This is a genomic window from Actinobaculum sp. 352, assembly GCF_003957265.1.
Taxonomy (GTDB): Bacteria; Actinomycetota; Actinomycetes; order Actinomycetales; family Actinomycetaceae; genus Asp313.
This window is the reverse complement of record NZ_RQSN01000014.1, coordinates 1-49,038: the sequence shown is the minus strand read 5'-3', so window position 1 is coordinate 49,038 and position 49,038 is coordinate 1. Positions and strand designations below refer to the sequence as shown.

General features: G+C 60.7%; 42 protein-coding genes and 1 pseudogene. 37 read left to right on the top strand and 6 right to left on the bottom strand.

Going from position 1 to position 49,038, the window contains the following annotated elements:
• The 18 genes from EKN07_RS12655 to dapB form a co-directional block, all read left to right on the top strand.
• The coding region (locus EKN07_RS12655) for a hypothetical protein (RefSeq protein WP_206435725.1) at positions 1-695 on the top strand (695 nt) is incomplete at its 5' end.
• A 331-nt stretch (positions 696-1,026) separates the two neighbouring features.
• Entirely contained in the window at positions 1,027-1,374 is a 348-nt protein-coding gene (locus EKN07_RS11535; protein WP_164546667.1) for a hypothetical protein, read from the top strand.
• A 175-nt stretch (positions 1,375-1,549) separates the two neighbouring features.
• On the top strand, positions 1,550-4,195 hold the full coding sequence (locus EKN07_RS11530) for a hypothetical protein (RefSeq protein WP_126146452.1): 2,646 nt from the start codon (positions 1,550-1,552) through the stop codon (positions 4,193-4,195).
• Positions 4,196-4,515: 320 nt separating this feature from the next.
• On the top strand, positions 4,516-4,836 hold the full coding sequence (locus EKN07_RS11525) for a hypothetical protein (protein WP_125482465.1): 321 nt from the start codon (positions 4,516-4,518) through the stop codon (positions 4,834-4,836).
• A gap of 58 nt (positions 4,837-4,894) precedes the next feature.
• Complete coding sequence (locus EKN07_RS11520) at positions 4,895-5,581, top strand: hypothetical protein (RefSeq protein ID WP_108715869.1); 687 nt, start codon at positions 4,895-4,897, stop codon at positions 5,579-5,581.
• Positions 5,582-5,768: 187 nt separating this feature from the next.
• Complete coding sequence (locus tag EKN07_RS11515) at positions 5,769-6,377, top strand: hypothetical protein (protein WP_108715868.1); 609 nt, start codon at positions 5,769-5,771, stop codon at positions 6,375-6,377.
• 174 nt (positions 6,378-6,551) lie between these two features.
• Entirely contained in the window at positions 6,552-7,118 is a 567-nt protein-coding gene (locus tag EKN07_RS11510) for a ribosome maturation factor RimP (protein ID WP_126146451.1), read from the top strand.
• Positions 7,119-7,124: 6 nt separating this feature from the next.
• Positions 7,125-8,126 (top strand): transcription termination factor NusA, encoded by a 1,002-nt coding sequence (gene nusA / locus EKN07_RS11505; protein WP_108715866.1) that lies wholly within the window; start codon positions 7,125-7,127, stop codon positions 8,124-8,126.
• 148 nt (positions 8,127-8,274) lie between these two features.
• Entirely contained in the window at positions 8,275-8,580 is a 306-nt protein-coding gene (locus tag EKN07_RS11500) for a YlxR family protein (RefSeq protein WP_108715865.1), read from the top strand.
• Positions 8,581-8,670: 90 nt separating this feature from the next.
• Positions 8,671-11,610, top strand: a complete 2,940-nt coding sequence (gene infB, locus EKN07_RS11490) for a translation initiation factor IF-2 (protein ID WP_126146450.1) — start codon at positions 8,671-8,673, stop codon at positions 11,608-11,610.
• A gap of 168 nt (positions 11,611-11,778) precedes the next feature.
• A complete protein-coding gene (gene rbfA, locus EKN07_RS11485; protein ID WP_126146449.1) occupies positions 11,779-12,351 on the top strand; it encodes a 30S ribosome-binding factor RbfA in 573 nt (190 codons plus the stop codon).
• The gene (gene truB / locus EKN07_RS11480; protein WP_126146448.1) at positions 12,348-13,367 is read left to right on the top strand and encodes a tRNA pseudouridine(55) synthase TruB; all 1,020 of its coding nucleotides are present in this window, start codon (positions 12,348-12,350) and stop codon (positions 13,365-13,367) included. The genes rbfA and truB overlap by 4 nt, the downstream gene beginning before the upstream one ends.
• A gap of 71 nt (positions 13,368-13,438) precedes the next feature.
• A complete protein-coding gene (locus EKN07_RS11475; RefSeq protein WP_125482463.1) occupies positions 13,439-13,732 on the top strand; it encodes a hypothetical protein in 294 nt (97 codons plus the stop codon).
• Between the two features lie 8 nt (positions 13,733-13,740).
• Positions 13,741-14,733 (top strand): bifunctional riboflavin kinase/FAD synthetase, encoded by a 993-nt coding sequence (locus EKN07_RS11470; protein ID WP_108716692.1) that lies wholly within the window; start codon positions 13,741-13,743, stop codon positions 14,731-14,733.
• Positions 14,734-14,927: 194 nt separating this feature from the next.
• The gene (gene rpsO, locus EKN07_RS11465) at positions 14,928-15,197 is read left to right on the top strand and encodes a 30S ribosomal protein S15 (RefSeq protein WP_108715860.1); all 270 of its coding nucleotides are present in this window, start codon (positions 14,928-14,930) and stop codon (positions 15,195-15,197) included.
• Positions 15,198-15,494: 297 nt separating this feature from the next.
• Positions 15,495-17,813, top strand: a complete 2,319-nt coding sequence (locus tag EKN07_RS11460) for a polyribonucleotide nucleotidyltransferase (RefSeq protein WP_108715859.1) — start codon at positions 15,495-15,497, stop codon at positions 17,811-17,813.
• Between the two features lie 224 nt (positions 17,814-18,037).
• Entirely contained in the window at positions 18,038-19,360 is a 1,323-nt protein-coding gene (locus EKN07_RS11455) for a pitrilysin family protein (RefSeq protein WP_240611216.1), read from the top strand.
• A gap of 63 nt (positions 19,361-19,423) precedes the next feature.
• Entirely contained in the window at positions 19,424-20,167 is a 744-nt protein-coding gene (gene dapB / locus EKN07_RS11450) for a 4-hydroxy-tetrahydrodipicolinate reductase (RefSeq protein ID WP_126146447.1), read from the top strand.
• 78 nt (positions 20,168-20,245) lie between these two features.
• Here dapB and EKN07_RS11445 read toward each other — a convergent pair whose 3' ends face one another.
• Positions 20,246-20,935 (bottom strand): GNAT family N-acetyltransferase, encoded by a 690-nt coding sequence (locus tag EKN07_RS11445; protein WP_126146446.1) that lies wholly within the window; start codon positions 20,933-20,935, stop codon positions 20,246-20,248.
• Between the two features lie 149 nt (positions 20,936-21,084).
• Here EKN07_RS11445 and dapA point away from each other — a divergent pair, with 149 nt between their 5' ends.
• From dapA to EKN07_RS11375, 14 genes are all read left to right on the top strand, one after another.
• A complete protein-coding gene (gene dapA, locus EKN07_RS11440) occupies positions 21,085-21,990 on the top strand; it encodes a 4-hydroxy-tetrahydrodipicolinate synthase (protein WP_108715857.1) in 906 nt (301 codons plus the stop codon).
• Positions 21,991-22,248: 258 nt separating this feature from the next.
• Positions 22,249-23,907 (top strand): ribonuclease J, encoded by a 1,659-nt coding sequence (locus tag EKN07_RS11435; RefSeq protein ID WP_108715856.1) that lies wholly within the window; start codon positions 22,249-22,251, stop codon positions 23,905-23,907.
• A 236-nt stretch (positions 23,908-24,143) separates the two neighbouring features.
• The gene (locus EKN07_RS11430; protein ID WP_164505491.1) at positions 24,144-24,980 is read left to right on the top strand and encodes a purine-nucleoside phosphorylase; all 837 of its coding nucleotides are present in this window, start codon (positions 24,144-24,146) and stop codon (positions 24,978-24,980) included.
• A 229-nt stretch (positions 24,981-25,209) separates the two neighbouring features.
• The gene (locus EKN07_RS11425; RefSeq protein WP_108715854.1) at positions 25,210-26,658 is read left to right on the top strand and encodes a cytosine permease; all 1,449 of its coding nucleotides are present in this window, start codon (positions 25,210-25,212) and stop codon (positions 26,656-26,658) included.
• Positions 26,659-26,821: 163 nt separating this feature from the next.
• Positions 26,822-29,620: a DNA translocase FtsK gene (locus EKN07_RS11420; protein ID WP_126146445.1), complete on the top strand. Its 2,799-nt coding sequence runs from the start codon at positions 26,822-26,824 to the stop codon at positions 29,618-29,620.
• A 22-nt stretch (positions 29,621-29,642) separates the two neighbouring features.
• Positions 29,643-30,263 (top strand): CDP-diacylglycerol--glycerol-3-phosphate 3-phosphatidyltransferase, encoded by a 621-nt coding sequence (gene pgsA, locus EKN07_RS11415; protein WP_108715853.1) that lies wholly within the window; start codon positions 29,643-29,645, stop codon positions 30,261-30,263.
• Positions 30,264-30,268: 5 nt separating this feature from the next.
• Positions 30,269-30,760, top strand: a complete 492-nt coding sequence (locus tag EKN07_RS11410; protein WP_108715852.1) for a CinA family protein — start codon at positions 30,269-30,271, stop codon at positions 30,758-30,760.
• 215 nt (positions 30,761-30,975) lie between these two features.
• Positions 30,976-31,377, top strand: a complete 402-nt coding sequence (locus tag EKN07_RS11405) for a helix-turn-helix transcriptional regulator (RefSeq protein ID WP_126146444.1) — start codon at positions 30,976-30,978, stop codon at positions 31,375-31,377.
• Complete coding sequence (locus EKN07_RS11400) at positions 31,377-31,616, top strand: DUF3046 domain-containing protein (protein WP_108715850.1); 240 nt, start codon at positions 31,377-31,379, stop codon at positions 31,614-31,616. Before EKN07_RS11405 ends, EKN07_RS11400 begins: the two co-directional genes overlap by 1 nt.
• Positions 31,617-31,868: 252 nt before the next feature.
• Positions 31,869-32,951: a recombinase RecA gene (gene recA, locus EKN07_RS11395; protein WP_126146443.1), complete on the top strand. Its 1,083-nt coding sequence runs from the start codon at positions 31,869-31,871 to the stop codon at positions 32,949-32,951.
• Positions 32,951-33,601, top strand: a complete 651-nt coding sequence (locus tag EKN07_RS11390) for a regulatory protein RecX (RefSeq protein ID WP_108715849.1) — start codon at positions 32,951-32,953, stop codon at positions 33,599-33,601. Before recA ends, EKN07_RS11390 begins: the two co-directional genes overlap by 1 nt.
• Before the next feature lie 11 nt (positions 33,602-33,612).
• The gene (miaB, locus tag EKN07_RS11385) at positions 33,613-35,151 is read left to right on the top strand and encodes a tRNA (N6-isopentenyl adenosine(37)-C2)-methylthiotransferase MiaB (RefSeq protein ID WP_108715848.1); all 1,539 of its coding nucleotides are present in this window, start codon (positions 33,613-33,615) and stop codon (positions 35,149-35,151) included.
• 12 nt (positions 35,152-35,163) lie between these two features.
• Positions 35,164-36,078, top strand: a complete 915-nt coding sequence (miaA, locus tag EKN07_RS11380; RefSeq protein ID WP_108715847.1) for a tRNA (adenosine(37)-N6)-dimethylallyltransferase MiaA — start codon at positions 35,164-35,166, stop codon at positions 36,076-36,078.
• Positions 36,079-36,144: 66 nt separating this feature from the next.
• Positions 36,145-36,939 (top strand): DUF817 domain-containing protein, encoded by a 795-nt coding sequence (locus tag EKN07_RS11375; protein WP_108715846.1) that lies wholly within the window; start codon positions 36,145-36,147, stop codon positions 36,937-36,939.
• Between the two features lie 79 nt (positions 36,940-37,018).
• Here the strand turns inward: EKN07_RS11375 and EKN07_RS11370 are convergent, their stop codons facing one another.
• On the bottom strand, positions 37,019-37,633 hold the full coding sequence (locus EKN07_RS11370; protein WP_108715845.1) for a methyltransferase: 615 nt from the start codon (positions 37,631-37,633) through the stop codon (positions 37,019-37,021).
• Between the two features lie 185 nt (positions 37,634-37,818).
• Between EKN07_RS11370 and hflX the strand changes: the two genes are divergently transcribed.
• From hflX to EKN07_RS11355, 3 genes are all read left to right on the top strand, one after another.
• Positions 37,819-39,408 (top strand): GTPase HflX, encoded by a 1,590-nt coding sequence (hflX, locus tag EKN07_RS11365; protein ID WP_108715844.1) that lies wholly within the window; start codon positions 37,819-37,821, stop codon positions 39,406-39,408.
• Positions 39,405-41,384 (top strand): ATP-dependent DNA helicase, encoded by a 1,980-nt coding sequence (locus EKN07_RS11360; protein WP_346426202.1) that lies wholly within the window; start codon positions 39,405-39,407, stop codon positions 41,382-41,384. Before hflX ends, EKN07_RS11360 begins: the two co-directional genes overlap by 4 nt.
• A gap of 134 nt (positions 41,385-41,518) precedes the next feature.
• Positions 41,519-42,502, top strand: coding sequence for an L-lactate dehydrogenase (locus EKN07_RS11355; RefSeq protein ID WP_241228194.1), 984 nt, complete (start codon positions 41,519-41,521; stop codon positions 42,500-42,502).
• A 249-nt stretch (positions 42,503-42,751) separates the two neighbouring features.
• On the opposite strand, the gene lexA is transcribed toward EKN07_RS11355, so the two are convergent.
• Positions 42,752-43,492 carry a transcriptional repressor LexA gene (gene lexA / locus EKN07_RS11350; protein WP_108715843.1) on the bottom strand — a complete coding sequence of 247 codons (741 nt, stop codon included), beginning with the start codon at positions 43,490-43,492 and terminating at the stop codon, positions 42,752-42,754.
• A 214-nt stretch (positions 43,493-43,706) separates the two neighbouring features.
• Here lexA and EKN07_RS11345 point away from each other — a divergent pair, with 214 nt between their 5' ends.
• Positions 43,707-44,333, top strand: coding sequence for a LysM peptidoglycan-binding domain-containing protein (locus EKN07_RS11345; protein WP_108715842.1), 627 nt, complete (start codon positions 43,707-43,709; stop codon positions 44,331-44,333).
• Between the two features lie 391 nt (positions 44,334-44,724).
• On the top strand, positions 44,725-45,192 hold the full coding sequence (nrdR, locus tag EKN07_RS11340; protein ID WP_108716688.1) for a transcriptional regulator NrdR: 468 nt from the start codon (positions 44,725-44,727) through the stop codon (positions 45,190-45,192).
• Between the two features lie 100 nt (positions 45,193-45,292).
• On the opposite strand, the gene EKN07_RS11335 is transcribed toward nrdR, so the two are convergent.
• From EKN07_RS11335 to EKN07_RS13065, 3 genes and pseudogenes are all read right to left on the bottom strand, one after another.
• Positions 45,293-47,518 (bottom strand): AMP-binding protein, encoded by a 2,226-nt coding sequence (locus EKN07_RS11335; protein WP_108715841.1) that lies wholly within the window; start codon positions 47,516-47,518, stop codon positions 45,293-45,295.
• A 243-nt stretch (positions 47,519-47,761) separates the two neighbouring features.
• Complete coding sequence (locus tag EKN07_RS11330; protein WP_108715839.1) at positions 47,762-48,163, bottom strand: hypothetical protein; 402 nt, start codon at positions 48,161-48,163, stop codon at positions 47,762-47,764.
• A 277-nt stretch (positions 48,164-48,440) separates the two neighbouring features.
• Positions 48,441-49,038 (bottom strand): annotated as a pseudogene (locus tag EKN07_RS13065) (IS3 family transposase); the annotation flags it as partial.

Below are 49,038 nucleotides of genomic sequence, written 5' to 3'. Positions count from 1 at the left end.
CCGGGGCCGGGACACGAGGCACGGGTGTGCGTGGCGGGCAGGCACAACAGGCCGGTATGCGTGGCACCGGTGGTGCGCGGGGCGGCCAAGCCGCTAATGGCCGTGGGGCTGGTGCGGGCGGCGTCCGGGGTGGCCAAGCCCAGGGTGACCGTGGAACCGGTGTTCGTGGTGGACAAGCCGCTGGTGGTCGTGCTGGGACTGGCCGTGGAGCCGGTACGGGCGGCGTCCGGGGCGGTCAGGCGCAGCAATCTGGCCGTGGCACGGGTCGTGCTGGAACGGGTGTGCGCGGCGGGCAGGCACAACAGGCCGGTATGCGTGGCACCGGCATGCGGGGCGGTCAAGTACAGCAGTCCGGTACTCGTGGCGCTAGTGTGCGTGGCGGTCAAGCGCAGCAGTCTGGTGTGCGTGGCACGGGCATGCGTGGTGCTGGTCGGAAGAGGGATGAGCGGGAGCGGACGTGGAGTCCTGAGGTGTGGTGTGCTATGCGTGGTCGGGAGGTTCCGGACCCGCAGGAAGAGGAACGTCGTAAGGAGGAGGCGCTCAAGCGGTTGGATGCGGTGTGGTTGAGTCGTCATGGTGCGGAGAGTGTGCGTGAGCGTGAGCGGCGTGAGGCCGAAGAGGCCACCCGCCGTGAAATGTTCTCCCGCCCCCTCCTGTACTGGCGAGAGCCCCGCGAGAAGGGTCAAGGCCAATGACAGCTGTGCGTCGTGTTCACGCTGCCAGGTGCCTGTTTCCAGGCGTGATCTCCACACCAGTTGCACGGCTGGTTGATCCGACCGTGCGGGGACGACCACCGTAAGTGTGGTCGCGTGGGGTGTGCGGCATGCTGGCCTTGTGGCTTGATGGGTGGTAGCTATCCCGGGTGTGGGGTGGACGTTGACGTTGAGCATGGGCGTGCCTGGTCGACCGAACGGGTGGATCGAGGAGCGAGGAGAACTGCTGTGCGGCGGCCGTCGTTTTGGGCGGCGTAATAGTTCAGAGAATAGCGAGATACTCTCAGGAATCTAGAGGGAAGGAGACGAACCAGTGAGTATTGAGTTTGATCGTGATGCGGTGGGTGTGCAGGCGCAGGCCCGGTGGGAGGATGCGGCGGAGTTTGGTCGGTTGACGGGGTTTGTGCGGGGTATGCAGGTGAGTCGGTGTGTGTCACAGTTGCCGGTTCATGTGAGTTCGGCTGGTAGCAGCGAGTTACGGTCGGCGTTACGGGAGTTTAAGAACGATATGGAGGACGTGTTGGGTGAGTTTTCGGATACGTGTTCGATGCTCGGGTCGGGGGCCAAAGACGCTGCTGGCGATTTTGATGACTCGGAGAGGTTGAGTGCGGCGCAGTTTGAAGAGATGAACGCTCTATTGGGTGGAGGGCAGGACTTGTGAGGCAGCACAGTGTGACTGGAGAACTGGTGCGGGGAAGAGTTCCGGGCAGGCCTGTGCGGCCTGTGCGGCCTGGTGGTGTGGCCACGCGTGTGGTTGCTGTGGTGTGTGGGGGTGTGTTGTGAAGGGCGAGGATGTATTTTCGTTGCCGCCGGATACGTCCGAGGCGTGTTGTGAGGTGGCGGACCAGTTTGGTGGTGTGGGTGGTCAGGTACAGACCACGCAGGTGGCGATGATGTCGACTGCTGGTATGCCGGGCTGGTTGGGTGAGTCGGCGACGGCGTATCTGGATCAGGTGTGCCGGTTGAAGGGTATTGCGCAGGATGTCAGTGGCGTGTTGATGGATGTGGCCGGGCCGATTAAGGAGTATGGGGAGAAGGTTCGGGAGACGAGAGAGTCGATCAAAGTCCTCTGGCAAGACTATGACGATGCGTATGCCGCCTACGAGAGGAAGATGCACGACTTGCAGCAGGAGCGGGTTGATTTTGCGCGCACGGGTGTGGGTCCAATGTCGGATTACGATATCGACCGGGCGGAGCAGTCCTGTCAGGAGGAGTGGGAGGCGACTCAGGCAGAGTTGCGTCGTGCCCATCAAGGGTATTTGGAGGCGTTGGATGAGCAGGCGCGAGTCACAGCGGTGCAGATCACAGCGATTAAGGACCGTCTGTTTGACATGTCGAAACCACATGGCACGCGGGAAGAGATCGGTGTAAACCTGTTCGGCGATCTCGATCTGATCGCCGTGCAAAACGAGATGAAACACGCCGCCCAGATCGCACCCGAGATGGCCGCCATCATCACCAACCCCAACCCCTCCCCCGAAGACCTCGAAGAATTCTGGAACCAATACGGCAACGAACTCGGCAACCCCTTCGTCACCAACATGCTCCTCACCCACGTCTCAGCAGAAGAATTGGCCGACTTCGCATGGCGAGTTCGCGCGTTACCAGATAACAGTCCAGTGCGTTCCGAGCTTCTGCATGGGATCGGCACGACCATCGTTCTCGGTACCGGGGGAACAAACTTAGACGGAGAACATGCTGACGAGCAGGTCCTGTTTGAGAAGTACAAGGACCAGATCACTCTGAAACCCGGAGTCACCGCGTCATCGCAGACCGGGGCTTTCATTGAAGAGCTGAAGACCGTGGGTGGAGCGTTGTACAACCCGAACGACTATGGCTCATTCGCTGTGCCTTATTACGAGCCGATGCCGGGGTACGCGTTCATCTCTAACTTGATTGGTGAAGCCGGCCGGGACAATCCGAATCTCGCACTTGGTCCAGCCTTCTTCGAGAAGCCAGCCGACGATGGTCGCTCTCTTGCAGAAGATATCGTGGCCTGGGATGCGGAAACACTGCCGTGGGTGACAAACAGTCCCTATCGCGACACCTTGCCCTCGTTTGGTCCGGATGACAGCATGTACGATCCAATGCATGCCATGTACACACTCATGGATCAGCCGGAATGCTTAAACCCGGAGATCCTCGCAGAGCAGGGAAAGACGGCCGATCCCGCGTTGCTTGCGGTAGATCGCGAGCGATTCAATGCGGTCCAGGAGTTCCTGGTCAGCGATACACCTGCTGGCATAGATATCAATCATGACGGCATCGTCGATAGCAACGACGAACCGATGAACATGACACGCTACCTCACCGGCGGTCGAACCATGTTCGATGCGGAGAGCGCCTACGGTGGTTTCCAAGATGGTGGCGAACAGTTTGGGCGTTTGATAGCGGAGATGTCAATGCCGGAACTAACGCCGGACCGGTCTCAGATCAGCGACGAAGAATGGGAACAGTGGAAGATACGAGACAAGCGATCCACTGGCATTGCGGGCAATTTCCTCTACGGCTATCAAGATGCTCTGACCATGGAGAACGAAACGGACAAGCTGCACGGGCAAGATGTGTACGGGTACACAAACTCAAACCTTCGATCCTGGTCGGGCGAGATCCTAGCGCCCTATATGGAGGACATCGCTATCGCGCTCGAGAATCCAGGCCAAGACGTGGTTGTAGCATCCGAAGAAGGTGGACAACATCGGATTACCTTTGGCATTGACTTGCAAACCCAACTGCTGGGAAACCACGGGTATTTCGTGGATATCGGTTTTGACCGCTCGTCAATCGGAGGCCGTGCTCCTGCAGTGGAAATCCTATACGCCGCTGCTGAGCTTCAGTCTACAGCCGAGTACAACACGGCCTTTGACACAATGAATGATGGCGGAGACCCGGACAGGGTCATCGAGAAGTGGACACCGTTAAAAGAAGCACTATTCACCGCAAGTGCAGACTCGCATGACCAGGAACATGCTTTCTTCGACCGCGCCAATCGCGGGAAGAAAGATCTGATCAAAATGGTTATGGGTGCCAATCCCTTGCAATACATCATTGAGAGTAATCCGGGGAAGTATGTGATTGGCCAGGGTCAGTCAGTGGGCATTCCGGCGATCCTCGATATTGTCTTCCCAACCGATACCGTCATAGTTGGGAATCAGTCGCAGTCCCACATCGCTCTTGAGAAGGAAATGGAGGCCAGCATCTATGAAACCATCAGTACACGCTCAACATTCGAAGATGCCGACATGTCACCGCAGGAGTTCTGCTATGACGAAGACTTTACCGGAGTGCCATTTCTTGACGACGACGGAGCGGTAAAGCCGTGGCATGACATGAGTGATGACGAACGCGCGTCCTTCAAGGAATATCTCGAAAACCACACCGACTACGGTGAGCTTTTCGAACCCATCCAGGAGGAGATGATGCAGGCGAAAGATACGCGTGCAACCGCCTTCGCTGCAACAGGTGCGGAGCGAAGCAGCTAATGAAGGGTCTCTATCAGCTTTTCGCAGCAAAGGGAAAGGCTCCACTGGTCTTCACCGCAGTTCTCTGCTTAAGTCTTTGTGTTGGGTGTGCAGCGCCCAAGGCTGAACGTGCAACGGCGAGCGTGGAGTCGACATTTGTGGCGCGGGACCAGAGACAGGATGCTATGAGCGTGGATCTGCCTGATGGGTGGAACGAGGTACTTACCGATGGCTCGAGTTTCGAGTACCGAGGGCCGGCCGATGATACAGAAGGAAGCACTGCGGCCGCAGTGTGGGCATGGTGTCATCCACCTCGGCACATCGTATCCTCAGATTATCGGTTGACTGACACGACTGACACCTACAGCCTTGATGGCGCCTTAGCGCAGCATCTCAGTGCTGATTTAGCGGACGAAGACACGGCCGACTTCACCGTTTTGCCAGCGCGTACCATTGACGGTAATCCCGCCCGCGGATATTCCTATATCTACACCATTGAAGGCTCGCCGGAACGCCGCGAGATCTGGTTGGTTGGCAGGCATGACGTGCTATGGGAGATCACGTTGAGGGCAGCTGCGGGAGATACAGAGTTGCCACCGGAGTTGGATGGTTCGGTTTTGGACTCAATCAGGTGGACGACGCCATCGGCTTCGTCGACGTGAGAGGGTACGGCCGGTTGGCTCGACTTCTGTTTTTGTTGACAGGAAAGGCATTCTTGAGATGAAAGAACACCTGGCAGAAGGTACGCGCGGTCGCATATGCCCGTACCGGCAGGTAGTGGCTCGGATGCTTGCTTGCGTAGCGCTGATGTTTGGCGTACTCGTTTCCGCCTGTGCGCCGGGTGGCTCTGGCTCCGATGCGGCAGCAACACCGAGCGTTGGGAGGCTTTTCACCACTACCACGGACACCGCGGATGTGATGGATGCTGACGCTCCTGCTGGTTGGGTCGAGACAACTGACCGTGGTGAGACGGGCCTCGACTATATCGCTTCGGAGGATGGAACCACCGGGTTTGCGGGAGCATCGATCCGCGCCACCCGGCTATCACCGGATGTCTTGTTGGCCAGCGGTTACGAGTTTGCTGGTCGGGCCAACACCTATGACTTCGACGCGATCTTCACCTCATGGCTGTACGACGCCGAACGCTACAACCCGCAATCGGACGTCGCGGAGTTGCCTGCGCGCACCATTGACGGTGATCCCGCCCGTGGTTTCTCATACACAACAACTACCAATCAAGCAAAAGCGCGCTACCAGATGTGGCTTGTCGCCCGCTCCGATGGTCTGTGGCGCATCACATTAAACGCCGCACCGGACCAGATGGTCCTTCCGCCTGAACTCGACGGCATTTTGGACACGATTACCTGGACTACGCCGTCGGACGAGTCGACGAGGCCCTCGACATGAGACAGATGTGTGAGGGGAGGCACCTCGCATTCTTAGCCAAGTTGAGTGTGCGGTACCGACACGGCGGCACTCGGGGAGGCATCGACAGGAGAAGTCCATGATCACACAACGTCTAGTCAGGCAGCCTTCGACAGGCCGACGAAGAGTCGTCGCCTTCAGAGGGGCACGTCGGATATCTTGTCTCGCCATGTGCATCCTGTTTGCCGTGACTGGATGTGGACTACCCGGCATCGGGACGGCACCGCCGTCGCCGCCGTCAACATTCGTTGCGAACCTTAACCTCGAAGATGCCATCAGTGCCGATGTCCCCAACGGGTGGAATGCAGGGAGGCCTGAACGAATTCCGTATGACTACTGTATTTCGCCAGCCGAGGTGGGAGAGTGTACACGGCCTTCCTTCGGGGCGGAACACCTCGATCCGTCCTGGGTACGGGAATATACGGTTTTCGATGAGAAGGACACGTACGATCCGGAAGGAGAGTACACTTACAACCTGGACCGCTTAGTCTCGCGGTCACTGTCCGGTAAGGTACGGTACGAACCCCGCAGCGACTTCATGGTGCTCCCTGCCCGTACTATAGATGGCAATACTGCCCGCGGGTACAGTTATGTGCTGTCCTCGAAAGATGGACCGATACGCCTTGAGGAGTGGTTCGTTGGGAGACGAGACGGCGTCTGGATACTTACACTGCGCTCGGCGCCCGGGGAAACCACCCTTCCACCCGAACTTGACGGCATTCTCGACACGGTCAAGTGGACTACGCCCGCACCCTCGCCGAGCGCCTCGCCCACATGACCGCAGCCGATACGACGGCGGCCTGCGCGCAGCGTCGTCGCCAGGACTCTGCGCGCAGTGCCTCCACGAGTGTCTCGCCCACTTGGCGGCGCAACACCTCTCTTCGGAACCGCATGTGTGTCCATAGTGTTGCGTTCGTGGAACGGCGTCGGACCTGAACGGTAGGCTGGTGGCATGGCATCTTCGAAGAACAGCCGTCCAAAACGACGGCAGGATGGAGCCGGACGCCGAGCGGTCAACAGCGCGCGGCCGGCCGGCGGGTCGCCTGCCAGTACGGGTGCCGACGTAGCTGGTATAACCACCGAGCTTGAGGCGATTGTCGCGCAGGCAGGCCTGTACCTGGAAGGCGTCAAAGTTGGCCGTGCTGGTAAACGCAAAGTCGTGAAAGTCGTCGTCGACCTACCCGAAGGCCCGGGTGGCGTTGATTCCGATTCGCTCACCGAGGTATCACGTGCGATTTCCCAACGTTTGGATGATGTTGATCTCGTTGCTGGCGCGTACACACTCGAAGTGTCAACACCCGGTGCGCAAAGGGAGTTGACGGAACTACGGCATTTCTCACGAGCGCAGGGCAGACTAGTAGAACTGCGCTTGGCTGACGGATCTGAGCTTGTCGCTCGTCTTATGGAGCTGAGCGGTGATACCTTGAAGCTTCGTACGAACGATAGCGAAAGGCGTATAGGCCGGGGAGACATCGTGTCCGCTCGGGTACGTGTTGAGTTTGGTAAAGACGAAGGGTAAGACAGCATGGACATACAGATGAACGAGCTCCGCATTGTGGAGAGCGAGCTCGGTATCAGCGTCGATGTGCTCATTGGTGCCATCGAGGATGCCCTGTTGCACGCTTACCAGCGTGTGCCGGGTGCGGTGCGCGGTGCTCGAGTGGAAATGGACCGTTCCAGCGGAAAAGTCACCGTCTATGCGCCGGAGGTCGACGACGAGGGGAATGTCATCGGCGAATTCGACGATACTCCCGGCGACTTCGGAAGAATCGCAACCGCCACGGCGAAATCGATCATTGCCCAACGTCTGCGCGACGCCGAAACCGACCGCGTGCTGGGGTCATTCAAGGGCAAGCAGGGCGAGATCATCTCCGGCGTGGTACAGGCGAACGCCAACCATAAGGGAGATCCGCGTGATCTTCTGGTACAGGTCGGAGAACACGAGGCATTGCTACGCGCGGACGAGCAGGTTCCTACCGAGCATTTCCGGCACGGCGACCATATCCGCGCTCTGGTGCTCGAAGTATCTGTTGGCAGTCGCGGTGCCTCGGTGCGACTCTCGCGCACCCACCCTGACTTTGTCCGTCGCCTCTTCGAGCAGGAGGTGCCAGAGATTGCCGATGCAACAGTCGAGATCGTCGCGCTGGCTCGCGAAGCGGGGCATCGCTCGAAAATAGCGGTGTGGTCCGCGTCGCCAGAAGTTAACGCGAAAGGCGCATGCATCGGTCACAACGGGCAGCGTGTGCGTGCCGTCACCACGGAACTTAACGGTGAGAAAATCGACATCGTTGATTACGACGACGATCCGGCGAAGTTCGTAGCTGCGGCCCTCTCGCCCGCAAAGGTTGTGCGTGTGGACGTGTTGAACAAGGATCAGCGGCAGGCACGTGTGATCGTTCCTGACGGGCAGACATCGCTGGCCATCGGCAAAGAGGCACAGAACGTCCGGCTCGCAGCGAAACTAACCGGATGGTCAATCGATATTCGCAAGGAGTCTGAGTATCCCGTCGGTGCCACTGATCGTTGAGCAGTTACCGCAGGTAAGGCGCGCTGAGGGCGACGCCGGAAGCTGCGTCGTCGTGTCTCGGTTCACTCAGCTGAAGCGGAGCAGGAGACTGCGCTGCCGACAGTAACACGCTAAAATACTTGAGGTTCTGCTGACGGATGGAGTGTGTGTGACAACGAACCCGCGCATGTGTGTGGGCTGCCGCCGCCGAGATTCGCGAAAGAACCTCGTTCGCGTGGTGTGCGTCGATTCCACTCTCGTGGTGGACGAGGAGGCGCAATACCAGGGACGAGGCGCATGGATACATGCGGAGGCCAACTGTTGTGCGTTGGCCGTGCGTCCGGGAGTTCTCGAACGCGCACTGCGAGTCAGACAACTTGATTCAGGCGCACTGCGTCAGTGGACCCATACCGTACAAGAACCGGGAAGCCGCAACGGCGACCCGGTGTTGACCCGAGAAAAAGAAAGCGGGTAGGAAGCCGATGGGCACCCGATGAGTACCCAGCGATGAGCTGCCAGCAATAGAGGGTCTGCGCGAACCGCCCAGACCCTGAGAAGGAGAACTGTGGCCAAGGTCCGCGTCCATGAACTTGCCAAAGAACTTGGCATGCCGAGTAAGAAACTGCTCGAAGTGCTCAAGGAGAACGGCGAATTCGTCAAGTCAGCCTCTTCAACCATTGAGGCTCCCGTCGTGCGTAAGGCACGTGAATACGTAGAAGCTCATCCCGAGCTTGTTGAAAAGAAGTCTGCTCCGAAGAAGGCGAAGAGCAAGGCGCCTGCGAAGCCGAAGGCTGTCGGCACAGAGGCAGCCGCAGAGTCGAAGGCCCCGGCGCAGGCAGCGCCGGAAGCTACCCCGAAGCCGTCCGCTGCGCCTAAGGCCGAGGCGTCGGCAGATGCGGCGCAAGCAGATGCTCCGCAAACGCAGGAGCCGACTGCCGCTGCGCCGTCGGCTCGTCCCTCCGCACCCAAACCGGGACCGAAGGCATCAAAGGCCGAGCCTGCCCCTGCCGCGCAACCTTCAGCAGCGCCGACACCCGGTCCGCGCCCGGTTCCCACTCCTCGGGGTGCGCGGGAAGAACACGAACAGGCGGCCTCGGATCGTGCCCGCCGTGAGGCGGCGGCCAAGCGGCCGCGTGGTAACCGGCAGGGTGCGCCGCGTCCGGGCAATAATCCGTATGCCTCCTCGCAGGGGATGCCGCGTCCCGGTGGTGGACAGCGTCAGCAGGGTGGCGGTAAGTCCGGTGGGGCTAAACCGCGTGCGCCGCGTCCGGGCAATAATCCGTATGCCTCCTCGCAGGGGATGCCGCGTCCCGGTGGTGGACAGCGTCAGCAGGGTGGCGGCCGGTCCGGTGGGGCTAAACCGCATGCGCCACGGCAGCGCTCCGGAGGCGCTCCGCGGCCAAATCCGAACATGATGCCTGATCGTATGGGCACACAGAATGCGCCCGGTGGTCGTGGCGGACGCGGCGGTCGTGGCGGTGCACAGGGCCGTGGTGGTACGCAAGGTCACGGCGGCGGGGGGTATCGCGGTGGCGGTTTTACCCGTTCCGGCGGTCGGTCACGTGGTGGTTCCACCGCGGGTGCATTCGGTCGGCAGGGAGGACGCCCCTCACGTAGTCGTAAGTCGCGCCGCGCCAGGCGGGAAGAGTGGGAAGCACAGTCTTCGCCCATGGTTGCGGGTGTCGAAGTGCCGCGTGGTGACGGCTCGACCGTCGTGCGTGTACGCGCCGGCGCCTCCTTGGCCGATTTCGCCGAGCGTATTAGCGCCGATCCTGCTGCCTTGATCACCGTGCTGTTCCGCATGGGGGAGATGGCCACCGTCAACCAGTCGCTCGATGAGGACACCTTCAAGCTTCTAGGCGCCGAACTCGGCTACGACGTGCAGATTCTTTCGCCGGAGGATGAGGACCGTGAGATCCTCGAATCCTTCGATATTGATCTGGAGGCGGAGGAAGCAGCCGAGGATGACGAAGACCTGCGGCCTCGCCCGCCGGTTGTGACCGTGATGGGCCATGTCGATCACGGTAAGACCAAGCTGCTGGACGCCATACGCCATGCGCATGTTATCGACACTGAAGAGGGCGGTATCACGCAGCATATTGGCGCCTATCAGGTCCATCTGGAATACGAGGGCGAGGATCGGGCGATTACCTTTATCGATACGCCCGGCCACGAGGCATTCACACAGATGCGTGCCCGCGGTGCGGATATCACCGATATTGCCATCCTGGTGGTCGCAGCCGACGACGGCGTCATGCCGCAGACGGTAGAGGCCATTAACCACGCCCAGGCTGCGGGAGTGCAGATTATCGTTGCCGTCAACAAGATTGATGTTGAAGGTGCGAATCCGCAGAAGGTGCGCTCGCAGCTGACCGAATATGGAGTTGTTTCCGACGAGTACGGCGGCGACACCATGTTCGTTGATATTTCCGCCAAGCAACGGATCGGCATCGACAACCTGCTGGAAGCCGTGCTGTATACCGCCGATGCGGAACTCGACCTGCGGGCCAATCCGGACCGGACGGCCCGTGGTGTTGCCATCGAGGCGAAGCTCGACCAGGGCCGCGGTGCCGTGGTTACGGCGCTCGTCCAGACCGGAACGCTGCATATCGGGGACTCGCTCGTGGTCGGTACGGCGCACGGGCGCGTGCGCGCCATGTTCGACGAGAACGGTGAGAATGTCGAGGATGCCGGTCCATCGCGGCCGGTACAGATCCTCGGACTGTCTTCCGTTCCTTCCGCCGGTGATTCTTTCCTGGTGGCCGACGACGACCGGACGGCGCGTCAGATCGCCGACAAGCGAGAAGCGGCTCAACGTGCCGCAACACTGGCACGCCGTCGTAAGCGGGTCTCTCTCGAGAACTTGAACGACGCTCTCAAGCAGGGCACGGTGCAAACGCTCAACCTCATCATTAAGGGTGACGCTTCCGGCTCCGTCGAGGCGCTGGAGTCCTCCTTGTTGGAAATCGAGGTTGGCGACGAGGTGCAGTTGCAGATCATCCATCGCGGCGTCGGTGCCATCACTCAGAACGATGTCAACCTCGCCACCGTGGACAACGCAGTTATTATCGGCTTCAATGTGCGCCCCGCAGAGCGTGTGCAGGAGTTGGCTGATCGCGAAGGCATCGAGATGAAGTTCTACTCGGTTATCTACAATGCGATCGAGGATGTCGAAGCAGCGCTTAAGGGCATGCTCAAGCCGATATACGAGGAGGTCCAGCTCGGTACCGCGGAGATCCGGCAGGTCTTCAGGTCTGGCAAGTTCGGCAATATCGCGGGTTCTATTGTCCGCTCCGGTCTGATCCGCCGCGGTGCAAAGGCACGGCTTGTTCGCGAGGGCGTCGTGGTTGCACCCGACTTGGAGATCGCCTCTCTGCGGCGCGAGAAGGATGATGTCACCGAGGTTACGGAAGGCTACGAATGCGGTATCACACTCGGCTACAAGGATATTGCCGAGGGCGATATTATCGAGACCTTCGAGATCCAGGAGAAGGTGCGCGACTGACATTGGGATGACTCCCGCCTCCTGCCGGAGCTTCGTGCCTCGATGATGTTTCGATTTGGATAAGCCGATCTCTCATCTGGCCCGGCGGGACTCAACATGCCGTGGGCGGTGCTCGTATCATCGCCCACGGATTGCTACAGGAAGAGCGTTACCAGGAAGGAGGGCCGCATGGCCAACCCCCGTTCATACAAAGTGGCCGAGAGGATCCATGAAATCGTCGCCTCGATGGTCACAATGCGGTTGAAGGATCCGCGGCTGAATCTGGTGACTATCACCGATGTGCGGGTAACTGGTGACCTGCAGCATGCCACAGTGTTCTACACCGTTTACGGTTCGGATGCCGAACGCAAAGCAGCCGGTCGCGCCCTGGAGCGGGCCAAGGGTTTGATCCGTTCACATGTAGGCGGCCAACTTGGGCTGCGCCTGACACCGAGCCTCGAGTTCGTGCCTGATGCGCTCCCCGAGACGGCGAGATCCTTTGAGGATGCTCTTGTTGCGGCACGGTTCCGCGATGAGCAGATTCGCAAGTCGGCCGAGGGCGCGCAGTGGGCGGGCGATGCGGAGCCGTACCGAAAACCTCGTGAGATCGAGAAGGAAACAGACGCCACGGAGGTGGAGGAGACCGGGGTTGCGCGTCCCGGTGTCAATGACCCCGTCGGCAATGCTTCGACCGACGGCGAGGCGGCTCAGCGTGCGGATTCCGACGGCGGCCCCACAGCCGCAGATCCGGCGACGGAATGACCGGGCGCGCGGGCACCGACGGCAAACCCCGCCGCGCTCTTCCCTGGGGAGAGCTCCCGCAGCCGCAGTGGCCTGCCAACTCCGCACCGCCGAGCGGTCTTATCGTGATTGATAAGCCTGCCGGCGTCACCAGTCATGACGTTGTCGCCGCCCTGCGCCGCCTTGCCGGCACACGGAAGGTGGGCCACGCGGGAACGCTGGACCCCATGGCAACGGGAGTGCTGTGCCTCGGTATTGGGCGTGCGACCAAGCTTCTGCGATACGTCACCGGCGCGGATAAGGAATACACCGCTACCATCCGCCTCGGCATAGAAACAACCAGCGACGACGCCGACGGGCAGATTACGGCTCGACGAGGTGCAGCAGAACTTCTGCAAGAGCCCGACAAAATGTGCCAGCGCATAGCACAGGTGATCGGAGAGTTCCGCGGAGACATCGCCCAGGTCCCCTCCGCCGTCAGCGCGATCAAAGTATCGGGACGACGCTCTTATGATCTGGTGCGCGCAGGGGAAGGTGTCGAACTGCAGGCGCGTACAGTCCATGTAGAGTCATTCCAGATGCTATCTGAGCCACGGCGATGTACTGCTGCAGGGGTAGATGTCGTCGACGTTGATGTCGACGTCGTGTGCGGTGCCGGAACATATGTGCGGGCCCTGGCACGGGATGTGGGCAATCGGCTCGGGTGCGGCGCACACTTGACGGCGTTACGACGTGTGCGTCTGGGCGTGTGGCGCAGCGACGACGCCTATGAGATCCCGACTCTGGCGCGGCTCGTTGCGGGAGGAGGCGACGTGCCCCTGGTGAGTGTCGACCAGGTGTGCCGAGATCTTTTCCCCCTTGTTGATATTGATGCCGCAGAGGCAGCAGCACTTCGCCATGGACAATTCATTTCCGGGCAATGGCGCGAGCATGTTCCTATGGGTGCACCCGCCGCCGCCTTCTGCCAGGGCCATGTCGTGGCACTGGTATCGCGCCGGGGCGATATGTTGAAGCCCGATTTGCTGCTTCAGCCGTGATTCACCACCATCCCGGCGGATGATTATCTTCCGTTAACGCGCGGTCGACTCTGCGCGGTATGGTTGTCCTCGTGACTTCAGCGAATGATCTCTCGTCCGTGGCAGGCGAGTTGGAAGCGATACGGGAGTGCAGCGGTTTGATGGATTCGGAAGCGTGTTCGGCTGATCAAGCGCCGAGCCAGGAGGCCGTGCCGGGTGACTCGGCCTCCACAAGCACTCAGGCCTTCGGCTGCGGCTGTGGCGGAGCTTGCGGCGGGCACTCGCATAACCGCATGGACACACCCAAGGCACGGCAGGCCCGTACCGCCGGCTTCTCTGACCTTTCTGAAGGTCGTCCGAATCTTGGACTGCGGGCCCGTCGGTGAGTGACCTAGTGGAAATATGGCGTTGTCCGGAGGATGTTCCGGCAGATCTTGGTTCAACAGTTGTCACAATAGGTGTGTTTGACGGTGTGCATCGCGGACACCGCGCGGTTCTGGGAGAAACCGTACGCCAGGCGAAAAAGCGTGGGATGCGTTCGTTGGCTTTGACCTTTGATCCGCACCCGGTCACCGTCCACAACCCGGAACAGGCGGTACATTTGGTCACGACCCTGGATGATCGGCTTGACCGGCTGGCCGCCGCAGGGATCGACATCGCGTATGTGCAGCACTACACGCTTGAGTACGCGGCGGCCACACCGCGCGAGTTCGTTGTGAAGCAGTTGCTGGGCGAGCTGCATGCCGCAGTGATCGTTGTGGGTGAAGATGTGCGTTTCGGCCGGGATAATTCCGGCGATGGGGCACTTTTGCGCCGCCTGGGTGAAGAGCTCAATTTCGATGTCGTGCTTCTCAATGATCTGACGGAGGAGCACGGCCGCCGTTGGTCGTCGTCGTGGGTGCGGGAACTACTCGCCTGCGGTGACGTTGCGGGCGCGAGCCGAGTACTTGGCCGCCCGCACAGGCTTCGCGGAACCGTGGTACACGGCTTCCGCCGGGGCCGTGAACTGGGATTCCCAACGGCGAATCTGCAGGGCAATGACTTAGGTGAAGTGCCGGCCGACGGGGTGTACGCCGGGTGGCTGGTACGTGCGGTGCCCGGCACCCACGCGGCGGAGTACCTCCCGGCGGCTATATCGGTAGGTACCAACCCGCAGTTTGACGGCCAGCAGCGGACCGTGGAGGCGCATGTGCTGGGACGTGCCGACCTGAATCTGTACGACGAGCCGGTAGCCATCGATTTCATCGAGCGACTGCGCCCCATGCTGTCCTTCGACTCCGTGGAGGAGCTGCTGGTACAGATGGATGAGGACCTGCGGGGCACCGCTGAGGTGTTGGGTGTGCCGACGGCGGGTCGGGTGGATCCGGCGGCGGTCACCGCGCAATAGTCCAGGGCTGTCATACCGTCGCTTTCCAAGTGCATTGGGCGCGCCCTTCCGCTGAACGGGTCAGCAAGGTCACAGGCAGTGGAAAAGGGAAAAGGGAGTTCCCGTGCTAAGCTTGACGGGCCGTCGATCGGCCACGGTGTGTCATGCCCGGGAGAACATGCCCCGGCGCTCCGTGCAACGGACAAAGGAGAATCATGGCTCTCAAGCCTGAGGAAAAGCAGAAGATTATTGCCGAGTATGCTACCCACGAGGGCGATACGGGTTCGCCTGAGGTCCAGGTGGCACTGCTCTCGGCCCGGATCAAGGATCTGACTGAGCATTTCCGCTCGCATCCGCATGATCACCACTCACGCCGCGGTCTTATGCTTCTGATCGGTCAGCGCCGTCGCCTTCTTGCTTACTTGGCTGACGAGGACATCGAACGCTACCGTTCTCTGATCGCTCGTCTCGGCTTGCGCCGGTGACTTATGACGGCTCGGCTCTCAGCCGGGCCGTCCGTCGTTTCCACTTCGCATAGCGTTCACTGTTGGCGGAGCATTGCGCTTGCAGCGCGTCGTTTCGGCAGAAAGGCGCGATCTGAGTGGAGAACAACATATTGCCGTATGACGTTGGCCATGCAATGGCATACGGCGCCCGAAGACGTGAGGCGTCAGCCTCACAATAGGAGACCCTCCGGCCCGGTCCTCGGTGGCGACTTCCGGATGCTATCCGTGAGTTGTCACTGATGACCGCGCAGGGGGAAATCGATAGAGGAGGTCCTTGTGGAAGGTCCTGATATTCATTTCGCCGAAGCGGTTATCGACAATGGCTCGTTCGGCTCGCGTACGATCCGCTTCGAAACGGGCCGTCTTGCCCGCCAGGCCAACGGTTCCGCTCTCGCTTATCTCGATGGCGATACAACGGTATTCGCTGCGACGACGGCATCCAAGGCACCGAAGGAGCATTTCGATTTCTTCCCGTTGACGGTTGACGTTGAAGAGCGTGCCTATGCCGCCGGTCGTATCCCGGGTTCCTTCTTCCGCCGGGAAGGTCGACCCGGAACCGAGGCCATCCTCGCCGCGCGGCTCATTGATCGTCCGCTGCGCCCGGCCTTTAAGAAGGGCATGCGCAACGAGGTGCAGGTCGTCGCCGAAGTTCTGACAATCCACCCCGATGAAGCGTACGACGTCGTCGCAATTAACGCTGCATCCATGTCAACCTCACTCGCGGGCCTTCCGTTCTCCGGCCCGATCGGCGGCACGCGTATGGCACTTATCGATGGCCAGTGGGTTGCGTTCCCGCGGTGGAGCGAATTGGAGCGCGCCACCTTCTCCATGGCGATCGCCGGACGGGTTACCGACGACGACGTCGCCATCATGATGGTCGAAGCACAAGCCCCCGACGGTGCGGATGATGTTATCAAGGCCGGTGGAACGAAACCGACCGAAGAGGTTGTGGCCGCGGGGCTGGAGGCTGCCAAGCCCGTCATCCGTACGCTATGCGAGGCACAGCAGAAGCTGATCGACGAGTGTGGCAAGCCAACCGGTGACTACCAGTTCTTCCCGGACCATACGGATGAACAGTTCGAGGCTGTCACCGAACAGATCGGTGATCGTTTCCAGCCCATTTTGGGGATCGTGGCGAAGGCCGAGCGGGATACCGCACTCAACGATCTGACCGACGCCGTGGTGGAGGAACTGGCCGAGCGCTTCCCGGAGCAGGAAGACATGATTGCGGCGGCCGTGAACACGGCGTTCAAGAAGACCATGCGCTTGCACGTGTTGACCGAAGGCGTGCGCATGGATGGTCGTACGCCGGTGGAGATCCGCACAATCTCGGCGGAAGCGGGCGTGCTGCCGCGCGTGCACGGGTCGGCCCTGTTCCAGCGCGGTGAAACGCAGATTCTCGGCGTTACCACGCTGAATATGCTCAAGATGGAGCAGCAGTTGGATAACCTCTCGCCGATTACCCGTAAGCGGTATATTCACCACTACAACTTCCCGCCGTACAGCACCGGCGAAACCGGACGGGTCGGATCGCCTAAGCGGCGTGAGATCGGGCATGGGCATTTGGCGGAAATGGCGCTCGAGTCGCAGCTGCCGGGTCGGGAAGAGTTCCCGTACGCCATCCGCCAGGTTTCGGAAACCATGGGGTCCAACGGCTCGTCCTCGATGGGCTCGGTCTGTGCTTCGACGCTGTCGCTGTTGAACGCGGGCGTGCCTCTTAAGGCTCCGGTTGCGGGCATTGCCATGGGGCTGGTTTCCGCGACGGTAGACGGCGAGACGAGGTACTGCACCCTGACCGATATTCTCGGTGCGGAAGACGCGCTGGGGGATATGGACTTCAAGGTTGCCGGTACGCGCGATTATGTGACCGCGCTGCAGCTTGATACCAAGCTCGAGGGTATTCCCGCCGCGGTGCTGGATGCAGCGCTCGGCCAGGCTCGCGAGGCGCGCTTCGCCATTCTCGATCTCATGAATGAGGCAATCGATGGCCCGGACGAGATGGCAGCAACGGCTCCGCGCATTATCTCGGTCAAGATCCCAGTGGACAAGATTGGTGAGGTCATCGGCCCGAAGGGCAAGATGATTAATCAGATTCAGGAGGACACCGGAGCGGAGATCACCATCGAGGACGACGGTACCGTCTTCATCGGTGCGAGTGACGGCCCCTCGGCGGAGGCCGCGCGGGCAACGATTAACAGCATCGCGAATCCGCAGATGCCGGAAGTTGGCGAGCGCCTCATTGGAACGGTGGTGAAGACGACCACATTCGGTGCGTTTGTTTCACTCATGCCGGGGCGTGACGGCCTGCTGCATATCTCCCAGATTCGTCGTCTTGTAGGCGGCAAGCGTGTGGAGAATGTCGAGGACGTGCTCAACGTGGGCGACAAGGTTGAAGTGGAAATCGCCGAACTGGATCCACGAGGGAAGGTCTCATTGAACGCCGTCGTCGAAGGCGAGGAGAATAAGGCCACGGAAGAGGTGGAAGAGGACGAGCACGTTCGTCGGCCTCGTCGTGAGCGCGGCTCGCGCCGTGGCTCTCGGCAACGGCGTCGCACGCATGAGCGCGCTTCCAACTACGACGACTCGGAAGAGTGATAGCTCGGATCTGAGCTAGATGAGAGGGCCCGCGGCCAGGCATGGCGCGGGCCCTCGGTGTTTCGGACTTGGCGTTCCGGCACGAAACATCACCGACGAATGCCTGACCATGTGCTGTGATACCGTCTCGCCAGTTGGGTGGTGAGACAGGCGCACACCTGGCGGGGCGGTTTCAGGCCACGCGGAATTGCCACACGGGCAGTACTATCGTCTACGCTTGCCTGGTGACGAATTCCGATTTCACAGAGGTCGACCTGCCACTCGACTCGACGTCCGATCTTGTGCTTGTGGACGACGGCATGCCGGTGCGGCGCAGTGTTCTGCCCGGAGGAGTGCGGGTGCTGACGAAGAGCATCCCTCATCAGCATTCGACCAGCATTGGCTTGTGGGTTGGAGCAGGTTCACGTGATGAGGGTCCTGGGGCGGAGGGCTCCACCCATTTCCTTGAGCATCTCCTGTTCAAAGGTACCCGCCGTCGCAGTGCCAAGGACATCGCTGCCCGCACGGATTATCTAGGAGGAGGCTTCAACGCCGCCACGGCGAAGCAATACACCTGCTATTACGGGCATGTCTTGGAAGAGGACCTTCCCGCCGCCATGGATCTCCTCTCTGACATGGTCACGGCAGCTCGCCTCGATGCTGCCGATATGGAGATGGAACGCGGCGTCATCCTGGAAGAACTCGCGATGTACAACGATGACGCCTCCGAGGTCGCCCACGAGGCCATCGCACGTATGGTGTTTGGTGAGCACCCGCTTGGACGCCCGGTGGGAGGTACGCGTGCATCGGTAAGCGCGCTGCAGCATGGCAAACTGACGGGCCACTACCAGGAGAATTATCTGCCGGAGGAACTCGTGGTCACCGCCGCCGGCGCTGTCGACCACACTGCCGTATGCGAAATGGTTGTCAATTCCGTGCGGGCGGGCGGCTGGGTCCTTGTTGACGGAGTCCTGCCCGCTGCACGGCGCCATGCGGGCCGAATCAGCTACCCGGAACCTACCCGGCAGGCCATACAACGCCACGTTGAGCAGGCCGCCGTGGTATGTGCCATGCCGACGATTGACCTGTTCGATTCGCGGCGCCCCGCCCTATATGCGCTCAATGCGATTCTTGGCGGCGGGACTTCCTCGCGCCTGTTCCAGCGGATTCGGGAAGAACGTGGCCTGGCGTACTCCACTTATTCCTTCCCCGCCTCCTACCCGGAGGGAGGTATGTTCGCCCTGTATGCCGGTTGCGCTCCAGAGAATGCGGGCGTCGTGGCTGAGATACTGGGGGAGTGTCTGGATGACATGGCCGCGCACGGGGTGACCACGGAGGAAACGGAATCCGCCTTCCGCCGCGTGCGTGCCGATATTGTCTTCGACAGTGAGCGGATCTCCTCGCATATGAACCGGCTCGGCCATGCGGAGCTGATACGTGGCACGCTGGTATCCCAAGATGAACAACTGCGCCGATCCGAAGAGGTAACCACCGCGCAGATCACCGAGCTTGCGCGCGAGCTTGCCGCTTCCTCCCGCTCCACCGTGATTGTGGGGCCGCAGGACTGAGTTCGGAGGGTTTTGCAGTGGTCGCCCTGTACCGTATGCGGCCGCGCGCGTTAGGCTGACGCTATGACAATTCGCGTGGCAGTAGTGGGCGCCTCTGGACGCATGGGCGCAACGGTTTGCAAAGCGGTGGACGACGCCGCAGACATGGAGCTGGTGGCACGCCTGGACGTTGGCGATGCGTTAAGCGCTGAAGCACTCGCAGGTGCCGACGTGGCGGTGGAGTTTACCGTGCCATCGGCAACCGAAGGCAACGTGTTGGCCCTGCTTGACGCGGGCGTCGACGTCGTCGTCGGCACCACCGGATGGACTCCACAGGCGCTGGATCATGTGAGAGAGCGGACACAAAAGACGGGGCGGTCGGCCATTATCGCCCCGAACTACGCTCTCTCCGCCGTGTTGCTTATGAGTTTCGCGCAGAAGGCAGCACCTTACTTCGAGTCCGTTGAGGTCGTCGAAATGCACCACCCGGATAAAGTCGACGCTCCCTCCGGCACGGCTGCAACGACGGCGCGGCGCATCGCCGCTTCCCGTGCGCAGGCGGGCGTAGCGCAGAGCCCGGATGCCACACAAACCGACGAACTCGGAGCTCGCGGCGCCATGATCGACGGCGTCCATGTGCATGCCGTCCGCCTTCGCGGCCTGAATGCCCACGAGGAAGTTCTTCTCGGTAACGTCGGCGAACAACTGCTCCTGCGGCAGGATTCTTTTGATCGGGGGAGCTTCATGCCGGGTGTGCTGCTGGCCGTACGAAGCGTACAAGGGCGGGGCGGTCTGACGTATGGCCTTGATGAGATCATGGGCCTGTAGCCGAGGCGCATGGTCGGCGCGGCGGCACCGCCCCTGCGGATGCATGGAACGGAGCGGGTGCGGGTATGCGTAGGCGCCTCAGAGTTCCGCACGCCAGCAGTGCTGGGTGGCGATCTCGCCTGCGATATCAAGGCGACGGCGCAGACCGCTGGGCGCGAATCCCGCACTTGCAAGAAAGGACGTGTGGGCGTCGTCCCCGGCAAGGACCCACAGCTGGACTTCGGTGGCACCTCTACTGCGGGCGATGTCAGTAGCCGCAGCGAGAAGCCGTGAGCCGTGCCCCTGCCGCTGATCGCTCTCCGCGACTTCAAGTGCGGTGAACTCATAGACCATGCGGCTCGCAGGCGGTTTCCCAGTTGGGTGATTGCCGTCGGTCGGTGCGGTGCGAACGCGGCCGGATACACCGGACGCCTCCCGTGAATGCCTGTCGTCCGCGTCGGCATGATCCCGCGTGGCCCCGTTGCCGGAGGAGGTGCAGTCGTCGGGGACGCGCGCGGTGGGAGCAACGGCTGTGAACCCCACGATTCTTCCCGCAGCGACCGCGCACAGTACGTGGATATCGGCCGTCTGTGGCGCCGTGATGGCCGCCGCCCACTGCGCCGCAAAGGCTGCGGGATCGAAACGAGAGGTGACCGCTGCCGGTAGTGTATGCCCCAATGCAGCCCGAACTGCGGCCTGCATGGTACCTGCATGAAGTGCACCAATGGCATCCGCATCATGCCGCGTAGCGGGTCGGACCAAGCTGTGTGCAGTCGGCTTTCTATCCACCCGTTCAGGCTACGCGGGTATGAGCACTCGCGCTATTCGACGAATGCGGTGAAGGCGTCTTGGCGGTGCGGGGTCTCTAGATACGTGGAGCGCGTCCCGGCATGCGAGAGTTCCAGCACTTTTCCGGCCGGAGAGGCTACAGTCCAGATATGAGTGAGACCACAGTTGGGCCCGAGCGGGCCTTTGGATCCGTTGCCGTTGCCATGGTGACTCCGTTCCATGAGGATGGGTCACTCGATATCGACTCTGCTGTTTCTTTGGCGTCGCGCCTTGTCGATGAAGGCTGCGACTGCATCCTGCTGTCCGGAACAACGGGAGAGTCCCCGACCACCCACCAGCCAGAGAAGGATGATCTTGTCCGCGAGGTGAAGGCTGCTATCGGTGGACGTGCGATGGTTCTGGCCGGAGCCGGCTCAAACGACACTGCTCACGCTGTGCGAATCGCACAGGGTGCAGCCGCTTGTGGTGCCGATGGCCTGCTCGTCCTTGCTCCGTACTACAACCGCCCATCCCAGGAAGGCGTGTACCAGCACATCACGGCAGTTACTGACGCCACCGAATTGCCGGTGATCATTTACGACATTCCGGGTCGAACAGGCGTCAAAATTGAGTTCGACACGTTGAAGAGACTCGCCGAACATCCGCGTATCAAGGCGGTTAAGGATGCCACCGGCGATGTCGCCGGTGGATTCGTCAAAATGGCGGCAACGGGATTGGAATACTACTCCGGCGACGACGCCCTCAATTTCGCTTGGCTTGCACATGGGGCCTCCGGTGTCATCTCGGTGGTGGGCCATGTCATTGCCTCCGGCCTGCGAGCGCTGGTCAATGAAGTCGATGCGGGTGACCTGCCCGCTGCCCGCGCGGAAGCGGCTCGGCAACGCCCCATTATTCAGGCGATTATGGGAGGCGGCCAAGGTGCCGTGATGGCAAAGGAAGCGTTGAAGATGATGGGTGCAATTCCTTCTGCGACGCTGCGGCTACCCCTTGTTGGGGCTTCCCGGGCAGAACTGGTTGAGCTGGCGAACTCCTTGCGTGCCTATGGCTTAATCTGACCATCGCGGAATCGGCTGCGGTGGTACAACGGTCGAACGCACACGGCAAGGCGACCGGAGCGTGTGCCGGTGGCTAACCCCGCGCGAGAACGCTTGAACGCGCACGGGACGGCCTGCACTCGGATTTGACACGGTGCTTGGTTTCCGGCTGCCGGGTCGGGCCGTGGGGTGCGCGGGCTGCTGGTACTGGGAAAAGGCAGGTCACGGACTCGCACTCTGCTTCGCCGTGAGAGAATAGGGCACGTGACTGACCATAAAATGCCCGTTGCCCTTGCTGATGACACCGTGCGTATCATTCCGCTCGGAGGCCTGGGCGAAGTAGGTAGGAACTGCAACGTCCTCGAATACCGCGGCCGGATAGTCGTCGTCGATTGCGGCGTGCTTTTCCCGGAGGAGAGCCAACCCGGAGTTGATCTCATACTTCCGGATATCGATTACCTTCGAGCTCGAATCAACGATATCGAGGCGATCGTTCTCACCCATGGCCACGAAGATCATATTGGCGCGGTTCCTTACCTGCTGCAGTTACGGCCCGATATTCCCATCCTCGGCTCGCAATTGACCATTGCCTTTACGGAGGCGAAACTGACCGAGCATAGGATCACGCCGCATTCACATGTGGTTGTGGAAGGCGATGTGGAGAAAGTCGGCCCCTTCGAGATGGAATTCATCGCCGTCAACCATTCGATTCCGGACGCGCTCGCGGTCTTCGTGCGCAGCGCCGAGGGAAACATCCTCATCACCGGCGATTTCAAAATGGATCAACTGCCATTGGACGGGCGTTTGACCGACCTTCGTGCCTTTGCCAAAGCCGGCGAAGAGGGCGTTGACCTCTTCATGTGCGACTCGACGAATGCCGAGGTACCGGGGTTCGTCGCTTCCGAATCCGAGATCGGCCCGGTCATTGACGACGTTTTTGCGCACGCCACCGGGCAAATCATCGTTGCCTCCTTCGCCTCCCATGTGCATCGCGTCCAACAGGTGCTTAATGCCGCCGCCCACCACGGCAGGAAGGTTGCCTTCGTCGGGAGGTCCATGGTGCGTAATATGGGTCTGGCAGCAGAGCTGGGATACTTGGAGATTCCCGCCGGCGTTGTCGTCGATCTGCGCGATATGGCTGTCATCCCGACGCGGGAGCGCGTCTATATGTCAACGGGATCGCAGGGGGAACCTATGGCGGTGCTCTCGCGAATCGCGAACTCGGCACACCCGAAGGTAAGCCTGGGGCCGGGGGATACGGTACTTATGGCCTCCTCCCTCATCCCGGGTAACGAGAACTCCGTGTACCACGTGATCAACGGGCTGATGAAACTCGGTGCGCGCGTTATTCACAAGGGCAACGCGAAGGTACATGTATCCGGCCACGCGGCGCAGGGTGAACTGCTTTACTGCTACAACATCCTGCAACCCGCCTACGCCATGCCCATTCATGGCGAGGTACGCCATCAGGTAGCCAATGGCGCCACCGCTGTGAAGACCGGCGTTCCGCCAGAGAACGTCATCTTGGCGGAAAACGGGTCCGTAATCGATATGCACGACGGCGTCTGCCAGCTCGTTGGTTCGGTGCCTTTCCACAATATCTACGTGGACGGATCATCGATTGGCGATATTACAGAGACCGAGTTGAAGGACCGCCGGATCCTCTCGGAGGAAGGATTTGTGGTTATCTTCGCCGCCGTCGATCCGAAGGAGGAACAGATCGTCACCGGTCCGCATATTCAAGCGCGCGCGATGGCGGAGGACGGTAACGTCTTCGACGACATCCTTCCCGAGGTCACCGCGGCGCTGCAAGACGCGCTCGAAAGAGGTCTGGATGCCTATGGGATGCAGCAGGCGATGCGCCGGGTGGTGGGCCGATGGATCTCGCGTAAGCTACGGCGGGCTCCAATGATTATCCCAACTGTGGTGGAGGTTTGATACGCCTGAGCGGATGCAGCGTTGCCGGTAATCGGTTGATCCCAAGGGGTGTACGCCTGTAACAAGCATGAGCCGTAGCGCGCGGTTCGGAGGTGGACGATATCGCCCACCGGATCGGTCCTCTGTCAGTGCCAGTACTGGGAATAACAAACAATCCAACTCCGCATACAACAGCCGCGTATGGGCCTCGCCGTGTTTTGCTGAAACAAGAACACTGACTCGTTATCATAATGCGCATGACAACTGAGATAAGTGGCACTGGCCAGACGACTGCACGCGTCGAATTGATTGCTGCCCGCGTGCGCTCACGCCTCGGAATTGACCGTGTTGACGCCGCCGTAGTGCTTGGCTCCGGTTGGGGCCCGCTCCTTGACTCGTGGCCCGAGCCGCTTGCCCGCGCTCCTTATGATGAGGTTGGACTACGTCCTCCGGTTGCCCCCGGTCACCGTGGGGAGATCGGGGCATTTGAACATGAGTCGCAGCGCATTGTTGTATTCTCGGGACGCACCCACCTGTTCGAGGGACACGGGCCGGTGGCTGTAGGAGAGAATGTGCGTGTCGCCTCCGCCTTGGGTGCCCGCACTCTCGTTCTCACCAATGCCAATGGGGCGCTCCTCCCGGACTGGCCCTTGGGCCAGATCATGGTGATTACCGATCACCTCAATCTCACAGGAACCTCTCCGCTTACAGGGGGAGCAAATTTCGTCGACCTCACTGACCTCTACGATCCGGCCTTACGCCAGGCGATGCATGCCGCCGCGCATGCACATGGCATCGCGCTGGTTGAAGGTGTGTACGCCATGCTGCCGGGTCCGCATTACGAAACAGCCGCCGAGGCCCGCGCCGTCGCCCTGCTCGGTGCGCAGGCACTGGGCATGTCAACGGTGTTGGATGCGATTGCAGCCCGTGCCGTCGGCATGCGGATTCTGGGATTATCTACGGTTACCGCGCACGAGGCGAGCGGAGAGGTTCTAGATCCTGATGAGGTAGTTGCGATTGCCGAAAAATCGGCAGCGCGCATCGGCCCGGCCGTACTCGACGTCCTGCACAAGACGGCAGCGTGCGAGGCCTAGGGCGACCGGGCAATCGGCAGCGTCGGCGCAAGCGAGTGGATGGCACTGTAGGGAACTGTTTCCGTGCTCCGGTACGGAATTCCTGTCATAGATTCGGGTCGATTGCGTGCCGTAATATCGGTGGATCGAGACGGCACATGATGTCTCGATGCAAGTGAGAATGAAGATTCGACTGGGTGTGGATGCCGTAATTCAACCAGTCGGTGTCCAACCAACCAAGGAAGGAAATATGAGCGACTCAGCTCTTGCCGAAAAGCAATCTTCGGCGCTGTCCATTGAGGAAACCGGAATCGAAGTAATCCGGGAAGAAGACCGGAAAGGAAAACCGTCTGACCTTTTCTGGCCGTGGTTTGCTGCTAATATCTCGGTGCTTTCAATCCCGTGGGGTGCCTGGATCCTGGGATTCGGACTGTCCTTTTGGCAGGCGTTCTGTGTGGCCTTGGTCGGTACGGTGCTCTCCTTCTTACTGGCTGGCATCATTGCAATTGCCGGTAAGCGGGGTTCCGCTCCGACGCTGACCCTGTCTCGTGCGCCCTTCGGCGTGATCGGAAACGGTCTGCCCGGTGTGGTCTCCTACCTGCTGACAGTGGGCTGGGAGATCATTCTGATGGTCAATGCGACCCTTGCAACAAACACCGTTGCCATTCGCATGGGCGCGCCGGATTCGAATCTCACTAAGGTGCTCGCCTTCGTTGTGATCGTTGCGATTGTTGTGGTGGCTGGCGTGCTCGGCTTCGACTTCATTATGAAGATTCAGACGTGGCTTACCGTGATTCTCGGCGTTATCACAATCGGGTACATGGCGTTGACAATCAAGGACATCGACCTGTCAGCCGTGTTCTCCGGCCCTAGCGGCGACTGGCGTGGCGTTCTCGGCGCCACAATCATGGTGATGACCGGACTGGGACTGGGCTGGGTGAATTGCGCAGCGGACTACTCGCGTTACCTGCCTCGCAGTGCGTCGTCCAAAGGTATTGTGGGATGGACGACCTTCTCGTCTTCCTGTGCACCGGTCATCCTCATCGTTTATGGACTGCTGCTCGCCGGCTCCAATAGCGATCTGGCGGCCGCTGTCAACGATGATCCGATCGGCGCTCTCGCCAACATCCTGCCCACCTGGTATTTGATCCCCTTCATTATCGTTTCGGTTGGTGGTCTGATCTCGGGTTCCGTGCTCGACATTTACTCCTCGGGCCTGACGCTGCTCTCTTTGGGTATTCCGATCAAGCGCTGGCAGGCGGCTCTGCTGGACGGCATCCTCATGATGCTTGGCACCATCTGGATCGTGTGGTTCGCAGCGAACTTCTTTGAACCCTTCCAGGCCTTCCTGATTACACTGGGTGTTCCGATCGCTGCCTGGGCCGGTATCTTCATCGGCGACATGACGTTGCGCAAGCGTGACTATGACCAGGAGGCCCTGTTCAATCCAAGCGGTCGATACGGGCGTGTGAACTGGATGAACTTCATCGGAATGATTGTATTGACTGTGATCGGCTGGGGGCTCGTTACCTCAACGACCGCAGGATTCACCTGGCAGGGCTACCTGTTCGGACCGCTGGGGCTGGATGTGGATGTGTGGGGCGGAACGTCCGTCGGAGTGCTCGTCGCACTCGTGCTGGGAATCCTCCACGGCTTGGGAGGCGCTCCGCGCGTTCGGCGGCAAGAGGAACGTGACTGACCGCAGTGACGCACAGCAACTCTAATCTGCGGGAATCCGTCGGTAGGTATGCGGCTTACCGGCGGATTTCCGCCATTTGGCGACCGCAGTGTGAGCCATTTCCACCTTCTGAAGGCGGCGTGCCACTATCGCGGGCCCACCTCACAGCGATAGGGTTCACAACGTGAGTCCACGCAAGCCTTCGAGTGGAAAGAAAGAATCTGCGGCCAACCGATCGCAGCGGGCCGAGAGCCAGCGGCGTGCGCCCATCAGTGGCGTGCGCCGCGACGGTGTTGCACTTGCCCTGCTTGCGCTGGCGATCATTGTGGCGCTGCGAGAGTGGTTCCAGCTCTCTGGCATTCTCGGTGCTGCCATCCACCATGCGACGGCGGGCCTACTGGGCTGGGTCGCCGTCCTCGTGCCGGTGCTGTTACTGTGGCTCGCGGTTCAGTTCTTCCGTAAGTCTCCCGAAGGTGCCAACCGCAGAGTTGCGATTGGCATCGCCCTTATCGTCGTATCAACCACCGGGATTCTGCATGTCGTGTTGGGTACTCCCAGTCCACTGACAGACTTCGACGGCGTCGAGCGCGCGGGTGGGCTGCTCGGATGGGCCGTTGGCGGTGCATTGACAACACTGCTATCTGCATACGGTGCCATTCCGGTTCTGGTTCTGCTGCTCGTCTTCGCCGTGATCTACATGACCAATACAACGCTTGGCGAGTTGTTCGGCCGGTTGTTCGGGAATCGTCGTCGGTCCGACGCCGGCGAGGCCCCGGCACGGGAGCCCAAGGCGAACCGCGGCACCTCGGCGTCGGTTCCCTATGAACAAGCACATGAGGTCGACGGCACCAGTTCCTCCACTCGGTTGCTGCCGCGGCGGCGTCGTTCGCAGCAGCCTGCAGCCACGGAAGTACTGGATACGCCGCCGCCTGACTCTCCCGAGCAGACCCCGCCGGAGGCATCCCGGCCACGCGGCAAGGGCAAGCTTCACGGTAAACAGGGTGGCGGCCTATCGGCTACGGGCACCGCGGCGCTCACACCGCCCACCGTGTCACATGCGGACGGTGACCAGGCGGAGCGGCAGCACGAAGCGACGCGGCCCATCGTGATTGGTTCGCAAGCCGCTTTGCGCGCGAAGGCCGCCGATTCCCTCCCGGCACCGGAGATCGCTCCGGGGGCGGTCAGCGGCCAGCAGCTGGCCTTAGATCCCTCGGTGGTGTACCGCTTGCCGGAGATGGCCGATCTCAAGCAGGGGGCACCGCACAAGGAACGCACTTCCGCGAACGAGAAGGTGGTAGCCCAGCTTTCGCAGGTATTCACCGATTTCAGTATCGACGCACAGGTCGTCGGCTTCTCCCGTGGACCCACGGTCACCCAGTACGAGGTCGAACTTGGCCCGGGAGTCAAGGTCGAGCGCATCACAGCACTGTCGAAGAACATTGCCTACGCCGTCGCCTCGGCCGATGTGCGTATACTCTCGCCGATTCCTGGAAAGTCCGCCATTGGTATTGAGATTCCGAACACGGATCGTGAGACGGTGCTGTTGGGTGACGTTCTCCGTTCGCCCGTGGCGCAGAAGGCATCCCACCCGCTGACAGTGGGTGTTGGAAAGAACGTGCAGGGCCAATTCGTGGTCGCGAACCTGGCCAAGATGCCGCATCTGCTGGTAGCGGGCGCAACCGGTGCCGGCAAGTCCTCCTTCATTAATTCGATGATCACGTCAATTATGATGCGTGCCACCCCCGACCAGGTGCGTATGATTCTTGTTGATCCGAAGCGGGTGGAACTGACCATCTATGCCGGGATTCCGCATCTCATCACTCCGATTATCACGAATCCGAAGAAGGCGGCGGAGGCGCTCGAATGGGTCGTGAAGGAGATGGATGCGCGCTATGACGACATGGCGGCATACCACGTCAAGAACATCAATGACTTCAACGCGGGTGTACGCGACGGAAGCATCACCGCACATGACCCGCATCGCACTCTTGCCCCCTACCCGTATCTGCTCGTAGTGGTGGACGAGTTGGCGGACTTGATGATGGTGGCACCGCGCGATGTGGAAGCATCCATTCAACGCATCACCCAGCTTGCACGCGCCGCCGGTATCCACCTTGTGCTCGCCACCCAGCGGCCGTCCGTAGACGTGGTGACGGGTCTGATCAAGGCGAATATCCCTTCCCGTCTGGCCTTCATGACATCGTCGCTGGCCGACTCTCGGACGATTCTTGACATGTCCGGCGCAGAAAAGCTGATTGGGCAGGGTGACGCGCTCTTCATGCCCGCCGGGGCCTCAAAACCGATTCGCTTGCAGGGCGCCTGGGTGGATGAGGACGAAATAGAGAAGGTCGTGCGGCATGTCAAAGCGCAGCTCTCGCCCCACTACCGCGACGACTTCGAGCAGGTGCAGGAGCAGAAGAAGCAGCGTGAGGAGATCGGCGAAGACCTTGAGGTATTACTGCAGGCAGCGGAGTTGGTGGTTACAACCCAGTTCGGTTCGACATCCATGTTGCAGCGCAAGCTGCGTATCGGTTTCGCTAAAGCTGGCCGAATGATGGACCTGCTGGAGCAATACGAAATTGTGGGGCCGTCGGAAGGATCGAAGGCGCGCCAGGTGCTTGTGAGCCCGGAGCAACTGGAGGACTGTCTGGCGATGCTGCGTGGCGAGGATGTGTCAATCCATGACAATGCGGCTTCTGGAGAGGACTCCTCCGATGAGACTACCGCGGACTACCAGGATGACTATGCGGATGCGTATACCGATTCGCACGACGGCGACGGCCACGTCGGCCCGGACGCGGACACTGCCGGGCGGACTCAGGTGCTGCCCACTTCCGACGGGCACGACGGTGCTGGTCGAATGTATGACCGGTACGCGGGTGATCCGGCCGCCCCAACGGAGCCCATAGCGCAAAACTGGTACGACGAGGACGATCCTGAAGGAGAATCCGGAGAAGACGCCTGGCAACTCACCGGACGTTAGGAGCAGGCTGTAAGGTGGAAGAGTGAACAAAACCCAGGGCGAGCCGGGCAGTGAATCGGCACCGCTGCTCAATATAGCCAACGTCTTGACCGTCATTCGGCTTTTGCTGGTGCCGGTGTTTGTTGCCGTGTATTGGGTGGCGACGCCGGGGCACGCGTGGGCGGCATGGGCCGTATTTGCCGTTGCTGCTGTAACGGATAAATTGGATGGTCATCTGGCACGCTCGCGTGGGCTCGTGACCAATTTTGGTAAACTCGCAGACTCCATTGCGGATAAGGCGTTGGTGGCTTCCGCTCTGATCATGTTGTCGTGGCACGGCATGTTGTGGTGGTGGGTCGCCATCGTAATGATTGGTCGGGAACTCGGCATCACCGCCATGCGCATGGCGATGGTGAAACGGGAAGTGATGGCCGCCGGACGCGGGGGAAAGATCAAGATGGTCTTCCAATCCTTTGGAATTGCCGGTCTGCTTATCCCATGGAGATCGTTTCTTCCCCACATCCTTGGCGAGGCCTTGGTATGGGCTTCCTATGCCTTGCTGGCGGTGGCGCTGTACTTCTCCATTGTCTCGGCGATCCAATATATTCGGGATGCGCAACGGATCTCACGCCAGGCGGGTTCCTCGCCTCGAACGGAGAGTTGAGGCGCATGGCACTGCCGGAGGCAACGGATACAGTTCGCGCCGTCGTCGAGGAGTTGGAGCGGCGGAATCTTTCGTTGGCTTGCGCGGAATCACTCACCGGTGGCGCTCTGATGGCGACTTTTGTTGCTGTGCCCGGTGTTTCTGCTGTGCTGCGAGGGGGAGTGACAACCTATGCGACGGATACAAAGGCGAGCGTTCTGGGTGTATCCACGAGCAGGTTGGAAGAGACCGGACCGGTTGACCGTGAGGTTGCGCTGCAAATGGCGCGTGGGGCGTGTCGTTTGCTGACGGCGGATGTTGCCTTGGCAACGACGGGCGTGGCCGGGCCGGGACCCGCCGAGGGGCATGAGGCCGGAACGGTGTGGGTTGCTTGTGTGGGTGGCCTGGGCGAGGAGGCCGAATTGCTGCATGTGCTGGGAGCTCGCGCAGAAGTACGGCAGGCCGCGATTGACGCAGCGGTGCGGATCCTTGCCCGCCGCCTGACTCTTGGCGCCTGAAGGGCCGTCTCGGCTGCGGATTGGCGGAGCCACGCTGTTTACGCCAGTGGTGAGATTCTGATTACCCTCGCGCTTCTTCCCAGAATCCCTCCAGGCTGGGCTGATAGAAATTATCACTGGCAGAAAGCGACTGAGTTGAGTCGTAGTGACTCAGCTTTCGGAGATAAGTTAAGATGCCGGGAACATAACAGAACCCGGCCGCGTTGTAGAAAGTGATGACCATGGAGCTACGTACCGGCGTAAACCGGAAAAATGACGGCCCAACACGCATTGCGCCTGAGGCTGCCACGCATGTTCCTGCGGGGCAAGCGCTGCTGCGGCGCGAATTGGGTGAGGTGCTGCGCGCATACCGTCAACGGCAGGGCCGCACCTTGCGCGAGGTTTCCTCGGACGCTCGCGTTTCGCTTGGATACCTTTCGGAAGTGGAACGCGGTCAGAAGGAAGCTTCTTCTGAGTTGCTCGCATCTATCTGCCGAGCGCTCAATGTGCCACTGAGCCATGTACTGCGGTTGGTGGCTGATCGGATTGATTTGTCTGAGGGCCGTGTGCCCCCGCATATGCGTATTCCCGATGAAGTGCCGGACGAACTCGTCCGCGCGGAGTTGGCGAAACGATAGTGCGCGAGTCGGAGTTTTGGACCGCGGTTGACTGGACCTTTCCAGGCGGCCGCGGTCGTTCGTTGATGCAAGATCTTGTCCTGTCTTCACTAGACGGTCGCAGCCCTTTGCAGGCCATTGACGCCGGTGTCAATCCGCAACGGGTATGGAATGAACTATGCACGGCCATGGACCTACCCGATTCATATCGCTTTATCCATCGTGTGAAGCCTGAGGATCGCGACGATCTGACGCACTGAGAGGAGCCTCGTGCGCTGAAGTCGGAGGTGGGCAACACGCCTCCCGACGTGTCGCTTTCGAACGTCTGTTCGCTGTAGCATTATCAACAGGTCGCCAGAGGTGAGACCTGTCCACAGTACATGGTTCACACCCTGAAATATGTCGGAGGTCGGGCATAGCGTGATCTCGGAAGGTTCCTCGGTGAGGGGAGCGCCGTGTGAAGACCTGTTCTGTCCAGCGCCGCGGCGAGCGGCATGAGTAAAGGAATAACGATGGCAGCAGCCAAGACTGAAGATCGTAGTAAGGCACTCGATGCCGCATTGGCACAGATTGACCGCCAGTTCGGCAAGGGCTCCGTCATGCGATTGGGAGATCGCGTGCAGACACGCGTACAGGTGATCCCCACTGGTTCCATCGCGCTTGACATCGCGCTTGGCATTGGTGGGCTTCCGCGCGGGCGTATTGTCGAAGTATATGGACCGGAGTCGTCGGGTAAGACCACCGTTGCCCTGCATGCGGTGGCTAACGCGCAAAAGGCCGGTGGCATCGCGGCCTTTATCGATGCGGAGCACGCCCTTGACCCGGAATATGCCAAGAAGTTGGGTGTGGATACGGATGCGTTGATCGTGTCGCAGCCGGATACCGGCGAGCAGGCCTTGGAAATTATGGACATGCTCATTCGTTCCGGCGCGCTGGATATTATCGTCATTGACTCGGTTGCGGCGCTGGTCCCGAAGGCGGAAATTGAAGGCGAGATGGGGGATTCGCACGTCGGTCTACAGGCGCGATTGATGAGTCAGGCACTGCGTAAGATCACCGGAGCATTGTCAGCCTCGGGTACCACCGCGATTTTCATCAACCAGCTTCGTGAGAAGATCGGCGTTTTCTTCGGTAATCCGGAGACCACAACAGGTGGCAAGGCTCTCAAATTTTACGCGTCGGTGCGCCTGGATGTGCGGCGGGGCGAGTCTCTGAAGGATAGCGGTGACGCTGTCGGCAATCGCACCCGGGTCAAGGTGGTCAAGAACAAGATGGCCCCGCCTTTTAAGCAGGCGGAGTTTGACATCCTTTACGGGCAGGGAATCTCGCGCGAAGGCGGTGTCATCGATATGGGGGCTGACCTGGGAGTGGTACGCAAGTCTGGTGCGTGGTACACCTACGAGGGTGATCAACTCGGACAGGGCAAGGAAAAGGTTCGTCAGTTCCTCAAGGACAATCCGGAGATGACTGATGAGATCGAGCGCAAGATCCTTATCAAGGTTGGCGTTATTCCGGATCCCGATGCTGCGCCAGAGGGTGGAGAAAGCGTTCTCGCAGATCAAGGGGCGGGTGAACCCGCAATGGTTGATTTCTAATGGTGGAGTCCACCCGACGTGCCAATTGGAAGAACGGCACGTCGAGCCGTAGTGGCGCGGAGCCTTGTAAACACGCCAACGGGCGCTGTACAGCGGCGCAGCCGCAACCCGACCTCCAAACGGGAGGCGAGGTAGAGGCGGAAACGCGTGAAGAGGAGAGATCGCGGGCGCATGCCATCGTCATGCGGCAGCTGGCAATGATGGATCGGTCACGTGCGCAACTAGCGGATGCATTGCGTCGGCGCGATGTGCAAGAGCAAATTGCCGAGGAGACTCTCGATCAGTTTGAGAGTATCGGACTGATCGACGACGCCCATTTCGCCCAGGTGCTCACGCGGAGCCGGTTTGCGGCTCGCGGGGCCTCCCGGCGTGCCATCCGGGAGGAACTCCGCCGCAAGGGTGTTGACGGCGACTTGGCCGAACGTGCCCTCAGCGCCATCGGTGAAGAAGATGAGGACGCGGCAGCGGTCGAACTGGCGTTGCGTAAACTGCGCGTCGGCACCGGTAATCCCCAGACCTTACGTCGGCGCGTATACGCCGCACTGGCACGGCGTGGTTTTTCTGCCGAGCAGTGCACGAATGCCTTACGGAAGGCGGAGGCGAGGCTCGCAAGTGCGGGCGACTCTGCCTGCGAGGACGGACTCGGCTAAACTTATTCGCGATGTCTGCACAACTTCCGCGTACCTACGCCATCCGCACCCTCGGATGCCAGATGAATGTCCATGACTCGGAACGTCTGGCCGGGCTTCTAGACTCGGCCGGCTATGTTCCGGTTTCCCTGGTCCCAGAGAAGGCTGCACGAGCAACCGACGCCGGCGACGAGGGCGCCGACGTCGTCGTTATCAACACGTGCTCGGTCCGGGAGAATGCGGCGACAAAGCTGTTCGGCAATCTTGGCCAACTGGCGGCTGTGAAGCGAGAGCGCCCCGATATGCAGATTGCGGTAGGAGGATGCCTGGCCCAGCAAATGCGGGGTAAGATCGTCGACCGCGCGCCCTGGGTGGATGCGGTACTCGGAACACATAATCTTGACGTGCTTCCTGCGCTGCTTGATCGGGCACGGCACAACAAAGAGGCCGCGGTGGAGATCGAGGAGTCACTGAAGGTTTTTCCCTCCACTTTGCCGTCCCATCGAGAATCGGCGTACGCGGCGTGGGTGTCGATCTCGGTCGGTTGCAACAACACCTGCACCTTTTGCATCGTCCCGCACTTGCGCGGAAAAGAGCGGGATCGGCGGCCCGCGGAGATTCTCTCCGAGGTGGAGGCGGTAGTTGCCGAGGGCGCCATTGAGGTTACGCTGCTCGGTCAGAACGTCAACTCGTATGGCGTTGGGTTCGGAGACCGGCACGCGTTCGCGGGTCTGTTACGCGCATGCGGCAGTATCGAGGGTCTGGAGAGGGTACGTTTCACATCTCCGCACCCGGCGGCTTTCACCGACGACGTCATTGCCGCCATGGCGCAGACGCCTAATGTCATGCCGTCGCTCCATATGCCGCTACAGTCGGGGTCGGACCGTATCCTGCGGCTGATGCGGCGTTCCTACCGTTCCGCCAAGTTCCTCGGCATACTCGACCGTGTGCGGGAGGCAATCCCGCAAGCCGCGATTACAACCGATATTATCGTCGGTTTTCCCGGCGAGACGGATGGTGATTTTCAGAGGACCCTTGAAGTGGTCGAGCAGTCGCGGTTCTCTTCCGCCTTCACCTTCGTGTACTCTCCGCGCCCGGGAACACCCGCGGCGGATATGAACGACCAAGTTCCAGCCGATGTTGTTGCGGATCGGTATCGGCGTCTCATTGAACTGCAGGAACGAATCTCGACGGAGGAGAACGAGAAACTGGAGGGGCACGTCGTCGATGTTCTTGTGTCGCATGGTGAGGGGCGCAAAGACGGCGCCACCGCACGCGTCTCGGGCCGTGCGGCTGATAATCGACTCGTGCACGTTGCTCTTCCGACGGCGCTGGCGCAACCGCCCCGACCGGGCGACATGATTCGCGCCGAGGTGACTCATGGTGCACCGCATCATCTGGTTGCGGACTCGGCACTGAGCGGAGGCTTGTTCGAGATTCGACGTACCCGTGCCGGTGATGCGTGGGAGCAACGGGAACGCCTCACCGCGCGCTTGACCGCCGAGGCGGAGGGCCGCGCGCCGGTCACAATCGGAATGCCGAGCCTGCGTGTGGGCGCAGGGTCGGCCTAAGGCGGGTAGGCGATGATTATCGCCCTGGTCGGGCCCACCGCAACCGGGAAGACTGCCCTGTCTCTCGAAGTGGCCGAGTTGCTCGGAGGTCCGAGTGGGGTTGAGATCATCTCGGCGGATGCCATGCAGCTGTACCGCGGCATGGATATTGGCACGGCCAAGTTGCCCGCTTCGCAGCGGCGAGGGATCGTTCACCATCAGCTCGATGTACTCGACATCAACGAAGCCGCTAGTGTAGCCGCCTACCAACGCAGTGCCCGCGCCGACCTGCAAGGCATCGTCTCTCGCGGCAAGATCCCGATTGTCGTGGGAGGCTCAGGCCTTTATGTGGCGGGCCTGCTTGATAAGCTCGAGTTTCCCGGGCACGATCCACATATTCGTGCGGCTCTGGAGGAGACTGTTCGACGCGAAGGATTGCAACCACTGTTGATGGAACTCGAGGAGAAAGACCCGGCGGCTTACGCTGCCGTGGACCACCGCAATCCCCGGCGTGTCATTCGCGCCGTGGAGGTTGTTCGCCTCGCGGGCCGCTATTCTCCGCGCTTCCCGCGGCACACCGCGCATTTTCCCGATATTCATTCCTTCTACGTGAGCCGTGCCGCCGACGTGCTGGCCGACAGCATTGCACGCCGCGCGGAGGCGATGATGACGGGAGGTCTGCTGGAGGAGACTGCCGCTCTGCTTGACGAAGGCTTACGCGAGAGTCCGACGGCAGGCAGCGCGACTGGGTACAGGCAGGCAATCTCCGTGTTGGACGGCCTGCTGAGCACAGAGGACGCCGTGGTTGAAATCGCGCAGGCGACCCGGCGGCTTGCGAAGAAGCAGCGGACGTGGTTCGGCGCTGATCCACGGCTGCGCCACCTGGACCTCACCGACACCTCGATAAACGATGCCGCTCGGCATGTGGTGGAGGCGGCCGGGAAATGAGGGCGAGGAAGTGGACGCGCCGACCGAGTACGACGACGGGGGAGGAGGCACGCGCGGATTCCTTAAATCCGATTTGTCCAGTTCGCGTGGATCCAGCTGCAGTGCTGTCTTTTCCCCATCGCGATTTTCCTCGGTCTGGCCCTCTCCATGCTGGTGTGGGGCAGATATGACCTGCCGCTGACACGCTATGACGCCATGCTGATCTACGTCATCGTGCTCCAGATCCTATTGGTACGGGTACGATTCGAGACATGGCGGGAACTGCTGGTAATCTGCGCATTCCACGTGCTCGGCCTGGCACTCGAAATCTTCAAGGTGAGTATTGGCTCCTGGAACTATCCCGATGCCGGTCTTATTCGGTTGGCCGACGTACCGGTATTCTCCGGATTCATGTACGCCTCGGTCGGATCATATATTTGCCAGGCCTTCCGCAGGTTCGATTTGCGGGTGACTAGATTTCGTTGGCTGCCGGTAAGCCTCCTCGCGGTGGCTGCCTACGCGAACTTCTTCACTCATCACCACATCCGGGACTCGTGTTGGCTGATCGCTATCGGCTTCTTCATCGCGTTGTGGAAAAGCACGATCCACTTCACAGTTGGAGAAGACCGATACTGGATGCCAGCCGCGCTGGCCTTTTTGCTCATCGGCGTCTTCCTGTGGTTTGCCGAGAATGCCGCCACCTTCCTCAACGCGTGGCGTTATCCGAATCAGAGCGCAACTTGGGAGATGGTGCATGTGGGCAAGCTCGGTGGTTGGGCGCTGCTGATCACACGTAGTTTCGTCCTGGTTGCAGCGGTGAAAGCGAAGGAGGGCGCGTTGTACGGCGACGCCGCCGTTCTTCGGGTCACTCGCTCGCAGTAGAGCCAATGGGGCGAGGACATAGCCAATGGAGCCGGTCTAGGTGATGGCGCAAGTGCCGTCGGGGCTGCACGGTTCGGCCCTAGAGTTGCGGTCTGACCTCGAAGACCCGATATCCCTTGGCGGATCCGAGTCTCTTGCAGGTAAATCCCTGTTCATGCAGCCATTTCTGGAGGGAATCCGCACCGAGGTTGCGCTGCACAACGAGGTAGGCAACACCATCGTCGGCAAGTAATGAGAGCCAGGTGGTGAGCAGCTTGTGCAATTCCTGCTTGCCAATCCGCACCGGCGGATTGGACCACAGCAGGGCGATCCGCCTGTCAGCCAGCCGCTCCAAGGCTGCCTGCGGGTCAAGAACAGTGCCGTGCATCCCGGCGCGCTGTAAGTTCTCTTCGGTGAGTTTCCGTGCACGCTCGTTAACGTCGACTGCCCACACCTGAGCATTCGGAGCCGCGTCGCACAGTGCGAGAGTCATCGGTCCCCACCCGCAGCCCAGGTCAAGAGCTACTGAACCATCTGGAATATCTGGGTTCGGTACTTTCGCCAGGAAGACCGCCGTTCCGCGATCCACTTTGTCGTGCGCGAAGACGCCGTTCGCCGTGAGGACCGAATAGTCTTTGCCGCGTAGGCGGACAGTGCGCTCCACGCGGGGAGAGTCGTCCGACTGGTGCTCCGAGAAATAATGCGGGGTAGTCACCCCTTAAGAGTAGCGCCTGCCGACGCCAGTGGCGGCTTTGGCTCCCGGCCCGGGGGCGGTTGCTGGCTCGGCAGCCCTTGCGTGTATCAGTGACGGGCCGATCACCCTATGTTTACCGGAGCAGTGCATGTCACTTCACCGTGTGCTGCCCTCCGTGGGATCATAGAGGAAAACGTGAGGAGCACATGAGCGAGGACTACACACAACCTGTGACAAAGCGAGGTTCACATACGGGCAGCCTTTTCAATCTGGTGACACCTGATGTGCGGACGGTATCGCAGGAGTTGCCGTCGCCGAACAGCCTTGATATCCACTCGCGCCGGGGGACCGTACTGCAGGCCGATCCGGCATACAACGCCCATAGCGGTGACGAGTTCGCCAGGGAGGAACGCTCCTCGCTGCGGCGCGTTGGCGCGCTTGAGGTTGGTGTCGAGCGTGAAGAAGGCGTCGATATCGAGTACCGGCAAGTTCGTCTGGAACGGGTGGTGCTCGTCGGGTTGTGGCAGTCAGGCGAACTGCGGCAGGCAGAAGAGTCTCTTCGTGAGCTGGCAGCGCTCGCGGAGACGGCCGGTTCCGAGGTGCTCGATGGTTTGATCCAGCGTCGCAGCCTGCCCGATCCGGCAACCTACCTCGGCCAGGGCAAAGCGCGTGAATTGGCGGATCTGGTGGCAGTGCGGGAAGCCGACACGGTGATTGTCGACTCAGAGCTCGCTCCATCGCAACGGCGCGCTTTAGAAGATATCGTTGCCGTTAAGGTTATCGACCGTACCGCATTGATCTTGGATATTTTCGCCCGGCATGCGAAGTCGAAAGAGGGAAAGGCGCAGGTCGAGCTTGCGCAACTGGAGTACCTCTTACCACGCTTACGCGGGTGGGGTGAATCTATGTCGCGCCAGGCCGGTGGTCGAGTAGCCGCCGGCGCGGGTATCGGTTCGCGCGGACCGGGTGAGACGCAGATCGAGCTTGATCGACGGCGTATCCGTACCCGTATGGCGAAGCTCCGCCGCGAAATTAAACGAATGGCGCCGGGGCGCGGCCAACGCCGTGCGGAGAGAAGACGCACAGGCATTCCGTCCGTCGTCGTCGTGGGATATACCAACGCGGGGAAATCCTCGCTTCTGAATAGACTCACCGGAGCAGGCGTGCTGGTTGAAAACGCGCTCTTCGCCACCTTGGATCCGACCGTGCGACAAGCCACGACGCCTTCCGGGCGCGCTTTCACCATCACGGATACGGTGGGATTTGTTCGTCATCTCCCCACGCAGCTAGTGGAGGCCTTCCGCTCCACCCTGGAAGAGGCGGGGACGGCAAACGTGTTGCTCCACGTCATCGATTCTTCGCATGCCGATCCGGTAGGGCAAATGCAAGCAGTTCACCAGGTGCTGGCCGATGTGCCCGGCGCCGCAAACGCACGCGAACTCATTGTGTTGTCAAAAAGCGATCTTGCCGATCCGGTGGATCTGACCGCGCTGCGCGGCCGATTCCCCGAAGCGGTGACGGTGTCCTGCCTGACCGGCGAGGGAATCGACGAGCTGTTGGAGAAGCTCGACGAAGCCCTACCGTGCCCCAATGTCGAAGTCACCGCTGTTGTGCCCTATAGCCGTGGCGATCTTGTTTCACGCATCCACGAGGAGGGCGAGATACTTGCGCCAGTGGAATATCGCAACGATGGAACCCGGGTCCGTGCGCGCGTGCCGGAGGACCTGGCAGGCGCCTTGCGTGGAGCGGGCTCACTCGAGGAAGAAAGACTTCTCGGCTCCGGAGCAGCGCTGTGAAAAGTGCGGCTGTCGAAGACGAGACGGCGCCCACGGATCGCGAAGCTGTTGACGAGATCCTCGAAGTGGTGATCTCCGCCATGGCCGGTGCGCGGCGCGAGGGCCAAGTGACAATGTCCCATCGGGTGCGGCAGGCTCTTGAAGGCAGTGAACACCTTCTGGTGCAGGCTGGCACCGGTACGGGCAAGTCAATCGGGTATCTGGTGCCAGTGATGGAGTGGGTGGCCCGTACGGGTATGCGGGCCGTTATCTCGACCGCAACGCTGACCTTGCAACGGCAGATTGTCACCCAGGACGCGCCTAGGGTAGCGCGAGCAGTGCGTGAAGTGACCGGCCGCGAACCGACGGTCGCACTGTTGAAGGGGTGGAACAACTATGTTTGCCTGCGCAAGGTCACCGGTGGCTATCCCGAGGAGGACGCGCTTCTTTCACGCGCTGCCGCAGAGTTCGGGGCGAGCGCTACCGGCGAGGAAGTGGTAAGACTACGTGAATGGGCAATGTCCACGGATACGGGCGACCGCGATGACTTGGTTCCCGGCGTGTCGGAACGAGCCTGGCGGCAGGTGTCATTGGCCAAACCGGAGTGCCTGGGTACGTCGTGCCCTTTGCGGGAATCGTGTTTCCCCGTTCTTGCCCGAGACGCCGCTGCCGAGGCCGATATTGTGGTGACCAATCACTCCATGCTCGGTGTTGAGAGCGCCGGTACTCCAGTGCTGCCTGGCGGTGCTGACGCCTTCGTCGTCGATGAGGCGCATGAGTTGGTGAACCGTGTGACGGAACAGCTGGCCGCGTCGCTGTCTCGCGTGGAGATTGCGGCCACCGCTCGGTTGCTGCGCCGGGAGCAGATAATGGTTCTGGATCTCGAACGGGCGGGTGAGGCGCTGGGGAGTGTTCTCGATGCACTTCCGGAAGATCGGCTGGTGGAAATGCCCGCCGAGCTGACCGACTCATTGCTCGCCCTACTCGGATGCTTACAGCAGGCATTGGACGATGTGGCCGCTCTACCCGGCAAGGAAGAGGCGGATGCCGCGGCGAAGAAGGTTGCTCGTAATCGTGTGCAGTCCGTGGTGGATGTGATCGAACTGCTCCTGTCCGATGGGGTGCAGGCAGGCTCCTTCGTTCCCTGGGTTTCACGTGATGGTGAGGACCGCTCATATCTGCACGTTGCGCCGCTGGATGTTTCCGCGTCATTGGCAGACATCCTGTTCGAGGACAAGCCGGTTATTCTGACCTCCGCCACCTTGGAGATCGGTGGCAGTTTCACTCACATCGCACGCCAGACCGGTTTTCTGTACCCGAGTCAAGGCCCGTGGGAGGGAATCGATGTTGGTTCCCCATTCGATCATGCACGGCAGGGAATTCTCTACGTCGCCTCGCACCTGCCGGCTCCCGGCCGTGAGGGGTACGGGGATGAGCAACTCGATGAACTGGTAGATCTTGTGCGCGCCTCGGCGGGTGGTGCGCTTTGTCTGTTCACATCGCGGCGCGCGGCGGAGGCTGCAGCCGACTACGCGCGGGAGAAGCTTGAAACGCCGGTTCTTGTGCAAGGCGAGGACCAACTTCCGACGCTGATCAGTCGGTTCGCCGACGACGACGCGGCCAGCCTGTTCGGCACGCTTTCTCTGTGGCAGGGCGTCGACGTGCCAGGGCGGACATGCCGCCTTGTTATCATTGATCGGATTCCCTTCCCGCGCCCCAATGACCCGCTAATGCAGGCCCGTACGCAGGCGGTGAACGCCTCCGGCGGCAACGGCTTCATGCAGGTGGCGGCAGCGCAGGCCGCATTGCTATTGGCGCAGGGCGTCGGTCGCCTGCTGCGCACAGTGGATGATCGCGGTGTTGTTGCTATTCTTGATTCTCGGTTGAGAACAGCTCGCTATGGGCAATTTCTCGCGGCTTCCCTGCCGCGCCTGTGGCCCACGAGTGATAGCGATACCGTCCGCGCTGCGCTGACACGCCTAGCCGACCCGGAATAGGTCCTATCGCGCGGGCGGAACGTTTTCATATGATGGTGACGCATCGAAAATAGATGAGTCGAAACAAAAGAGGAGGAACCGTGTCGGAGAACCATGCTGCAGAACCTGCGCTGATTCCGGAGTCGGAGGAGGACCTGGCTGCGGGCAACACCACAACTGCTTTCCCCAGCCCCGACGCCTCAAAGATCGCAGTTATCGGCGCGGGGGCGGTAGGCTCCGCGATTACGTATGCCTCGGTGATCCAGGGCGTCGCACGCCATTACGTCATGTACGACATTGCCGGCGAAAAGGCCCGCGCCGAGGCTCTTGATATTGCACAGGGTGTGCAGTTCGCACCTGTGGCGACCGTTGAGGGTTCCAGTGATGTGGAAATTGTGCGTGACGCCGATGTCGTGGTTATCACTTCGGGTGCCAAGCAGAAGCCGGGCCAGTCTCGCCTGGAGCTCGCTGGGGCCACGATCGACATTATGAAGTCGGTGGTCCCGCAGGTGGTGGAGCAGGCTCCTAACGCGATTTTCCTTATGGTGGCCAACCCCGTCGATGTGGTCACCTACGCCGGGTGGAAGCTGTCGGGGCTGCCGGCGGAGCGCTTCTTCGGCTCCGGCACAGTTCTTGATTCATCGCGTTTGCGCTATCTCATCGCGCGTGCATGCGGTGTCGCTCCGCAGAATGTGCATGCCTATATCGCCGGTGAGCACGGTGATTCCGAGATTCCGCTGTGGTCATCCGCCACCGTTGGGGCGGTGCCACTACTTCAGTGGGGTACAACGGCTGATGGGCAGACTCTGGATGAAAGCGTGCGTGATCGGATTCATCAGGACGTCGTGCGCTCCGCTTACGAGATCATCGAGGGCAAGGGGGCCACGAATTACGCCATCGGGCTGTCGGTTGCTTCGATCCTTGCCACGATTATGCGTGATGAGCATCGCGTGTTGCCGGTGAGTTCGTACTTGGAGGACTGGCTGGGTATCTCCGATGTTTGCATGTCCGTGCCGTGTATCGTTGGGCGCTCCGGTGTTGGACAGCGGTTGATTCCGGTTGTCACGCCTCGCGAGTACGAAGGATTGCGTAAATCTGCACGGTCCATTCGTGAGGTTGCGGCGAAGTTCGGCTTCTAGTTCCCTCGGCCTGGAGACCGGGAGTGAGCATTCGAAGGGGCGGCGGCAACAGTCATGTTGCTGCCGCCCCTTTGCCGTCGCGAGTAGCGGTTCTTGCGGGCTCCCTGCCCGCGCTGGACCGCAACTGTTCGGTGGCGATGCACGCGACACCGGCCAAGCGCGGCGCTTTGGCGACCGTATGCGGCTGACGCCCGGCTGTACTCGATGAGCGGTACCGGATGTTCGGTGGTACCGGGTACTTCAGCGGTATCAGAGTGCCCGGATCACAGTGACGACGCGTCCGAGGATCTCAGCGTCGTCGGCCGGGATAGGAGCGAAGGCCGTGTTGCACGGTAGCAGCGTGACGTGTCCATTTCTCCGGTCAAGCACTTTCACCGTCGCTTCATCATCCAGTAAGGCCGCGACGATTTCTCCGTTCTCAGCCACCGGCTGACGCCGAACCACCACCCAGTCGCCGTCGCATATCGCCGCCTCGATCATGGAGTCACCTTTAACCTTGAGGGTGAACAGCTCTCCCTCACCCGTGAGGCGGCGGGGCAGTGTGAAGACGTCCTCAATCATCTGATCCGCGAGAATTGGGTTACCGGCGGCGATACGACCAACGACCGGTACCTGAACGGGCGGCTCAACGGTGACAATCTCGTCACCGTTCTGGAACGTCACCTGCGAGGCCTGCTGAGCCTGCGCCACGGACGGTGCGGAGTCCGAATTATCGCGGGACTTGCGACGCCCATATTCCATCCCCTTCTCCGTCAAAACGATGGCGCGCGGACTGTGGGAGTCGCGGCGAATGTATCCGAGCCGAACAAGGGAGTCTAGCTGGTACTTGACTGACGACGTGGAGTTGAGACCCACCGACTCACAGATCTCGCGCACGGTTGGGGGATAGTGGTATTTGAGGATGCCGACGCGTACGCACTTGAGCACCGCCGCCTGGCGCTCGGTTAGCTTGGACGCCGTTGCCACGGTTACCTCCCAATTGGGCCTCATTTCGTGTCGGAGGCTCCTGATTGACTATGAACATCAGCGTAATTGGTCACTGTCTAATACTCAAACAAATGTTCGTACGGCATGTCGAACAGGTGTTCTGGACATTCTCCACTGTGCGCTGTATAGTTCAAACAAGCGTTCGACGAACACATGTTCGATGAACGATAGCTACTAACGCTTCAAGCGGGAGCGGCGACACGAAGGGAAGATTGTTATGAGTGCAGTTGCTGTGAGCGCTATCGAGGCCGCGCAGGCAAAGACCAGTGCATCGGTGAACCTTACGGGAAGAAAGCGCAGGCCGCTCCGAGCGGTGCCTACTGCAGCCAGTCCGCTTGAGAGCGACCGCAACGAGGCACAGCAGGCGATACCGAGTAGGCTGGACGCGGATTGGCGTTCTGAGTACCCGACGCTGGCACGACGTCGGCCGACGGTGCGCGTCGCGCAAATGGAGGAAGCTTGGACCGCGGCTATGAGGCCGTCATCTGTGCGGGCCTCCGAGGGGCGCGGCCGTGCCGCACCTGTCACAGCGGTTGGTGCGAATTCACGGGTAAGGCATGCCCATAGCGTCAATGTGGCTCATATGATTCTTGCTCTGCGGCTAGCATTTGGTGCTCTAGCCGCGGCAGCGCTTGTTGTGCTTGGGCTGGGAATTGGTTCTCTTTTCGTTCCTGCGCCGGGTGATAGCGTGGTTGTGCAGTCTGGTGACACGCTCTGGTCCATCGCCGCCACGCTCCCTGACGCTCCAGACACGGCAACTGCGGTAGCAGATATCAAGGCACAGAACGGGCTGACAAGCGATGCTATCGCGGTGGGGCAGGTATTGGAATTGCCGCGATACTAGGCGCAACATCGGGGCTGGTGTCGCGTTAGCGGGGTTTCGGTATCAGTGGCGCGATGAAGGCGGTGGCGCGATGAAATGAACTCGTGGCAATCGGTAACCAGACTGCAATGCGAAGGTATCAAAGAGGATTGCGCCAACGAGCGCCGCTAGCATGCAGCGTTCAGATACGTCGCGCAGATACTTTGCGCCTCCTCGATGACAGTAGTTTCCGGCTTCCCAGTCGCAGCACTGGACGAACGTCGAGTATTGACAGGTACATCGAGTGCTGGCACTGAAGTGCTCGACGCTCCATCTGGGTGACGCTGTGCGCCCCACTCATACCGAGCGCTGAGACGTGGAGGTTGAAGTGGAGTGTTTGCGGCAAGCCGTCTACACGATCTACGGTAATGGAATGCACTGTCCATTCTGCCGCCACACGGATTCACGGGTGATTGATTCCCGTACCAGCGACGACGGTCAATCGATTCGACGTCGTCGCGAATGTCCCAACTGCAAACGCCGCTTTACCACCGTGGAGAGCGCGAGCCTAACCGTTGTGAAACGCTCAGGTGCGACGGAGCCTTTTTCACGCGACAAGATCATTGCTGGTGTTGGCAAAGCCTGCCAGGGTAGACCGGTGGGCGAGGACGACCTCGCCCTACTCGCGCAGCAAGTGGAGGAGAAAGTGCGCAGTTCTGGCAGTTCACAGATCGAAGCGCACGAAATCGGCCTGGCGATCCTCGAGCCGTTGCGTAAGCTGGACACGGTGGCCTATCTGCGCTTTGCTTCCGTGTACTCGAACTTCGACAGTCTGGACGACTTTGCGTCTGCAATTGCGGAGCTCCGGGCAGAGAACGAAGATCGTAGCGCCGACGCGTAAAGGAAAGCCGAGAGCTCTCGCGCGGTAAGCGCGATGAGAGGGCGAAGATGCACGCGATAAACGGCGCAATGTGCACCTCCACCGCGCATTCTTCACCACGTCACATGAGGTGCGGATCGTCGCCAGCTGGGTTTCCTTCCCCGGCGTCTTGCGCCGCCTGAGCGTTCGCCGCGTCAGCATCTGCTACGGCCACGTTCGTGGCGTGCCGAGCGTTGCCACCTGCGTCGCTTGGTGTGGGCTCCGCTTGACCTACGCCGTCGTCGGCGAGGGGATCTTTCTGAGCCATATCGCGTTGTGTCGGCGGTCCGGCGAGTTTCTCCTGGATTGCTTCGCTTGATGACTTCAACGCCCCGGACACCGCTGCGCCGGAGCGCGAGAGCCAAGCGGAGAACCCCTCCCTGCTCAAGCCTTCCTTCTGCAGACGAGCACGGAGTTCTTCAGGAGTGACGCCCTTTTCCGCGAACCACTCGCGCACCTGTTCCGTTGAATGCTCAGATGTACTTGAGAGCCACTCCTGGACCTGTTCCTTCGTTGCACTGAATTGCTCTTGCAACGAGCCAAGCCACGTCTCGAAACGATCAGAGGCGTTCTCGCCCAGGGCGCCGGCCTTGCGGATCCACTGCCCGGACTTCAACTCGAAATTGTTCAGCTCTTCCCGAACAGCTCGCCGCATCACCTTACCAATCTGCGAGCGAGGCAGTTCATCAACGACGGCTATCGATTTTGGTATCGCATAGTGCGATAGTTTGTCCTGTGTCCACCGTCGCACCGAGTCGAGATCAACCATGGCGCCGGGTTCGAGCACAAGCGCTGCTACAACGGACTCTCCATGTGCGTCCTCGGGCATGCCGACAACTGCGACATCGCGAACCCCGGGCATATTGCGGATGGCGTCCTCTACCTGGGACGGGTAAATGTTGAAGCCGCCGTTAATGATGAGTTCCTTGCGGCGGTCCGCCATGACGAGGAAACCATCATCCCAACGTGCTAGATCGCCGGTACGTAGCCAGCCGTTCCACAGGACCGCGTCGGTCTCTTCCGGCATCCCAAGGTAACCCGCGAATACCTGCGGGCCTCGCACAAGCACTTCGCCGATGTCATCGGCGTCCTGACTGGGATCTTCTGGATCCGCGACGCGGATTTCGGTGGAAGGGAAAGGAAGTCCGAGAGTCGAGGGCCGCCTCTCCGGGGTCACAGGCGAGCCAGCGATAATAGGCGAGGCTTCCGTCATTCCGTAGCCCTCAATGATGTAACCCCCGGTGCCCTCTTCCCAGCGCGCCGCGAGTGCGGGATCCAATGCCATCGCTCCCGAGAATGCGAAACGGATCGAGCTGAGATCGACACTCTCACCCGATTCGCGTTGCCGGTCGGCCTCGTCCAGGACACGCTGAAACATGGGAGCAACACCGGGGAACAGCGTGATCGGATGTCGCTTTTGGCCGGCAAGCAGGGATGACACGTTGAAATTGGGCAGTAGCACAAGGGTGCCCGCCTGGCGGATGCAGATACCCAGGCATGTGCTCAGACCGAAGGCGTGGAAGAAGGGCAGAACAGCGGCGAAGACTTCCGTTCCATAACCCATCGTATGGACCCATTCGATCGTCTGTACCATATTGGAGACGACATTGCGGTGCGTCAGTTGCACGGCCTTCGGCACGCCGGTTGTGCCACCAGTGTGTAGAAGCACGGCGATGTCATCAAGTTCAGGCGGCTGCATCTCCATGCCTTTGGGCAATGAAGGTGCCTTTTTGACGATGCGGTCAAATGAAAGTACGCCGTGGGGAACTGTTCCTCGCAGTTTGGCACGCTGCTCCCTGGCGGAAGAGACGGGAAGGCGCAGTAGCATACGTGAAACATGAGGGAGTTCGCGCGACAGATCAACAGCAAGGTACGTGCGCCCGTGGAAGTCGCCGTCGGATACGAGCTTTTCCAGTGTCTGCTCCCATGCGATGACGACCACGGCGCCGTGCCGATCAAGTTGTTCGTGGAGTTCATTGGCCGGGGCAAGCGGATTATGTTCAGCGACGGTGGCGCCGAGCGCAAGTGCAGCGTAGAAGGCGACGACATGCTGCGGGCAGTTCGGCATGATGAGGGCGACGACGTCACCATTGCGAACACCGCAGCGATAGAGGGCAGAGGTTGCTTTGCGGACCTGGTGGTCCAACTCGCGATAGGTAATAGTGCGCCCGAGGAAATCGATAGCCACACGATTTGGGAAGTCAGCAGCGGCGTGAGGGAGCTGCTGATCGAGCGTTTGTGTGACGGGTTCTATCTCAGCGGGAACTCCGGGGGCGTAGTGGGGGCGGGCTGGAACAGTCGCGTCCATTGTGCGTCCTCTCGGTCATAAACAGGTGCCGAAGGAATTCTATGTTGCCCTGCCCAGCAATCACACACTTTCCACCTTGATTTCTGCCGCATTTCGCCACGAGCGCCATGAGGATCGCGAGACAAGGAGGGAGTTCATAGGCGTGGCGAGTGTGGGAATGCGTGGCGAGTGCAGGAAAGCCGCGTGCGGGTGGTTCCATGTGCGTCAGCAGGAGGACAGTGACACGTAAGAAACCGCATCCTGTCAGTGACGGACTGCTCGATACCGAGCACTGCGGGAAGAGTACGGCTTGGTTTCCTCTTTCGCATCATCGGTGGCGGGTTGCATCACCGGACTTGTTGCGTTGTCCGGCTCCTCTTCCGCATCCTCGGTGGACGAGAGGGATCTTGTAACGCGGACGGTCAGCAGAATTACTCCGCCGAGGGCTAGCCCTGCAAGGAGCGCAAGCAGGACCCACCGCGTGCCTGCGTCCTCGTTGGAGACGCCTAGCTGAGCAGCGATCCTCCTGTTCTCGATATAAGCGCGTTGCTGTACCTCCGAATACAGTGAGCGAGTCGAGTCATTAGCGTCGCCCGGAAACGGTGCGTTATTGAACCAGGCGTGGTAATCGTTGATCCGTTGTTCGTCCATGTTGTCGTAGTCCACTATCTTCCCGTCTCAAATGAAGGAAGCGTCGGATGCTTGGACGTCGGCTAATTGCTCGGGCTGGGTGTTGGCCCACTCGGCATAGGCAGCCGCATTGAGGGTGGAAAGTCTGCTGTTGAGCTTACTGAGGTCAGGGGCGGTAATGCTTCAGGTGGTGGCGTGGTTAAGTGTGACGAAGAGGGGGACGTAGCGCATGACTGTGTTCTCGACGTTGGTTTCTGTTTGTCCGTCCATCGCTCGATGTAAGTGTCAAGCCCCGGGTTTTGTGGAGGCTGTTTTATCTGGCGCCGGCGGTTGCCGGCTGGGGTTGGTTGATGGTGTTGGTGTCTTCTTGTGGTGGTGGGGTGTAGGCCTGCTCGTGCTTGATCGGAGTGTGCATGTCGATGGCGCAGTGAGGACGGGTTGTGTTGTACCAGTGCACCCACTGGGCGGTAGCGAACTCGACATCATCAATACCCTGCCAGGGGCCGTGGGAGTCGAGGTAGTGGTGGTTACGGATAAGTTCAGCCTTGTACAGGGAATTCAGGGCCTCGGCCAACGCGTTATCGTAGGAGTCGCCCTTCGACCCCACAGAGGCCACAGCATCGGCCTCGGACAGGGCCTGCCCGTAACGGATTGCCCGGTACTGCACACCCCGGCCGCGTGTGATGAATCAGCCCCTTCAGGTCCGCGCCCTCGCGCCTGCGCTGCCAGATCCCCATCTTCAGAGCGTCCAGGGCCAGGTCAGTGTACGGGCTCGTGGAGGTCTGCCAGCCGATGATCCGACGCGAGTAGACGTCAGCGGGCGAAGGCCACATAGACCCAGTCGGACAGGGTTCGTACGTAGGTGATGTCCGCCACCCACAACTCGTTCGGCCTGAACGCGCTAAAGTGCC

Bases quoted from the DNA above. Each gene is read 5' to 3' on its own strand.
- nrdR (WP_108716688.1), top strand. From the start codon at position 44,725: ATGCACTGTCCATTCTGCCGCCACACGGATTCACGGGTGATTGATTCC.
- dapA (WP_108715857.1), top strand. From the start codon at position 21,085: ATGAGTGAGACCACAGTTGGGCCCGAGCGGGCCTTTGGATCCGTTGCC.
- lexA (WP_108715843.1), bottom strand. From the start codon at position 43,492: ATGAGGCCCAATTGGGAGGTAACCGTGGCAACGGCGTCCAAGCTAACC.
- miaB (WP_108715848.1), top strand. From the start codon at position 33,613: ATGTCTGCACAACTTCCGCGTACCTACGCCATCCGCACCCTCGGATGC.
- miaA (WP_108715847.1), top strand. From the start codon at position 35,164: ATGATTATCGCCCTGGTCGGGCCCACCGCAACCGGGAAGACTGCCCTG.
- EKN07_RS11335 (WP_108715841.1), bottom strand. From the start codon at position 47,518: ATGGACGCGACTGTTCCAGCCCGCCCCCACTACGCCCCCGGAGTTCCC.
- EKN07_RS11515 (WP_108715868.1), top strand. From the start codon at position 5,769: ATGTGCATCCTGTTTGCCGTGACTGGATGTGGACTACCCGGCATCGGG.
- EKN07_RS11430 (WP_164505491.1), top strand. From the start codon at position 24,144: ATGACAACTGAGATAAGTGGCACTGGCCAGACGACTGCACGCGTCGAA.
- recA (WP_126146443.1), top strand. From the start codon at position 31,869: ATGGCAGCAGCCAAGACTGAAGATCGTAGTAAGGCACTCGATGCCGCA.
- EKN07_RS11425 (WP_108715854.1), top strand. From the start codon at position 25,210: ATGAGCGACTCAGCTCTTGCCGAAAAGCAATCTTCGGCGCTGTCCATT.
- EKN07_RS11510 (WP_126146451.1), top strand. From the start codon at position 6,552: ATGGCATCTTCGAAGAACAGCCGTCCAAAACGACGGCAGGATGGAGCC.
- rbfA (WP_126146449.1), top strand. From the start codon at position 11,779: ATGGCCAACCCCCGTTCATACAAAGTGGCCGAGAGGATCCATGAAATC.
- EKN07_RS11435 (WP_108715856.1), top strand. From the start codon at position 22,249: ATGCCCGTTGCCCTTGCTGATGACACCGTGCGTATCATTCCGCTCGGA.
- EKN07_RS11410 (WP_108715852.1), top strand. From the start codon at position 30,269: ATGGCACTGCCGGAGGCAACGGATACAGTTCGCGCCGTCGTCGAGGAG.
- EKN07_RS11520 (WP_108715869.1), top strand. From the start codon at position 4,895: ATGAAAGAACACCTGGCAGAAGGTACGCGCGGTCGCATATGCCCGTAC.
- truB (WP_126146448.1), top strand. From the start codon at position 12,348: ATGACCGGGCGCGCGGGCACCGACGGCAAACCCCGCCGCGCTCTTCCC.
- EKN07_RS11390 (WP_108715849.1), top strand. From the start codon at position 32,951: ATGGTGGAGTCCACCCGACGTGCCAATTGGAAGAACGGCACGTCGAGC.
- EKN07_RS11345 (WP_108715842.1), top strand. From the start codon at position 43,707: ATGAGTGCAGTTGCTGTGAGCGCTATCGAGGCCGCGCAGGCAAAGACC.
- EKN07_RS11405 (WP_126146444.1), top strand. From the start codon at position 30,976: ATGACCATGGAGCTACGTACCGGCGTAAACCGGAAAAATGACGGCCCA.
- rpsO (WP_108715860.1), top strand. From the start codon at position 14,928: ATGGCTCTCAAGCCTGAGGAAAAGCAGAAGATTATTGCCGAGTATGCT.
- hflX (WP_108715844.1), top strand. From the start codon at position 37,819: ATGAGCGAGGACTACACACAACCTGTGACAAAGCGAGGTTCACATACG.
- dapB (WP_126146447.1), top strand. From the start codon at position 19,424: ATGACAATTCGCGTGGCAGTAGTGGGCGCCTCTGGACGCATGGGCGCA.
- nusA (WP_108715866.1), top strand. From the start codon at position 7,125: ATGGACATACAGATGAACGAGCTCCGCATTGTGGAGAGCGAGCTCGGT.